Below are 46,674 nucleotides of genomic sequence, written 5' to 3' on the forward strand. Positions count from 1 at the left end.
CTGTCCGTTCGACAATTCGCGCGGCGCGTGACCGAGCACGTGCTCGATCTTGAGCAGCCTGCTGATCGCGGCAACGCGACCGGCGACATCGCCGCCGCCGGCCCTGGCGCGCAGGCCGCTTGCGATATTGTCGCGGGCGGTCATGTGCGGGAACAAGGCAAAGTTCTGGAATGCCATGCCGATCCCGCGCCGCTCGGGCGGAGCACCGACGACCGAGCGGCCGCCGACCAGGATGTCGCCGTCGTCGGGCTCGAACATGCCCGCGATCATGCGCAGCAGCACGGTCTTGCCGCTGCCGGACGGTCCGAACACCGCCACGATCTCGCCTGGCTCGACCGCCAGCGACAATCCGTCGGCGGGCCGTGCCGCACCGAATGCTTTGCTCACCGAGTTGATCTCGAGACGCGCCATTGGATCAGCCTTTCACCGCGCCGAGCGAGAGACCCTCGACCAGGTAGCGCTGTGCATAGAGCGCGAGCAACAGGGTCGGCGTCACCGACAGCACGATCGCCGCCGCGATCTGGCCGTACTGTATACCTGACGCGGTGACGAAGGCGAGCGCGCCGACCGTCACCGGCTGCTTGTCGGCGGAGGCCAGGATCAGCGCGAAGACGAAATTGTTCCAGCAGAAGATGAACGACAGCAGCCCCGCCGCGGCGATCCCCGGCCCCGCCAGCGGCACCGCGATCCTGGTGAAGGCCTCGCGCCAGGAATGCCCGGCCAGTCGGTAGGCATGCTCGATATCAGGGCTGATATCCTCGAAATAGCCGCGCACGATCCACAGGATCAGCGGCAGCGCGATCAACTGATAGACCCAGACGATCCCGAAATAGGTGTCGTTCAGTCCGAGCTCCTGGTAGTACAGCGACAGCGGCAGCAGCACGAGCAGCGGCGGCGCGAAGCGGAACGACAGCAGCGTGAAGGCGATGCTCTCGCCGAGGCGGAATTTGAAGCGCGCAAAGGCGTAGGCCGCCGGGACGCCGAGCAGCAGCGCCAGCAGCACCGCCGCGCTCGACAGCACGACGCTGTTGAAGAGGTTGCGCATGAAGGAGATCTGCAGATTGCCCGCCGCGGTGCGCAGCTGGCCGGAGATCAGCGCCTCGTAATTGGCAAGCGTCGGCTCGAACAGGATACGCGGCGGGATCCGCAGGATCTGCTCATTGGTCTGGAACGACATCAGGAAGATCCAGACGATCGGAAACATGAAGAAGATCAGGATCAGCGCGAGCGCCACGCCGCGGAAGATGCGACCGGCAAGGCTGGAATGTTCCATTGCGCCTCTCCCCGTCACGCGTGGCCGTGCGCACGCGCGCGCAGCCGCAGCCAGTTCTTGATGAAGATGTTCGACAGGATGTTGGTGATGAGCCAGAGGATCATCAACAGCGCCGCCGATCTGCCGACATTGGTGTACTGGAAGAACTCCAGATAGGCCTGCACCTGGAACACCATCAGCCGGTCGCCCGGCCCGCCCTGCGTCATCGCATAGATGATGTCGAACTGCTGGATCGAATCGAGCAGCCGGAACAGCGACGCCGTGATGATGTAGGGCGCCAGCATCGGCAGCGTGATGCGGAAGAACACGAAGCTCGCCGGCACGCCGTCGAGTGCCGCGGCTTCGAACGGCTGCCGCGGCAGCGAGCGCAGCCCCGCCAGCAGCAGGATCATGATGAACGGCGTGTAGACCCAGACATCGACCAGCACGACCGTGAACAGCGCACTCGATGGATCGGAGGCCCATTTGAAATCGGTGACGCCGAACAGGCCGACCAGATAGGACAGGATGCCGAAGCTCGGATTGGTCATCAGCTTCCACATCAGCGCGGCGATCGCCGGCGCCGTCATCAGCGGCAGCAGCAGCATGATCGACACTGCATTGTGGAAGCGGGTCGGCCGGCGCAGCAGCAGCGCGATGCCAAGACCGAGCAGCAGCTCGAGCACGACCGTGACCACAGTATAGGTGATCGAGACGCGGAACGTATTCCAGAACGCCGGGTCGGACAGGAAGTCGATGTAGTTTCCGAGGCCGATGAAGCCGCGCAGATGAGGCAGGTTCAGCCGGTAGCGCTGCAGCGAGTAGACCGCCGCGGTCACGAACGGAACCAGGATCGCCACGCAGACGAGCAGCGCCGGCAGGCTGAGCAGATAGGGCAAGAGGCGCACGCGCGGCCTTGGTTTGGCCGGCGCTGCCTGCGCGTTCGTCTGGAGGAGTTGGACCATGCTCATGATGATAAGAGATCACGTTCGGCTGGCAAACGCCGCCGGCTCGGATGGGACAAGGGTCCGAGCCGGCGGATGGGTGCGGTGCGGGGGATCAGGCACCGCACAGTTGATCCGTCAGCCGAGACCGGCCTGCTTGAGCTGGCGGTTGATGCTGTCGGCGAGCTTGTCGAGCCCTTCGTCGACGCTGACCTCCTTGGCCACCATCTTCTGCAGCGAAGCGGCCCATTCCGTCGTCAGGTCGAAGAACAGCGGCTGCGCCGTGAAGTAGATCTTGGCGCCGGGCGACGACATGTCGTGCTGCTCGAGATAGCCGGGATAGGATTTCGCGATGCGGTCGCGGAATTCGCTGTCCTTCCACACCGATGCGCGCACCGGATTGACGAAGTCCATCTTGCGCGCGCCGAACAGATCGTGCTCGACGGATGCCGCCCACTGCATGAACAGCCAGGCCGCCTCCTTCTGCTTGGAGAAGCTCGACATCGCGAGCGACCAGATCCAGACGTTCGGGGTCGGCGCCTTGGCGGCCGGATTGGCCGCGAACGGCGCATAGCCAAGATGCCCCTTCTCCTTGTTGTCGCCGCCGTTCATGAAGTAGCCGAGGATGTCGGCGTCGAAGATCATGCCCGAGGCGCCGGCGCCGAGATCGGTGCCGACCTGGTACCAAGTGTAGGTCGACCAGTTTTTCGGGCCCGAGGTCTGGATCATCTTGACCCATTTGTCGTGGAAATCCTTCGAGGCCTTGGTGTTCATCGCGGCCTTCAGCTTGCCGCCCTCCATCACGAAATCCTTCTGGCCGAAGTTCGAATAGGCCGACAGGAAACCGGGATGGATGGTCGCCCAGGAGCGCGAGCCGCGCACGCCGACGCCGTAGGGACCGCCGGCGTCCTTGGTGATCTTGGCCGCGACCTCCAGCATCTCGTCGAGGTTCTTCGGCGGCTTGACGCCGACCTTGTCGAAGACGTTGCGGTTGTAGGTGATGTTGTTGAGCTCATAGCCCCAGGGGATGCACCACTGCTTGGCCTTGCCCGAGCCGAGCTCGGAGCCGGCGACGCCGTCCCACGCGGTCGAGGCGCGCAGGCCCGGAAGCACGTCGTCCCAGGCGAAGGCCGGATTGGTCTTGGCGGGGTCCTTGATGTAGGTGTTGAGGTCTTCGATCCAGCCCGCCGGACCATAGGTCCAGGTCATGTAGGCGCCGGTCATGAAGGCATCGTACTGGTCCGACTTCGACGACAGCGCCGCCGTCACCTTGTCGAAATAGACGTCCTCCGGGAAGATGTCGTAGGTGACGTTCATGCCGGTGAGCGTCTTGAACGCCTCGATGTCGCCGATCATCGCGTCGACATAGGGGTGCTTGTTGAGCAGCAGCTTGACGCTCTTGCCGCTCTGGGCCTTCCAGTTGAAGTCGGCGGCCATCGCCTTCGACATCGAGGAGGCGAAAGCGGCGTTGGCGGCGATCCCCGCGATGCCGAGCTTGGCGGCGCCGTCCAGGAGATCGCGGCGGCTGATGCGTTTGGCAGCGTAGGAGTCGAACAGATTCTTCTCGCGATCGAACATGTATTTCCTCTCCTTGTTGACGCTTTGTTTTATGTGTCCTTCCGGGTCTTGCTTCTTGTCTTGCCGGATGTGGTCTCCGGCTTGTCGGTGGCGAGCGCCTTTGCGGTCGCTTCGTCGATGATGAGGCCGTGCAGAACGCCGCTGCGCAGCACGCCGCGCAGCGCGGTCACCTTGGCCGGCCCGCCGGCGATGGCGACGATCCGGTGCTTCCTGAGGTCGGGCATGCTCATGGAGGTAGCGCGGGCCGACAGATCGGTGTCCAGCACCGTTCCGTCGGCGCTGAAGAAATGCCCGAGCAGGTCGGCGCAGGCGCCGACACGCTTCAGCTCGACGACCTCGTCGGGCTTGATCATGCCGCTCGACACCAGGAAGCCGTCGCGGCTGACCTGGCCGATGCCGACGAACAGCAGCGAGGCCTTGCGCGCCAGCGCGAAAACGTCGGCGATGCCGAATTGCTGCATCAGCACGGCGCGATCGGCGACCGAATTGGCGAACACCGGCACCGGCAGCAGATAGGCTTCCGCGCCGGTGCGCTCGGCGAGCTTGTGAATCACGTCGAACGGATTGGCGGCAAATTTCCGCGTCAGCCCGCCGAGCAGTGACACGAACTGCGCGTCGCGCGCCGGCGTCTGCGGCATCTGCTCAACGACCGCCGCGAGCGTGCGGCCATGGCCGAAGCCGATCACCTTGTCCTGGCCGCGCTCCAGGATCTGGCGCAGGAAGCTCGCGCCTTCCAGCGCCAGCGCCTTCAGCGGCAGATCGCCCTCGCCGAGATCAGGCGCGACGCGGCAGAACGAGAGGCCGAAGCGCTGCGCGAGATCGTTCTCGAGCGCGACGCATTCGGCGACCGGCCCCTCGACGAACACGCGGATCATGCCCTCGCGGCTGGCGCGTGCGATCAGGCGATGCGCCTTGGTGCTCTGGATGTTGAGGCGGTCGGCGACCTCGGACTGGGTGAGCCCCGCCGCGAAATACAGCCACGCTGCGCGCGTCGCGAGCGACGCCTCGCCGTCGATCACCGGCAGCCTGTCGGGCGGGGGTGCCATATCAGGAAAAGTCCGCTTGCAAATTTCTTCACGTCCTGCAAAAAATTGCAGAGGCCGAACGGGGCGTCAATCCCCCAAACGTGCTGCAGCGCAACCAATGTCGTCGCGCGCGCACCAGAGAGCGATGAGGTCGCATGGGAGGTCTGTATCTCGGCATCGACGTCGGAACCGGCGGCGTGCGCGCTTGTGCAATCGATGCGCAGGCCGCCATCCGCGGCTTTGCGTCCGTCGCGCTGGCTGCACCGCGCGTCGACGGCAACGCCATCGACCAGACACCAGAGCTGTGGTGGCAAGCCGCGACGGCGGCCATCCGCAAGCTCGGCGAGACCGTCGCTCTCGGCGACGTCACGCGCATCGTCGTCGACGGCACGTCGGGCACGCTGTTGCTGGTCGACGCCGCCGGCCGCCCCTGCTCGCCGGGGCTGATGTACAATGATGCCCGCGCCACGCGTGAGGCGACGCGCGTCGCGGCGGTCGCCCCGCGCGAGAGCGGCGCGCATGGCGCGAGCAGCGCGCTCGCCAAGCTGCTCTATCTGCAGAATGACGGCTATGTCGGCGATGCGCGCCACGCCGTTCACCAGGCGGACTGGATCGCCGGCCGGCTCGCGAACCATCACGGCATCAGCGACGAGAACAACGCGCTGAAGCTCGGCTACGACCCGGTCGCGCGCGCCTGGCCATCCTGGCTCGAACAGCTCGGCGTGCGCGACGATCTGCTCCCCGAAGTGCTGGTGCCGGGCACGCCATTTTCCGAGATGGATCCGCAGATCGCGCGGTCGCTAGGACTGCCGCTCACGGCGCAGGTCTCCGCCGGCACCACCGATGGCGTTGCGGCCTTCATCGCGACGCGCGCCGACCAGCCGGGCGATGCCGTCACCTCGCTCGGCACGACGCTGGTGGTGAAGCAGCTTGCGACCCAGCCGATCTTCGCGGCCGACCAAGGCGTCTATTCGCACCGGCTCGGCGAGCGCTGGCTTGCCGGCGGCGCCTCGAACTCCGGCGGCGCCGCTTTGCTGGTGCATTTCACCGCCGCCGAGATGGAGCGGCTGACACCGCAGCTGACGCCGGACCAGCCGACCGGGCTCGACTACTATCCGCTGCCAAAACCCGGCGAACGCTTTCCGATCGCCGATCCAGCGTTGGCCGCGCGGGTCACGCCGCGTCCTGCGGAAGATTGCCGCTTCTTCCAGGGTCTGCTCGAGGGCATCGCCTCGGTGGAAGCCCTCGCCTACCGCCAGCTGGCGCGGCTCGGTGCGCCGCGCCTGCGCCGCGTCATCGCCATCGGCGGCGGCGCGAAGAACGACGCCTGGACCAGCATCCGGCACCGCGTTCTCGGCGTTCCCGTCTCGGTCGCCGAGCAGACCGAAGCAAGCTACGGCGCCGCGCTGCTCGCGCTGAACGGAGGCCTGCCATGAAGGCCGATGCGACCGCGATCGCCGGCCTTCACGCCATCGTCGACCGCTTCGATCATGTGCTGCTCGACCAGTGGGGCACGCTGCATGAGGGGCTGGCGGTGTTCCCCGCGGCGCTGGAGTGCGTGGCGCGGCTGCGCGAAGCCGGCAAGCGGATCCTGGTCCTGTCCAACTCCGGCAAGCGCGCCGGCAGCAACCAGCGGCGGCTCGCGACGCTCGGTCTGCCGCCCGACGCCTATGACGGCGTGTTGTCCTCGGGCGAGGTCACCTGGCGCGGCCTGCATGCGCGCGAGCAGGCGCCCTTTGCCGAGCTCGGACGCGCCTGCTTCCTGATCTCGCGCGACGGTGACCGCTCGATCGTCGACGACACCGACCTTGTGGTGGTCTCGAACATGCGCGAGGCCGATTTCATCCTGCTCGGCGGTCTCGACGATGATGCGGCCGAGCCCGAGCGATGGCGTGAGCCGCTGGCAACCGCTGCCGCACGCCAACTGCCGATGCTGTGCGCCAATCCCGATCTGGTGATGTTCGGGGTCGCGGGCCTGATCCCCGCGCCGGGCGCGCTCGCCGCATTCTACCATTCGCTCGGCGGCACCGCGCTGTTCGTCGGCAAGCCGCATCCGCCGATGTTTGCCGCCGCGCTCGACCAATTGGGACGGCCGCCGCCGGACCGGATCCTCGTCATCGGCGACTCCCTCGATCACGATATCGCCGGCGGACGCACCGCCGGCATGCTGACCCTGCTGATCGGCTCCGGCGCCCACCGCGCGACGCTTGCGCAGGCGAGCGATCTGCCGCGGGCGATCCAGACCGTGGCCGGCACAGCGGCGCGGATGCCGCACTGGACGATGGACCATCTGACCTGGTGAGAACAGCCCCGATGCGACCGCCTCAAATGCTGGATGAACTGCGCCGAATGTCGGCACGCGTCGGCAGGAATATCCTGCTGGTGCAAGGCGCCGGCGGCAATTCGTCGGTCAAGGATGGCGACGTGCTGTGGGTGAAGGCGTCGGGTACCTGGCTCGCCGATGCCGAGGACAAGGAGATTTTCGTGCCGGTCGCCTTGTCGGCCGCGCGCGCGGCGCTGCTGCATGGCGACGAACGCGTGCCGCTGGCGCCGAACGCCGGGACGACGCTGCGCGCCTCGATCGAGACCTCGCTGCATGCCCTGATGCCGCACCGGATCGTGCTGCACGTCCATTCCGTCAACACCATCGCATGGGCGGTGCGCACCGACGCCCGCGACGAATTTGCCCGGCGCCTGGACGGACTGGCCTGGCGTTACCTCGACTATCGCCACCCGGGGCTGCCGCTCGCGCGCGCGGTTAGCGCGGCGATCGCCGATGATACGGTGGACGTCCTGATCCTCGGCAATCACGGCCTGGTGGTCGGTGCGGCTAGCTGCGACGCCGCCGAGGCTTTGGTCGCCGAGGTCGAGCAACGTCTCGCCCTCGAGCAGCGTAGCGCGCCGGCGGCAGATCATGACGCCCTCCGCACGATCTGCGTGGGCACCAACTATCGTCTGCCGCGGGATCCTCGCGGCCACGACATTGCCACCGACCGTTACAGCCGCGCGATCGCGACCAGCGGCTCGTTGTATCCTGATCACGTCGTCTTCCTCGGCCCGGGCCTGCCGGTCCTGGAACATCGCGAGAAGCTGAGCGCCATGATCGCGCAGACCACCGCGAACGGACTGCCGCCGCCGGTGGCGCTCCTCGTTCCCGACCTCGGCAGCCTTATCCGCGAGGATGCGAGCGACGGCGCGGAAGCCATGCTGAGCTGTCTCGCATTGGTCACCTGCCGCCTGCCCCTGACCGCACGGGTCAACTATCTGACCGCAGAGAACGAGCATGCGCTGCTGAATTGGGACGCCGAGCGCTATCGCCAGCAACTGACGGCCGATCGCTGATCGACAGAGACGTTCGTCGCTTCATCCCTTCTCGGCGGAAAGAAACAGGCGATAGGCCGGATTTTCGCTCTCGTTCCAATAGGGATAGCCGAGCGCATCCAGCGCCTGAACGAACCGGGCGCGCTCGTGAGGCTTGACCTCGATCCCCGCCAGGATGCGTCCATAGTCGGCGCCGTGATTGCGATAGTGGAACAGCGAAATATTCCAGTCGGGCGCCAGGCTCTCGAGGAATTTCAGCAGCGCGCCCGGACGCTCCGGAAACTCGAAGCGGTAGATGACCTCGTCCTTGAGCAGCGGAGCGCGACCGCCCACCATGTAGCGCACATGGTCCTTGGCCATCTCGTTCTCGCTCAAATCGAGGATCGGATAGCCTTCGCGCCGAAGCAGCTCCATGACCTCCCGCTTCTCGGCCTCGCCGCGGCTCAGCGCGATGCCGACGAACAGTTGCGCCGGCGCGGTGGTCTCGGCAAAGCGGTAGTTGAATTCCGTGATCGCGCGCGAGCCGAGGATGCGGATGAAGTGCCGATAGCTGCCCGGCTTCTCCGGCACGGTCACGGCAAGCAGCGCCTCGCGATGTTCGCCGACCTCGGCGCGGTCGGCAATGGTACGCAGCCGGTCGAAATTCAGATTGGCCCCGCTGTTGACGGCAATCAGACTCCCGTCACTGAGCGCGCCGCGCTCGGCGTAGGCCTTGAGGCCGGCCAGCGCCAATGCGCCGGACGGTTCGGCAACCGATCGCACGTCGTCGAAGATATCCTTGATGGCGGCGCACATGGCATCGGTGTCCACCGTGACGACCTCGTCGAGCAGGTCGCGGCAGAGCCGGAAGGTCTCGGTTCCAACCTTGCGAACGGCGACGCCGTCGGCGAACAGTCCGACCTGATCCAGCGCGACGACGTTGCCCTTGGCGAGCGCGGCCGCCATCGACGCGGCGTCCGCCGGCTCGACGCCGACGACCTTGATCGACGGGTTGAGGAATTTCACGAAGGCGGCCACGCCGGCCGCCAGTCCGCCTCCGCCGATCGGCACGAAGATCGCCTCGATCGGATCGGGATGCTGGCGCAGGATCTCCATCCCGACCGTTCCCTGGCCGGCGATCACATCGGGATCGTCGAACGGATGCACAAAGGTCAAGCCACGCGCAGCCTCGATCTCCCTGGCCTTGGTTTGCGCGTCGTCGAACGTATCGCCATGCAGGACAACGTCACCGCCCAAGCGCCGGACGGCCTCGACCTTGATGGCGGGCGTCGTCCTCGGCATCACGATCGTCGCCGGAATGCCGAGCTTGCGCGCCGACAGCGCCACGCCCTGCGCATGATTGCCCGCCGACGCGCAGATCACGCCCAGCCTGCGCTGCGCGTCCGGCAGCCTGACGATCTTGTTGTAGGCACCGCGAAGCTTGAACGAGAAGATCGGCTGGAAGTCTTCCCGCTTCAGCAACACCGTGCGCGACAATCGTTCGGAGAGCCGCGGCATCGGGTCGAGCGGCGTCTCGACCGCCACGTCGTAGACCCGTGCGGTCAGGATGCTTTGGGCGTAGTCGTGGAGCGCGTTAGCGGTCATCGGGTCGCTTCTGTCGATGGGGAGGCAATCGATATCGGTTGCACCTTACCATCGTCGGCGCCGACCCGGCGAGCGGACGGCACGGAGCCGCCGCTGCATCCAGTTCGAAGCATCGCATGAGGGGAGGCTGGCGTGAAGCAAAGACCGCCGCTGCCAAAATATCGAAAACAACCCCATGCACAGTAGCCGGCGGCGGCCAGACTCGACCGAGCCACTTGACACGTCGGGCAACTCAGGGGTACATTTCTAGTATTCCGAATATTGCCAAACGCCTCCAGCGCTGCGGCTGAATCCGTGGCTTAGCCAAAATACCGCCCTGCACTGACCGCTTCAGGCCATGGGACGGGCCGAATTCCACCCCCTGCCATGGTCACCGGGCGCTTCCCAGCCCGATTCGGAGACGATCAGCGTGTCCTCGAGCTTGATGTAGCCGCGCGTTGGATGCAGCAGCGCGGTCTCGATCGAGATCACCATCCCGCGTTCGAGCGGCCGATCAGCGTCAGACGGCGAATAAGGCACCGGACCTGTCGCAGTCAGGCGCGGCGCTTCGTGGCTGACGAGCCCGATGCCGTGTGCGGTGAAGTCGAGCACGGCGCGATGCGGCGAGGCTTTGACGGCCGCCTCGCCCGCCGCGATGATGTCGCCACCCATGGCGCCCGGCCGGATCGCGCGCCGGGCCAACTGCTGGACGTCCTCGATTTCCTGCAGCAACTCGCGCAGCTCGCTGTCGGGTTCACCCAGGATGCCCATGCGGCTGAGGTCACCGATATAGCCCCGGTAGTTTCCGCCGGAATCGATCGAGATCACGTCGCCTTGCACGAGACGCTGGCTGGAAGGCGCGCGGTTATGGCTCTTGCCCGCGGCAATCAGGCAATATTCGAAGACCAGATCGCGCTCCTGCTCCTCGCGGCGCAGATGGGCGACGACGTCGTGCTTGGTCATGCCCGGTGCGCAGCCACTGAACGTGGCCATCATCGCGTCGACGACCCGTTCGGAAGCCTCTCTGATGAGGTCCAGTTCGGCGGGAGACTTTACGGCACGCAGACGTTCCAGCGTGAAATGGACCTCGCGGAACTCGACGTCGCCAAGGCCGGCATGCAGATGATCCCTGGCATCGGCCGGCAGGAAGCCTGCCTCGATGCCGATGCGCCTGGCGGAGCCAGCGAGCTTCCTCACATGATCGATGACGAGGCCGATCGCATCGATCGTTCCCCACGCCTCCGCCTTGACAATCGGCGTCCATATCCGTCCGAGCGCGTGCTCGAACTTTTCCATGCGGTTGCCGATGTAGGCGGAATTTTCCGGGTGTCCTTTCTGATAGACGAACACCGGCAGATAGCGGCTGGTGCCGATTGCCTCCATGACGTCGAAGAAGAAGAAGCGATATCCACCGAGCAGATACTGCACATTGTGACGCGAGGTGACGATCAGGACGTCGAGCCCCGCTTCATCCATCAGCCGATCGAGCTTTGCAGTATCGAACGGCGCCGCCGTTGCGATCGTGTCGAAAGCGTTGTCCATGGTATGACCTTTCGTCTTTCACTGTCCCGCGGCCGGTTTTGCGGCCAGCGATTTCGGTGCGGCGCTCGCGCCCGCGTTTTCGCCAAACAGAACCACCGGGCGCCCGTGCGGCTCGACGCCGAGGAACGTAAAGGCAAGGCCGATCAGGAGGCCCGCGCCGGCAAGAAAGCAGAACGCCGGCGTCACCGCCGCGGCGGTCGCACTTGGATGCACGAGATTATCCGCGCCGGCGATCAATGCGAGACACAGGGGACCTACGATCTTGCCGATCCCATTCGAGAGCTGGGCAAGGCCGACTGCGCGTCCCGAGAGCTGAACCGGGAAGATTTCCGCCGGATAGGGTCCGATGTTCGAAAATCCGCCATCGAAGAACACGGCGCCGACGATCAGGAAGACCAGGAACAACGGTACCGAGCCGGCAAAGTCGTTGTGAAAATAGGCGGCGAGCGCCAGCGACGCCGCGGTGCCGTAGCCCATCAACTGACCACAGGGCTTGCGGCCGATCCGATGGGCGAGGAAGGCGAAGCCGGTCCGGCCGAGCACGCCGGCGAGGCTGACATAGATGAACATCTTTGCCGCATCCTGGGGCGCGACGCCGAGCAGAAGCGCCACGATCGTCGGCCCCCACAGGAACACGCCGTAATTCGCCGTGCTGGCGCCGAACCAGATCAGGACCGTCAGCCAGAAGCGCCGCTGCTCGGCAAAGAGATCGGCAAATGTCGCCGGGCTCGCCGGCGGCAGCGCAGGCAGCACGAAGGACTCGCCACCGACCCGGTAGAGTTTCCGGATGCTCGCCTGCGCCTCGCGCACGCGGCCCTTGCTGATGAGCCAGCGCGGCGATTCCGGCATGATGATCATGGTCAGAATTCCGAGGAGGATCGGCAGGAAGCCGACCGCCGCCAATCCGCGCCAGCCGACCAGCGGCAGCAGGAAGCTCGCCGTCACCGATGCCGACAGCACGCCAAAGGCGACCGGGACGACCACGAGACTCGTGACCAGCGTGCGATGGCGGGTCGGTGCGAATTCGACGATGGCAGGAACCGCCGCCGCCGCGCCGGCGGCAAGGCCGAAGCCGACGAAGAAGCGCAGGATCGCAAACGCAACCCAGCCGTCTTCCGGAATGAACGCGATCGCACCCGAGGTCAGGCCGCAGAGCAGAACGCCGGATATCGCCAGCGGCTTGCGCCCGAAACGATCCGCGAGGACGCCCGCGACGAACGCCCCCAGCATCGCCCCGATGCCGGCGCTCATCAGCATGATCGAGGTCTGCCCGAACGTCAGGTGCCATTTCGGCGCCAGCACCGAGACCAGAAATCCGACCACAAAGAAATCGAAGAAATCGACCACGCCGGTGACGGCGAAGATGATGATCGATAGCCAATAGCGCGTCGTTACCGGCGCTTCGTCGAACGGCACTGCGCTCGTTTGCTCCGCCATGGTCTCCCCCTGTTGTTGTCAAGCCGCCTTCTTGTTTGAATTCAGAAATGCCGTCATCGCCTCCGCCACCCGCTCGGGGGCCTGGATCGACGCGACATGGCCGACGCCTGCGATGGTCCTGGTCTCGACGCGGGCAAGATCGCAGGCGAGCGCAAATGTTTCCGCATTCGGGATCAGCCGGTCATCACCGCCCGCCAGCAAGAGCGTCGGGCGATCAAAGCCGGTCAGATCGGCGGCGACAGGCTGCGCAAGCAAGGCGCCGCGGCGCGCCTTCTGGCCCTCGTCGCGGCTGGAGCCGCGGAAGATCTCGATCAGTTCGGGTCGCGCCCGCAGATAAGCCGGCGGGAAGAAGAACTCGGCAATCTTCGATGCGTTGGCGATGGTGTCCGCACGGTAAGAAGCGAGCTTGCGGAAGACATCCGCATTGACGTCGAGCGGGCTTCTGTTGACCTTCCAGGTGCTGCTCAGGATCAGGCGGTCGATGCGATCGGGATGACGGGCCGCCAGCACCTGCGCGATCTGCCCACCCAGCGAGGTTCCGAAGACATGGGCAAGATCGTAACCGAGCCCTCCGATCAAGGCCGCGGCGTCGCCGGCCAAATCGGCCAGCGAATAGGACGACGGAGGGTTTCGGGTGGCACCGGAGTCGCGCTGGTCATAGGCGATCACCGTGAAGTTCGCCGCAAGGACAGGCGCAAGGCCGTCGAACATCGCATGATCAGCCTCGCCGCCATGCAGCAGCACGATCGGCTCGCCGCGCCCGGTTTTCTCAAACGCCGTGACGATGCCGTTGGATTCGAACGATTGCATCGGTGTCCCCGCTAATGCAGCAGCGTTGAAAGCGCGCCGGCCAATTCCTTCGCCGGATCCGACGGCAGCCACGGCATCCGCCAGGCCACATGGCCATCGGGGCGCACCAGCACGGCGCCACGCATGCCGAGCTGGAATCCGTCCGCCGGATCGGTTGACGGCAACTGTTTCAGCGAGAGCGGCAAGGCGGTCTTCTCCGACACCTGCTTCCCCGCCTCCAGCCACTCGCTGCCGAGTGGCCCCGTGACGACGGTGAACTGCTTGTCGAACCAGTCGAGCGTCGATTTCTTGCGCGAAGGCTCGAGCCACATGTGCGGAAATCGCGCGCCGGGACGATCCGTCGGCGTGTAGTAGCGGGAGTTCAACGCTTTCGCGACGGTGCCATCGGGGATCACCGCGCCCTCCTCGTAATTGTGACCGAGGTTCTGCCCGATGCTGTGCAGGTGATTGTCCATGTCGTTGATCCAGAACCTGATCCGGTCCGGATCGCGCGATCGCACGGCGTCGTCGGTCAGCCCGAATCTCAGCCGATTGCCGTAGCTGAAATTGGCATTGGATTGCGCGATCGGACGTCGCTCGCTGGAATAGCTGTCGAGCAGCTTTTCGTCCGCAAAGCCCTTCAGCACGAAGGCCAGCTTCCACGCGAGGTTATGCGCGTCCTGAACGCCGGAGTTCAGGCCGAAGCCGCCGGTCGGCGGAAAGCGGTGTGCGCAGTCTCCGACCAGAAACACCCGGCCCTTTCGAAAGGTCTCGGCCACCTGCATGCTGACGCGCCAGATCGAGCGGTTCAAAAGCGTGACATCGAGATCGGGAACGCCGACATGGCCGCGCGCGATCTCGATGAACTCCTGGTCGGTCCACGGCCGCTCGCGATCGTCCTTGGTCAGGCCGATTTGCGTCACCGTCAGCCAGCGATCCCGGCCATTGGTGTTCAGGATGCCGGCGCGCGGCAGGTCGGGCTTGTCCGGGACGATGATGAAGCCTGCGGCCTCGCGCGCGATCGGCAGCCGCGACAGATCGGCACGCCAATACTCGTTCGACATCACCGCAAGCGTCGAGGGCCCGACCATCTCGATCCCGGCGCTGCGCCGCGTCTGGCTGCCTGCACCATCGGCGGCGATCAGGTAAGTCGCCGTCCAATGGGTCACCTCGCCGGTCTTTTCGCACCGTGTCGTGACGTTGACGCCGCTGTTGGTCTCCTCGAACGATTCGCAGGACGTGTTGAACAGCACCGTGGCGTGTTTGGACTTCTCGACCACCCGCAGGATTTCCTCCTCGACGGCGTCCTGGGCGACCAGGCTCTTCCAGGCGGGGGTATGACCGACATTCGGTTCGGGACGGGTGCGGCCGAACTCGTGGCCCGCGATGCTGTCGAGGAACACGAACATGTCGGAATTGTCCTGCAGACCGCGGTCGCGGATCGCCTGCTCGATCCCCCACTGCCGAAAGATCTCCATGGTGCGGACCCAGCAGCCGCGCGACTTGGGATGATCCGTCGTCGTCGGGCTCTTCTCGACCACCACGCAGTCGATGCCGAAGCGATCGAGCAGCAGCGACATCGCAAGGCCGACCGGCCCGCCGCCGGCAATGAATACGGACGTCTGGCGTGCCTCATCGGTGGCGATGCCCATCCTCGTCTCTCCTCCGTTTGATCGTTGCGAGGAGACTGCGCCTTTTTTGGTATCTCACAAGAATATGTTTGATATGGTATCCATCTCGATTTGAGATGGAGCGCCCGTCATGGACCTGCGGCAGATCCGCTATTTCGTCGCCGTCGCCGAGCGTGGCGGCTTTGCCGCCGCAGCGAGCACGCTGAACGTCGCCCAGTCGGCACTCAGCCGCCACGTCAAGGAACTCGAGGAGGAATTGGGCGGCGCCCTGCTCGAACGCGGCGCGCGCGGTGTCTCGGTCACGGAATCCGGCAAGGTGCTGCTCGCGCGCGGGCGCTGGCTGCTCGGCACGATCGACGACATCAAGGCCGAGGTGCGCACGGAAAATCGGGAGCCGAGCGGTACGGTGCGGATCGGCGCGCCACCGAGCCTCGGCGATATCCTCTACCCGCCGCTGGCCCAGGCCTTCGTCAAGCAATTTCCACGCGTGCGGCTCGAGTTGAGTGAGGGCCTGACGGAAAGCGCATCCGAGCGCCTGCTGCGCGGTGAGCTCGATCTGGCGATCGTGACGACGCCATCCCCCAACGACCATCTCGACTATGAAACGCTGGTCGTCGAGCAGGTGTTCCTGATCGGGCCGTCGCGCGACCCGTTGCTGAAGCGCGGCCGGCTGACCCGCAAGGAGTTCGACGCCTTGCCGTCCGCGGTGGCCCCGCTCAGCCGCAACCCATTCCCGTCGACCATGCTCTGCGCGGTGCGGGTCGATAACAGCACACCGATGAAACGCATGGTGGCATCTGGCCTCGGCTACGCGCTGCTACCATTCTCCGGCATTCACCAGGAGGTGGCTGCCGGGGTGCTGTCGGCGGCGCTGTTGCCGTGGATGCGCGCCGAGCGCGTGCTGGCGCTGCCGCGCGGACGGCCCGTGAGCCGGGCCACGCGTGAAGCGATTGCCGCGCTGAAGAAGATCTGCCGCGCTTTGATCGACGCGGGAATTATTCTGACAGCGCCGGCGCGCAAGAGCTAAACCCGCCGCTCCACGCAAGCGGTCTGCTCATTCCTCGCTGTAGCCCGACGCACGGGCCGTATCCGTTGCGTCCGGCTGCAGCTTCCGATCGACCAATCCGTCTTGACCATGGTTGTCATGACAACTATAGAGTCATTCCAAGATTGGCGATCAAGCCGGCTGTTCCCGCCGTGAAAAGACGCGAGCCGTGAGCGGCTCTGCGAGCGACTTTTCGCGGCCGGCGGTTAGTCGAAGGGAGGACGTTATGAACGCTGCTTCGCAGACCCACGCGGCAAGGCTGAGCGAGATTTCCCGGCTCATCGACGACCGCCCCGGCGAACGCATCTTTGAAGTCGATCGCCGGATCTTCACCGATCCGGACGTGTTCGACGTCGAGCTGCGATATGTCTTCGAGGCCACGTGGAATTTCATCGGCCTGGAATCCCAGGTCGCTCGGCCCAACGATTTCGTCACCACCCATATCGGCCGGCATCCAATTCTGGTGATGCGGAGCGCTGAGGGCAAAGTCGGCGCCTTCCTCAACACCTGCCGGCATCGCGGAACGATCGTCTGCCCGTTCAAGCAGGGCCGGCAGAAATTCCATGTCTGCCGTTATCACGGCTGGGCCTACGACTCGGGCGGGCGCAACATCTCCGTGACGGAGGAAGCGAGCGGGCAGTATCCGCCGTCGTTCTCGAACAGCAATCACGACCTTCTTCCGGTCGCGCGGCTGGGCTCGTATCGCGGATTCCTGTTCGCGAGCCTCTCGGCCGACGTTCCGCCGCTGGAAGAATTTCTCGGCGACACCCGCGCGTTCCTCGACCTCATCATCGATCAGAGCGACAGCGGTGAGGTCGAATTCGTGCCGGGCGCCAGCACCTACACGTTCGATGGAAACTGGAAGCTGCAGTTCGAGAACGGGCTCGACTACTATCACTTCGCGACCACACACAGCTCCTACGTCGATATCCTGAAGAAGCGCAATGCAAGCGCCGGACCGGATGCCGGATTCACCGCGGAGCCGGAAGGCGAGCAGGAAGGGCAAGGCAGCTTCAGCTTCGATTACGGTCACGCCGTCAACTGGTCGATCAAGCGCACGCAGCTCTATGGCCGGCCGCTCGGCATGGATCCGGCGGGTCTCGACGCCGTGCGGCAGCGCGTCGGCAGCACCCGCGCCAAATGGATGCTGCGCCAGCGCAACCTCACGATTTTTCCGAACCTGCAGGTCATCGACATCCTGTCGGCGCAGGTGCGAACCTGGCGGCCGCTGGCACCCGACAAGACCGAGATGGTGTCGCATTGCCTTGCTCCGGTCGGCGAAAGTGCCGCGGCGCGCACGCTTCGTATTCGCAACTACGAAGACTTCTTCAATGCCTCCGGGCTGGCAAGCTCGGACGACAACGTCATGTATGAGTTCTGCCAGACCGGCTATGACGCGACGACCGCCGCGCCCACGCAAGGTTATCTGCGCGGCATCGCGGAGGTCGGCCACGGCGAGAGCGCGCACACGCGCGAGCTCGGCATCACCCCTTCCGAATGGTCGTTCGGCCCCACCAGCTTCGGCGGCGAGACGAATTTCCATCCCGGGTATCGCGAGTGGCGCAGGCTGCTGCAGCACGCTGCCGGGGAGACGGCGTGATGGCGGCCGACGCAATCAAGCAAACCGATGCCCGCGCGGTCGCAGCCGCGGTCATCTTTCGCGAGGCCCGCCTGCTCGACACCGGCGAATGGGCCGACTGGGTCGCGATGTACAGCGAGGATGCCGTCTATTGGGTGCCGGCCTGGCTCGACGAGTACACCACCACCAATGATCCCGACACGCAGGTCTCGTTGCTCTACCACGATGCGCGGCGCGGACTGGAAGAGCGGATCGCGCGCATCGAGTCGCGCAAATCGATCACCGCGCTGCCGCTGCCGCGCACCGTGCACCAGATCTCGAACCTGGAAGCGTGGGAAACCGGCGCCGATCAGATCACCTGCCATTCGGTGTTCTCGGTCCACGTCTACGACCCGCGCATGGCCAAGGAACATCTGCGGCACGGGCGCTACGAGCACACGCTGCGGCGTGACGGCGAGACCTGGAAGATCGCGCGCAAGGTCATCACGCTGGTCAACGACCGCGTCCCGACCGTGCTCGATTTCTACAGCATTTGAGAGGGCACATGACGGACGATCAGGGAACCTGGCACGAAGCGGCCGCACTCAGCGCGCTGAACGAAGGCGAGCCGTACGGCATCGAAATCGGCCGCCACCACATCGCGCTCTATCGCGTCGGCAATGAGTACTACGCCACGAGCAACATCTGCACGCATGCGGAGGCGCTGCTGTCCGACGGCATTCTGGACGGCTGCGAGATCGAATGCCCGCTGCATATGGGCCGCTTCGACATCAGGACCGGCGAGGCGCTGACCAGCCCGGTCGAGATCGACATCCGGACCTATCCGGTCCGCGTGGCGCGCGACAGGCTCGAAGTCTGCCTGCCCGCATAAGACAACCATCAAAAATCAAGAATCGGGGGAAACAGGGATGACCGAAGTCGTGATGGACAAGGCGGCGATAACGACCGCCGATCCGCAGATCGAACGCACCACAATCCGCAAGGTCGCGCTGCGCCTGATGTGGTTCGTGATGGCGATGTATTTCCTCGCCATTCTCGACCGCGGAAACATCTCCTTTGCCGCGCTGCAGATGAACAAGGAGCTCGGGCTCAATGCCGAGAAGTTCGGCATCGCGGTCGGCATCATGTACTTCACCTATTCCATCTTCGAGATCCCGAGCAATCTCATCCTCAGCAAATACGGCGCGCGCGTCACGCTGACGCGGATCGCGATCCTGTGGGGCATCGCCACGATGCTGATGGCATTCACGCAGGGTCCGCTCAGCCTCTATGCATTCCGCGGCTTCCTCGGATTTGCCGAGTCCGGCCTGTTTCCCGGGGTGATGCTGCTGCTGAGCCTCTGGTTTCCATTCAGCTACCGCGCCCGCTACAACGCGATGTTCAACTATGCGGTGCCGATCTCCTATATCTTCGCCTCGCTGATCTCCGGCGCGATCCTCGAGCTGAACGGGGTGTTCGGCATCTCGGGTTGGAAATGGCTGTTCATCCTCGAAGGCCTGCCGCCCGTCATTCTCGGGATCGTCGGCATCTTCTATCTGACCGACCGCCCGCAGCAGGCGAGCTGGCTGTCGACGGCGCAGCGCAACTGGCTGACCAGCGCGCTGGAGCGCGACGCCAAGGCGACCGGGGTGGTGCATGCCGAAGGCGTGCTCAGGACCATCACCAAGCCGATGGTGCTGCTGTTCGGCCTGTGCAATTTCGGCCTGTTCTGCGGCCTGGCTTCGCTGTTTCCCTGGCTGCCGCAAATCATCAAGTCGTTCGGGCTGCCGAATTCACAGGTCGGTTTCGTGACCGCGATCCCGCCCGTCGCCGGCCTGATCGGCATGATCGCGTTGTCGCGGCACTCCGACCATGTCGGTGAGCGCTTCTATTATGCGGCCATGACCTTCGTGATCGCAGCGGCCGGCTTCGCGATGGCGGCCTTTTCAACATCGCCGGTTTGGATCATCATCGGATTCATGGTTGCCAATGTCGGTGTCTATGGTACGCAGGCCGTGTTCTGGACTATTCCCCAGTCCTACATGTCGCGGCAGAGCGCGCCGGGCGCGATCGGCCTGGTCAGCACCATCGGCAGCATCGGAGGCGCCACCATCCCGATCGTGATCGGACGCGCCAAGGACGCCTCGGGCAGTTTCACCACCGGATTCCTCGTGGTAACAGGCGTTCTCCTGGTCGCGGCGGCGTTGGTCCTGATCGCGCGCACTCAACTCGTGAAAGAATGAAGAGCCGGACTGGCGCAAACCGCAACAGAGCCCCTGACCCGCGCCGCGCCGCGCAAGGGAACACGGGCTCGGAGCTGGTGATCGATTTCGAACGTTACGTGCCCACGGTGCTGTCCAGCCTGGTCGCGAAGTTGCGCGCCAATGCCAATGCCTTCTTCCCGCAAGCCTACGGCGTATCGCTCGCGGAATGGCGGGTGCTGTCCTTTCTCAGGGAGCATGAACCGGCAAGCGCCTACGACATCTGGACCAATGCGCAACTGGACAAGGCCGTCGTCAGCCGCGAGACGGCCTCGCTGAAGAAAAAGGGCCTGATCGAGCTGACGCCGGTGCGAGGCAACGCCCGGAACCGGACCGAGATTCGGCTGACAGCGCAAGGCGTGGCGCTGCTCGATCGCAGTCTGGATGAAATCCTGCGCCGGCACAGCAACCTCACGGCCGGCCTCGACGCCAAGGCGCTGGAGAGCTTCTTCCGGGTCGTGGCGCATATCGAGCACCGCATTCCCCACATGGCCGACCAGACCTCGAACGCCGTGCCGGCCCATGCGCCGGTCAAACGCATTGCGAAGCGGAGGCCGCCGACCGGCGCCTAGCAACACTTGTCCGGTGAGGAACCCGCGTAATTTATGTTTCAGTAAGCAAGTTGTAGCTAGGATCGATCAGTGAGTTGCGTATGGGAGACTTCCAGTGATCGACTTTGACGAACTTCGTAGTATCGCCGCGGATGTTCGTATCTTTATCGACGCGTCGGAAGACAAGGGTGGCGCCTTGAAGGCCATCATCGAGGCCTACGACGTCGTTCTGGGGATTTTCCCGGCCGGCCAGGGAATGGATCTTCACGTGGTCAAGGGCAACGAGGTCCTCAATCATATCGCGCAGACCCAGGCCTCGTCGGGCTTTACCCACACCGCCATCGCATTCCAGACCCGTGAGCAGGCTGTTGCGCTTCAGCAACTGATGGCCGCCTAGCCACCGGCGTTACGCGCCCCTGTTGCGGGGGCGGCCGAAACGATCGCATCGGCGATCACGCAATCTCGATCAACGACCGAAGCGGCCCTGGAAGATCGAGGGTCGGATCTAATTTCCTCTCCCTGCATCTCAGGGCACCGGTAGATCAAGCAACGGTTGCTGAACCGCGTTGCGCAGCCGTTCGGCATGGTACTGCGCGACACAATCCCAGGGGTACTCGACCAGGAAATCGGCAATGCGCAGCGCCGCCGCGGCGGGCTCCGCGTACCGGATCGAACTGTAGACGGCTTCCCAGCGCGCGCAGAACGTCAGCTCCGAATCGCCGCGTTCGCCGCACAGCTCGTAGACCGTGATCGCGTCGGCAAAGCCCTTCGGCCGGATCTGGTCGACGCTGCGGAACGCGAATCTGTGTTCGGCACGCGCCTTCACGGCTGCACTCACCAGGACCTGCGTGCCGTAGTTCTTGTTGAGGCCTTCGAGACGCGAGGCCAGATTGATGGTGGCGCCGAGCGCGGTGTAGCTCATGCGGGCGGCGGAGCCGACATTGCCGACCACGGCATCGCCGAGATGCAGGCCGAACCGCGTGCCATAGGCCGGCCAGCCTTCGCTGCGGAAAGCCCGGTTGAGCTCGGCATTGCGGTGAACGCAGTCCAGCACGGCCTCGCAGGCATGAACGACGTGATCGGGATCCTCGTCCGGCGCGTTCCACAGTGCCATCACGGCGTCGCCGATGAACTTGTCGATGGTGCCATGGTGTTTCATGATCGCCTCCGACATCGCGGCGAAATAACGCGAGGTGAAGATCATGACTTGCGAGGGGTCCGCCTTCTCGGTCTTCGCGGTGAAGTCGGCGACGTCGGTGAAGAGAACCGTGACCTCGCGCCTGATGCCGCCGAGCTGCAGCGAGGCTCCGGACTGCATCAGCTGACGGACGATCGGCTGCGGAATGAAGCTTGAGAAGTTGCGTACGACGGTGCGCATCGTAAACACCGAGCGGCCCAGTTCATCGATCTCGTCGATGGCCGATTGCATCCGCGGCCGGTCGGCGAGCTGAAAGCGCTGGATCTCGTCGGTCTGCCGCGCCAGCTCGCGCAGCGATCGGGCGAGCAGCGAGCCGAGCCAGAACGCGAAAGGGAGCATCGCGATCACAAAGCCGAGCGCGACGGCGAACAGCGCGCGCCGCTCCGAGATGATCTTGGCGAAAAACTCGTCGAGCGGGGCGACCACCGCGAGGTGGATGTTGGCCGCACCGGCCGTCTCGATGCGGTGAAAGGCCGCGACGAGGGTCCGTCCGTCGGCGTCGGTGAAGAACTGCTGGGCGAGCCCGTCGGTGCGCCAGGCCTGGATCGCCGCGGACAGGCCGGGAAGCTTGAGGACGTCGATCCGGGGCAGTGCGTCGCTGCGTTCCGTCATCAGCTCGCGCATCTCGGGATGGCCGACGATGCGGTCGGCGTCGTTGAACAGGAAGGCCAGCCCCGATTTTCCGAGCTTTTGCCGGCTCAGCATCTCCTCGAGGCGATTGAGCAGCAGGTCAGCGGCCACCACCCCGCGGCGGCCCTCCCTCAGCGGCGTGCGCAGCGTGTAGCCGGGCTCCCCGGTCGCGTAGAACACATAAGGCCCGGTGAGCAGCGTCTTGCGATCCTTTAAGGCATCGACATACCAGGGACGCCGCCGCGGGTCGTAGCTGTGCGGCCCCGCCACCTCGGCGACCTTGGTCAGGTTTTCCGACAGGAACAGCGTCACCGGTGCCGCGGCGGCCGCCCCGGAGCGGGCAATGACGACGACGCGGTAGACGGCGTCGGCGGCGACATTCAGCGCCGTGCGGAATTGCGGCTTGGCGCGATCGATGACGTCCATCTCAAGGAAGGAGCCGTCTTCGTACCCGACATAGAGGTTGAAGATCTGCGGATTGTTGCGCAGCATCGAGGCCAGCAGGGCGTAGAGCCTGACATTGTCGGCGACGTCGGCCTCCTGGATGGCCGGAATTCCTGCCAGGATCTCGAGGTTGTCGCGCACATTCTTGAACTGCGCGTCGATGCGATCGGCGCCGATTTGCCCCACCTTGTCGATGAAGGTGCTCGCGGCCATCTGCGTGATCGACGAGACCCGCCTGAAACTGAGATAGACCAGCGTCAGTCCGACCACCAGCACCGCGGCGATGACCACCGTGATGATCGAGGTGCGGAAGCCGATACGAACCGGCCCCCGGCCGGTCTCGCGCGCATCACTCATCGAGCTCGTCGTTCGCCTCCGCTAATATTTGCGCACGATCGGCTTCGTCGGTGTAGTAGCCGGCGCGGCCGGCGAGAGCTGGAACGTCACCCACGCCGTCCACCCTTCCGGCCGGTTCTCTGCGGCGAAATCCTTGTAGCCACGAAGGTTCAGATAGCCCTGATAGCCGTCGGCCACCGGGAAGATGAATCCGACCTGCGGGCCGATGCCGGCGACGCGTCCCTTGAAATCACCGAGCGTCGCGCCGGCACCGCTGTCTCCGGTGAGCTGCTGGAAATAGTAGCCGGCGACACCGACATGCACATTCTTGGCGACGAACTTCGAAAGTCCCCAGTCGACGTGAAAGTCGATGCCGTTCTGGTACTGCAGATCCTTGTTCATTCCGTTGTAGGTGACGCCCGCCAGCACCGAGAACTCCTGGCCGGTTTCCGGATTGAGATAGGTATAGGCGCCGCCGACATCGATCGCAGTGAATCCGAAGCTGAGATTGGCGAGGCGGCTGCTGTCATAGGTCCCGCTCGGGATGTTGCCGAAGATGTAGAACATCTCGTTGTTGACACCCTGATTCCATTTCAGCGTGCCCTGGTAGAAGACATCGGAGACCGTGTTGCGGTTGTCGGTTGCGACGCCCGAGACCGTATTGCCCCGCGGCCCCGTCAGCGTCGCGTCCACGCCGACGCCGATATTTCCCGGCGCGGTAAGGAAGGTTACGGCGGCCTGGCCTCCAAGCACCGACTGAGCCCAGGTGTAGGTGAATCCTTCCACGAGAACGTCGGCATGCGCATTGAGACCGGCGACGACCGATCCGGGCACCCGGTTGCCGATGACGAAATTCTTGCCCGCGTTGGCGCTTTGGTCGAGGTGGATGTAGATTGTCTCATAGGCCCAACCAGGCATGGCCGGCGCGGCGGTCAGGCTCGCGAACGCGCCGGGCAGCCAGAAGCTCACTCCACCCGCGTCGGCCAGCGCCGTTCGCGGCATTGCCGACAGCGCGAGCGCGCCGATGATGCCCAATGCGGCGCACCTGTGATTTCTGACCATCCTCATCCTGATCTCCCCACTTCATTCAGGCCATCCTAGCGGATTCGCACGCGCTTCAGTTAACCGCCTGCGCCTCCGGGAACTTCCATTTGCCGTTCAGGATTTCCGCCCGCGGACGGTAGAGCCGGACCGTGTAGTTCCAGCCCTTCATGGTCGGCAGGCAATTCGGGAGCTTGCCGTCGCAGCCGCCGAACTGGACCGCGACGGAGCCGTCCGGGCCCTTCGCGCCGGTGATATTGTTCAGCGTGTAGGCGTCGTAGGAATTCTTCTCGAAATATCCCTTGGCGTTGTAGACGCTGATCGACCAGAAGCCGTCGACCGGGACGTCGCGGACGGTCAGCTTGTAGACCGTCGTGCCATCATTCTTCGTAGGCGTGATGCTCAGATAGGTGGCGTCCTTGTCGGGATTGCCGCCCCAGCCGGCGGCCGTGCCGATCAGATGCCTGACAGGATCGACGTGCCCCTTGGGTCCGAAAGCATGCGCAAAGCCTCCGGTGTAATCATTGAGCGCAAGCAGCGCTTCGCGAATGGCTTTCTGGCTGGCGGGGTCCCAGTTCGGAAGTTCGAGCTTGCCGGTGCCTTTCTGGCTAACCTTGATCGCATCCTGCAGCGCGTGGACCTGTTCGAGATCCTTCGGATCGTTTGGATTGACGAGCGTCCGAATTCCGACCACCGCGTAGCGCGTGCCGACGTTGTCGCGCGTCAGCGTGCGCTTGCCGGCACCGTAATAGACCGCGGGCACATAATGATCCTCGCTGATCACCTGCAGTGCCATATAGCGCTTGCCAGGGTCCGGCATCGTGATCGTCACCGGCCCGGCGTCGAGGTCGAACACCCCTGATGTATAGAGCGTATCGCGGTTGAGCCGGATGACGGTCTGGTTGTCGATGCTGGCCGGCTCGCGGCGATGGTTGAGCATTCCGAGGCCGACCCCCTTGGCGAGATTGCCCAGATAGAGGTCGGACTCGGCACGGGCAAAATTGTCCACCGTGACGGGCACCGGCGATTGCGCGAGCGATGCACTTTGGCCCACGAGGCAAAGGACACCACCAAAGAGGAAGTTCCGCAGCATCATTTCGTGCTCCCGGTGGTGACGGTCTTCACCTCTGTGAAGTCGCCCGGCTTCCAGCTCTTGTCGAAGGCCGCTGCTTCCGGCCCATAGATGCGAATATAGGCAAACCAACCCTTGCCGGGCTGTGTCTTGATCCAGTGCGCCTCGTGGCCCGTGGGCGCGTCAGGGCCGAAATAGAGCTGCGCCGGTGCGCTGCCCTTGATGTCCTTCAGTTCGAACATCGAGCGCAGCGCGCCGCGATCCTGATCGGTCTGCACCTGCGATCGCGTCGCCGTGTCATAGACGGTGACCGACCAGAACAGTTTGCCGGGCACCGGCTGCGGCATGCTCAGCGTGTAGTTCTTGCCGCCATCGAGGAAGGCGCCGTTGTTGTCACGCACACTCATCCAGTAGAGCGAACGAGCGCCCGCCGTGCGGCGGAACATCGCCGGTGAGGTGACGATCGCCTGCGCGAACCAGCGGTCGCGCGCCTCGAGATCCATGCCGGCCGGCGTCTCGAATTGCGCGCTGCCCGGCGTCAGGCCGACCCACTCCCATTTGCGATCCGGCCAGTTGATACGATCGGGCCGTGCGCTGTCGAAGGCCGACACCAGCATCTGGTCGCGCCCAGCCTTGGCCGCACGCGCGAGGATGTCGGTCATGCGCGCGTCGGGCGCGAACGGCTTGCCCTTCTCGATACCAAGTTCGGACAGCAGCCCATACATCGGCAGGAACGACGGAACGATCGGCTCCTCGTCGACGATCCGCTTGAGCACCTGCCAGAACTGACCGTTGTCCTCCCAACGCAGCGAGGAACTGTCCAGCTTCTCCTTGCTCGTATCGACGATCGCAAGATTGGCGTTGCTGCCGAGCGGATGGACCTTCAAGGCGCGCAACGCGTCCATCGCCTTATCGACGTCGCCGCCGACTGGCAGCGCCCGCACAGCGAGAAGGTTCTTATAGGTTTTCGAGCGGCCGACGTAGTAGCCCTCCGGGACCTTGCCCTTGTAGTCGGGAGGAAGCACGAGGTGCTTGCCGCCCTTGCCGGCATCGGGACCAGGCAGGCCGAGGTCCTGCACCCAGCCCTGGTTATGGTCGTTGACCAGGCCGATATAAGCGCCGGGCGGCAGCTCGATGACGTAGGGCCCCTTGGACAGGTCGAGCGTAGCAGAACCATACGGGGTATCGGAGTTCAGCGTGAAGCCGACCTGGCGCGGCCCGGTCGCGGCGATTCCCATCTTCTCGCCGTCCTTGATGCCGACCTCACGGTTGCCGTTGAAGATGCCTTCGACCGACACGGTCGGATACCAGAACCGATAGGCGGTGATCGCCCGCTGGAAGTCGGCGTCATCGCGTGCGCGCCTGGTCGTATCCGCCGTCGGATAGCCGCGCTCGAACGCGTAAGGCGCTTGGGTTTGCGCCGACGCCGGGATAACGCAAACGAGCCCAATGGCGGCGGTGGCGAGCAAGAGACGGACCTTCATCACGCAACTCCCTGTTGTACCGATAACTGATTCCCGGCGCTTCATTTCGTTGAACCGCCTGTTGTGGTGGCGATCCGCTCGACGTCGGGCAGCTTCCACACCTTGTCGAAAAACTCCTTCTTTGGCGCGTAGAAGCGCGCCATCAGCTCGAACTTGCGCGCGGGGTCGGTCGGCAGCCAGTTCGTCTCCTGCCCGGCCGGAGCCGCCGGCCCGATATAGATGTCGACTGAGCCATCCGGGTTCTTCTTCAGGTCGGGGATTTGCGAGGACCGGCTGGCCCGAGCGACGTTCTTGATCAACGCATGGGTCGCGCGATCGTAGGCGGTCACCGACCAGTATTGTTCGACCGGAACATTGGCCGGGACGTTGAGGCGGTATGTCTTGCTGCCGTCGAAGGCATCGCCCGCCTTGTCGCGGATCGAGATCGCATAGAACTGACCGGCGCCCAGGCGCTTGATGCCGATATAGGCGTAGCTGTAGGCGAGAGCGCGGCTGTCGGTCGGGTACGCGTTCGGATCGGCGAACCCGTCGGAGTAGGCCTTGACGACGTCCGGCGGCGCCGGGAATGTCCAGCGGCTGGTCTCGGAGAAAAACGGCGGCAGGCCGGCGTCGTATTTCGCCGCCAGCCAGGCACCCGCCTCCTTCGCCGCCGACGCAAGCACCGTCTTCATCGCCTCGGACGGAGCGAACGGCCTTCCCTTCTCGATGCCGATCGACTTGAGGCTATCGATCATCACCCGATCCCGGTCGATCCACGGCTCGTCCTGTACGATCCGGTTCAGATGCTCGAAGAAAGCCGCATCGTAGCGAATGGTGGAATCGAAATCGGTGTCCTTCACGTCGCTGAACACCGTCGCCGGCGGGCTGGCCGCCTGCGCCAGGGAATAGACCTTCATGCGCTTGCCGTAGGCGATCGCGGCCTGGACGTCGGCATCGCCGTGGCTCTTGAGGTTGGAGCGCAGAAGCATGTAGCCGCCGAACGTGTCGGACTGCAGCGCGATGTAGCCGTCGGGCTTCGGGCCGTTGTAACCCGGCGGCAGAATCAGGAACTTGCCGCCGGCACCCTTGTCGACGCCGAGCAGGCCCGCATCCTCGAGCGGCATCTGCCAGACCGTGACGATATTGCCGTTGAATGATCCGTTCGCATCGCCAGGCGGGAGATCGAGCACGATCGGACCATTCCGCGTGTCGAAGAACGTCATAAAGTACAGCGCGTCCGGATTCGGCGTCAGCGTCTGGTTGTGCCAATCAAGCGGACGCCCCCAATAGATCACCTGCCCCACCTTGCCCGGCGTCCTAGTCAGCATCTCCTGCCGCATCAGATCGGTGTTGACCGCGGGAATGCCCCAGATCACGGCCTCGACAGCACGGCGTTCGATCAGGCGGCGATTCAGATCATCGCTGGACGGCGTTTGGGCATACGCCGATGCAGTCGACATCATCAGCGCAAGTCCTGCGGCGATCAATGGCTTCATGACAATCTCCATCACTCAAAACGGATTCACATAATTGACGATCGCGAGCTGCCGCAGGATCACGCGGCGCACGACATGGGTCGGCTTCAGATGGTCGGTGTAGATCGCCGCCGTTCCGGTCGAGCCGGCCGGCAGGCGGTTGGCGAACGCGGCATCGTCGAGCCTGACCCGCACGACGAAGGGCACCGCCTCGATCGCCTTCGGCGCAACGGCCGTGCCCGAGGTCGTGACCTGGCCGGTCGCGATCGCCTGCAGCACGCTTTCGACCTTCCCTGAGTAGATCTGCCCGGGCGCGAACTTGAAGGTCACCTCGACCTCCTGCCCGGGCGCAACGTAGCGCGCGTCGATCTGGTTGATCTCGACACCGATGATGGTGTTCGAGGTATCGATGAACGCCATCACCGGCGACAGCGGCAGGTTCGACACCCGCGCGCCCTTGCGCAGCGCGAGGTTGGTGACATAGCCGTCGGCCGGCGCCCGCACCAGTGTCTTGTCGCTGTTCCACTGTGCGGCCTCGAGCTGGCCGCTGAGCTGGTCGACCTCGGACTGCCGCTGCTCGACGTCGAAGCCGCGCCCGGCGTCGCGTTCGTAAAGCGTCGTCATCTGCGCAAGCCGCGTCTTCGACAGCTTGAGCTGCGCCGTGATCGCCTTGACCTGCGCGTCATAGGGCGTCGGATCGATCTTGAACAGAACGTCGCCGGCCTTCAGCGGCACGTTGGCGACGACGGGCACCTCGGTCACCTCGCCCGCGACGTCCGGCACGATCGACACCGCGTTGCGCACGACCAGCGCCGAGCCCTGCGGCGCGCCCCAGCCCATCGGCACCAGCAGGCCGAACAGCAGCAGAACCAGCACGATGAAGGGAGACGCCTTCCAGAACAGGTTGAAGCGCACGATCTTGAAATGCACCAAGAGGAACAGCAGCACCAGATAGACGTTGAAGATCGCGACACCCATCACGCATCTCCCGCCCGGCGCGGCGCCGGCACATCGACATAGGCCCAGATGAACGCGATCGGCCACAGCGCAAAGCCGCAGATCAAGGTGATCCAGCCGGCGACCATCACGGCCTGCGCATAGGGGTGATTGCGCGATTTCGCGATGTGCCCGGGCAGCCAGCCGGCGATGCAGAACACGCCGATCGCGCTCGCGACTAGGATGACGAGCACGATCCAGGCGAAGATGTCGTAGCCGCTCATGGCTTCGCCTCCGTCGCGGCGCCGGCCGCGGTCAGGGGCGGAAAGACCTCCTTCCAGTCCTGCTTCATGTCGACCACGGTCCAGCCACCCGCGCTGGCGGCATCCAGCGCCTTGTCGAGCTTGCCGATCCTGGATTGCCGGTCGTAGGCATATTCACGAACCGCATCCGTGTGGTGCACGATGCCGGCGAAGCGCGCGCCCGACCCCGCCACGGTCCATTGCAGCATTTGCAGGTCGCCATCCGAGTTGCCGAACGCAAAGATCGGGCGGCGGCCGATGAACCGGTTGATGCCGACCGGCTTGCCCGGGCCGTCATCGATGAACTCGACCTTGGCTTCTTTCATCAGCACGGGCTTGCCGTCGGCGCCGATCTGGAATTTCACCACGCCGGACGAGCCGACCACCTGCTCCGGCGGGATGCCGTAGACCCGCTCCATCCACGGCCGCATGAATTCGACGCCGCCGCCGGATACGACAAAGGTCTTGAAGCCGTTGGCCCTGAGATAGGCCAGTAGCTCCAGCATCGGCTGGTAGACCAGGCTGTCATACGGCCGGTTGAAGCGCGGATGCCTGGCGGTCGCGAGCCAATCGCGCACCAGATTTGCGAACGCATCGGTGGTCATGCCGGCATGCGTCGCCATCACGATCTGCAAGAGGCCCTTCTCGCCGCTCGCGGCCAGCGCCTTGGTGTCCTTCTCGATAAGCGCCTTGAAGGGTTGCCGCGTCTTCCAGTCCGGATGCTCCGGCGCCATTGCCTTGACGCGGTCGAACGCGAAGGCGAGCTGGAAGTAGAACGGCTGCTCGGTCCACAGCGTGCCGTCATTGTCGAACGTCGCGATCCGCTCGGCCGGCGGAACGAAGTCGCGCCCGCCCTGTGTCGTGACGCGCGCGACGAAATCGACGATCGCCGATTTCGCCGCGCCGTCTTTCCAGGACGGTAAGGGATCGACCTGGCTCAGCGCGCACGCCGGCGCCAGCGCGCTGAGCGGCAGGGCGATCAACGCGATCAGCAGCAATCTCTTCGAGACGGCAAAGGCACCAACATCGCGGCTCATCTCGCAGGCCTCCTCTGCCGGTTGAGCGACAGCACACGATCGTCAACCGGATTGAGTTGTCCCGGCGCCCTGTGCCTTGCGGCGCGCGCCGTCTCGTGTCGTATGCTGCGCCGGGCACCGCCGATGTGGCGCAGCAGCCGGTGCGGTGACCAGCGCGCCGCGCCGGCAGACGGCGCGAACAGCTCGCGCTCGACCGCGCCGATCTCGTCATCGAGCGCGGCATCATGGGCGACGGCCTTGAACGCCTCGACCGTATGCTGCGGCGCGACCGGCTCGAACCGCTGCAGCCAGTCGAGCAGCGCGAAGTAGACCGCCTTGGCATCGCCACGGCGCGCGGCGCGCCGCAGCTCGCTGAAGGCGAACGCTTCCGAGCGGAGATAGGCCTCGCGACGCCGGCGAAGACGCGCCGCGATCGCCCGCACCATCCGCGGCATCAGCCAGCCGAGCCCGGCAAGCGCCAGGAGCACGAGCGCGATCGACAGCCAGTGGTCGGCGACGACATCGCGCAGCGCGCCCCATGACCGGCGCGGGCCGGAGGTGCCGACGGAGGACGCAGCGCCGGCTGCGGGGTTCGCCTCCACGTGCAGCGTTACCGGGTCGAGATGTGCCACATCGATGCTTTGCGCGCCGGTGTTCCACCAACGCAGGTCGATCGGCGGCAGCACATAGTCGCCGGCCTTCTCGAGCATGTAGACGCCGCTGTCGGTGCGCGCCGAGGACAGCACATCGGTGCGCCCGTCGGTCTTGTCCTGGAGCGACGGCTGCGCAGGATAGAGCTTGAGCCCGTCGAACGTGGTGAACTTCACCGGCGGCAGCAGCATCGCGGGAATGCCTTCGGCCTTGACGGTGACGGTCCGCGTCACGGCGTCCCCGGTCTTGAGCTGATCCGACGAACGGTTGACGGTCTGCTCGATCGACAGATTGCGCGCGGCCAGGAACGGCTGCAGGGCGGAGGCCGCGTCCGGGATGAAGGCCTCAAATGCGATCGGCGGCAGCGCGAGCGTGGCCTCGCGCGTCGCCGGCGGCTCGGCGGCGTATTTGATGGTGATCGCCTGGCCGGCGATCGCGTAGCTGCCCGGCTCCTGCGGATGGATGGCGAATTCGAACCGGACGCCGGCATAGGTGAGGTCGTCCCGCTGCTCGTTTTCATTGATGCTCCGCAACTGACGGGTCACGGCATTGCGGACCTGGAAGTCGGGCAGCTCGGGTGGCGCCGTCATGTAGTTCGGCGCCAGCACGTCGATCCGCAGCGTGGCCGCCTGCCCCACCACGACGCGCGGCGGATCGATCGTCACCCGCAAGATCGGCTCCGGCGCGGTTTGCTGGGCGAGCGCCGCGCAGGGTATGAGCAGTCCGATCATCAGGGCTACGGCGGCGAGCGGGTGCCTCATGGCTTCGTCCCCGCCGGCCGCGTCGCGTCCTGGATCGCAAATTTCAGCTTGAGGAAGTCAGCCGGCGTGGTCTGGACCTGACGCATCCAGGCTTCGGCGGCGCCGGCCGTGGTGAGATCCGTCGGCTTCACCTCGATCCGCTTGCCGCCCTTCTGGGTCGGGTCGACCCGCATCTCGTCGGCCTTCTCGTCCGGCGGCGCGCTGTCGTCCTGCTCCTGCTTCTTCCGCTTCTCCTCTTTCGCCTTCAGCGCCGCCACCACGATGGCACGGTTGGTCTTCGCGGCGACATGGCCGGGCGCGATCTTCAGAACCTCGTCATAGGCGGCGATCGCCTTCTCATAGGCGTGGTTCTGCGCCTGGGCGTTAGCCAGCGCAAAGCGTCCCTCGAGCGTCTCGACATGCGCGAATTCCTGCGCAGCCGTCAGGAAGTCGAACGCACGATAGGCGGCGATGCCGCGCCACATCGGATCGGAGAAGCGCTTGGCCGCGGTCGCATAGTCACCGCGATCGAACGCGATGCGTCCTTGCTGATCCGGCGTCAGCCACAGATCGGCAAAACGGCGCGGCTCCTCCGCCCTCGCGGATGACACGTGCGACAGACAGACGAAGGCGACAACCCAGGCCACCGTGGTGCCGCGCCGGAACCAGAGCAGGCTGAGCAGTGCAATCGGCAGCAGCAGCCAAAAGCCCTCATCGCGCCATTGCGTACCGAACGCGTCACCCTGCGCGGCCTGATAGCGGGTTTCGATCCGGCGCTCGAGCGCCGCGATGTCGGCGTCGTCGATGCTGACCTGGACGACGTCCGAACCGAGCGCGAACCTTTCGCCCTTGTTCGGCGTGACGCTCAGCTTGACCAGGCCGTTCCGTCCGGCGGCCTGGCGAACCGCTCCCTCCTCGTCGCCACCGTCGTCGGCGACAAGCAGGATCGTGCCGGGAACGGTTTCGGTCGCGAGCGCTTCTGCGGCGAGCGCCACCGCCGCGACGGCGTTCTTCCCGGGCGACGGCATTAGGCCCGGGGCAAGCGCGGCGAGAAAGGGTTCGATGACGGCGCGATCGTCGGTCAGCGGCATCACCAGATGCGCGGTGCCCGCATAGGCGATCAGCCCCGTGCGCGCGCCGGCGCGCGCCGCAAGCAGATCCCTGATCTTCTGCTTGGCGCGTTCGAGCCGCGTCGGCGCGACGTCGCTCTGCTCCATCGTTGCATCGAGCGACAGCGCGATCATCAGCGGCGCCTTGTCCTCGACGAAGGGCGGCAGCTCACGCCGCCAGGTCGGGCCGGACAACGCGACGATGCCGAGCGACAGCGCGGCGGCGACCAGATAAAGCGGGCTGACGCCGCGTCCCGTCCCCGGTTGCACGATGAGATGGTTGAGCAGATGCGGCGCGATCACCCCGCCCCATTGCGCTAGCGGGCTCTGCCGCCACCGCACCCATGCGAAGACGGCAGCGACGGGAATCAGCGCGAGCAGCCACAGCGGCCGCAGCAGATGGAAGGGAATCGCGGCCGCGTCATGCATGGCCGGGTGCTCCCCTTCGTCCCAGCCCGCTTTCCAGCGAAAGGCCGAGCCACAGCAGCAGCGACAGCACCACGGCGGCGCCGAGCGGCCACTGGAACAGCGGCTGCTTCGGCCGCCATGACAGCGTATCGAGCTTGGCCGGCGCGAGACGGTCGATGTCCGCGTAGATCGCCTGCAACTGCGCACCGTCCTCGGCACGGTAGAAATGGCCGCCGGTCGTGGCGGCGACCGACCGCAGGACGCCGAGATCGACGCGGTTCTCGCCGGTCGCGGCCGGATCGCCGACGCCGATCGTGTCGATCACGAGGCCGTTCTGGTGCGCGATGTCGGCGGCATGCTCCGGAGGGACGCGGCTCGCCGTATCGTTGCCATCGGTGAGCAGGACGAGAAGCTTTTGTCGCGCCTTGCTTGTCTCGAAGGTCTTGATCGCAAGCCCGATGGTGTCGCCGATCGCAGTCTGCTGTCCGGCCATGCCGACCTCGATCTGCGCCAACAGCGCGGTCGCGGTCTGCAGATCCTGCGTGAACGGTACTTGCACATAGGGCCTGGTGCCGAACAGCACCAGCGCGACGCGGTCGCCGTGCCGATGCGCGATGAAATCCGCGACCACGCGCTTGACGCCGTCGAGCCGCGTCAAGGTCGCGCCATCGCTGCCGCGGAAGTCGCGCTGGTCCATCGAGCCGGAGATATCGATCGCGAGCATCAGATCGCGCGCCGAAACCTCGCGCGTGACGGGATCACCGACCCATTGCGGCCGCGCCAGCGCCGCGACGACGAGCGCCCAGATCAATGCGGCCGTCACCATCTGGATGCGCCGCCGCTGCAGCACGACGGCGCCGCGCTGCGGGGTCTGTCCGGTTGCCGCCGCAAGGCGGTCGAAGAACGGCACCATCACGGACGCCTGCCGCGCGCGATACGGCGGCAGCAGCCACCACACCAGGATCGGCAGCGGCAGGAGCGCGAGCATCCAGGGCCATGCGAACTCAAACATGGTGCCCCCTGATCCAGCGCCGCACCAGATCCTGCAGCGCCATTAGATCGGCGGCATCCGCCGTCGTCCGCCTGTACGGCGCGGTCGCGAGCTGCCGTCCCGCGCCTTGCGAGAATTCGTTCCCGCCATAGCTACGGTCGAGGAACGCAAGCCAGCCCGCGCCGGCAAGTGGCGCGACGGTTTCGCGCGGAAAGGCATCGAGCGCGGTCTGCCGCACCAGCAGCGCAAGACTCGCGGCCATTCCCTCCGGGACGCCGCCTTGTGTCTGCAGCAGCCGGTCAAGCTCCGCGAGCGCCGCGCGCCGATAGCGGTTGGCGCGGAAACGCCGCAGCAGGCGCCACGTCGCAACAACAACGCCTGCGGCAACCAGCACGATCACGATCCGCGACGCCCATGTCGCCGGAAGCAGGCTCACCGACGGGGGCAGCGGGATATCGATCAGGCCCGCGACGGGATCCACAATGACGGGTTGGGGATCAGCCAAGAGCCGCCTCCGCTCGGGCGTGACCGCCACCGCGTCCGTGCCGGGCCGGCAGCCCGCCCAGGAGACGCCGGATTTGCGGCGCCGTTTCCTCGGCTGTGCTCAGCGGCAGCACCGGAATGCCAAGCTCGCGCGTCCACGCGAATACGCCGCGCAGCCGCTCCTGCGACGCCTGCGCGATACTCTTGCGGACGCTCTCGCGGCCGACTTCGAGCTGAATCTGCAGCTCGCCATCGGTGACGGTCATCCGGCTCGAGGCAGGCAAATCGCTTTGCAAGGGATCGTGGACCAGCACCGCGACCACGTTGTTATGCCGGGCGATCGCCCCGATCATCCGGCGCGTCGCGGAATCGGCGCCATCGAAATCGCTGATCAGGATCACCGTGGCGTCGTGCATCGTCCGCCGCTCGGCATGCTCGAGCGCCCGGTTGAGCATACCTGACGCCGGGACGATGCCGCGGCCGACGCCGAGCGCCTGATTCTGCGCGACGATGGTGGACAATATCTGCAACACCGTCGCCCGACTGCGCCGCGCCGCCAGTTCGACGACATCGCTGTCATTGAACACGATCGCGCCGATCCGGTCGCCGACGCCGAGCACACGCCAGGCGCCGATCGCGGCGGTCTCGGCCGCGGTGACCGACTTCATGGCGCGCCGGCTGCCGAAGAACATCGACAGCCGCTGATCGACCACGAGCAGGGCCTGACGGTCGCGCTCCTCGTTGAAGACGCGCACATGCGGCTTCTGCAGCCGCGCCGTGACCTTCCAGTCGATCTCGCGGACATCGTCACCCGGGCGATAGTCCCTGATCTCCTCGAAGTTCAGCCCGCGGCCGCGCATGCGCGAGGCGAACCGGCCCGACAGCAGACTATGCACCGGCTGGCGCGGCAGGAACGAAACCCTGCGATCCCTGAATTCGAGCGCAATCAGGTCGTCGAGACTGACGTAGACACCGGGCGTTCTGGCTGATGTCTCCGTCATCATGGCCCTCACGCTGCAGCGACAAGCTCGGTGATTTTGTCGATCACCTGGTCGGGGCTGATGCCCTGCGATACGGCCTCGTAGCTCAGGATCAGCCGGTGCCGCAGGCAGTCGTGGATGACGGCGCGGATGTGGTCGGGCGTGACGAAATCCTGCCCGTCGAGCCATGCGCGCGCCCGCGCGCAGCGGTCGATGGCAAGGCTGCCGCGCGGGCTGGCGCCGATCTGGATCCATTTACTCAGGGGTTCGCCGTAGCGGCCGGGAAACCGCGTCGCATAGATCAGGTCGACGATATATTTCTGTGCGAGGTCGGAGACGAAAATGCCATCGAGCTCGCCGCGCGCATCGAGGATCGCCTGCTGCGGCACCGGCGGCGGCTCGGCAGCTCCGGCTTCCGGTTTCCGCGCATTCTCGGCGCGATTGAGCTTGATGATCTCGCCTTCGGTCGCCTCGTCGGGATAGGTGATCACGACATGCATCAGGAAGCGGTCGAGCTGCGCCTCGGGAAGCGGATAGGTGCCCTCCTGCTCGATCGGATTCTCGGTGGCGAGCACCATGAACAGGTCTGGCATCTTGTAGGTCTTGCCGGCAACGGTGACCTGACGTTCTTCCATCGCTTCCAGCAGCGCCGACTGCACCTTGGCCGGCGCGCGGTTGATCTCGTCCGCGAGCACGAGGTTGGCGAAGATCGGCCCCTTCTGGAACTGGAACTGGCCGCCCTTCTCGGTCTGCAGGTAGATCTCCGCGCCGGTCACGTCCGACGGCAGCAGATCCGGCGTGAACTGCACGCGCGACAGGTCCGCGGCAAGATTCTTCGCCAGCGTCTTCACCGCCCGCGTCTTTGCTAGTCCCGGCAGGCTTTCGATCAGAAGGTTGCCGTTGGCCAGCAACCCGATCAGCATGCTCTCGACCAGATGATCCTGCCCGAGCACCGACTTGCCGATGCGCGCCTTGAGATCGAGCACGGCCTCGCGCGCCGCGGAGTCCTTGGCAGTTCGCCGCGCCGGGGCGGCCGCTAACTGTGTTGCGGCGTGATCTGACATTGCACTACGGCTCCTTGGACCCCGTAAACCACCTGTAATAGGGGTTCCGTCTCGCCGCTTGGCTGAGGCTCGCCATCTCGCGCGCGTAAGCCTGCCGGTTGCCCGCATAGGCGCTGAGGCCGGCACGATAGAACGCATCAAGGTCTCGCCTTTCGCTCAGCAGCGAGGCGGTGAATTGCTCGTCCGCTCCCTTGAGCGGCGGTTCGCTACGGTACTGCCAGATGTGCGAAATCGTCCGGCTGAACTCGTCCGGACGAACCCATGTCGCGTATTCGATCCGCGGCCTGTCGTCCGTCACCGCCGGCGCGTCCGCCGCGTAGCGCACGAGCCCGTCGCGGTCGGTGATCCAGGTTGCGATCAGCGCCGCGACCGAGTTGACGCCGACCGCGGAAAGCGCCGCAGACGTCTCGGGCTGATTGAATCTCGCGCTGATGCGCTCCGCATCCAACTGAATCGGACGACGCGACCCGACAAGCAACATTTCATGCAGCTCCGATGTCCACAGAGACGCGTACGGAAACACATCGATGAAGCTGCGAACCAGTGCGCGCGTGTCCTCGTCGTTCTGCGTTGGCAGCGGCAACCACTGCGCGACAATCCCGTCGTCGTTCAGTCGCGACGAAGCCAGACGATAAAAATCGCGAGAATAGAGATTGACGACGCCCACCGCCGATGGCGGCGGCGGCTCCAGCGTGATCAGGTCGTAGGTCTGGCTCTCGCGCTGCAGGAGGCGACGGCCGTCGCCCAAGCGCTTCTCCAATCCCGGGTCGGACGCGGCGTTGAAGGTGCCGTCGAATATCGGAGCCGCACGAAGGACCGCCGGGAGCAGCTCACCCACCACCCTCCTGTCGAGAGCAGGGAATTGCGAGAGAGCGCCGGCCGTGATGCCCGTGCCGTAGCCGATCACCAGGGCTGATTTCGGCTCGCCATTGTGAATGATGAGAGGCAGGAGCGCTTGCAGCCGCATGTAGCGCAGCGACGGCATGGCGTCGCCGGAATTGGATACGCCCTGGATATAGAGCCGGCGGAAGCGGCCGGTGTTGACCACCGCAACCGTCCCACCCGGGCTCTCTTCATAGAACATGATTTTTCCCGACCGCGCTGCCGGAAGCAATTGGGCAAATCGGTCGGACGGCGTGGCGACCGCAGCGACGATGCAGGCCGCGCCGACCGCGACTGCCAGTCCAACACCGGTGCGGCTCGAACGACCGCCCCAGCAGGCAATGACACCCAGCAGGCCGGCGCCGATTGCGAGCAATGCAAGGGTGTGGACAAGCCCGAGCCAGGGCAGAAGCACGAAGCCGGTGAGAAGCGCGCCGCCTACACCGCCCAGGGTATTGACCGCCACGACGGCGCCAACGTCCTGCCCGATGTGCGCATCCCGCACCACCAGACGCAGCGCCACCGGAAAGGCCGCCCCGAGCAGCAAGGTCGGCACGAATACGATGCAGAACGCTGCCACCGCGAAGCGGGCGCACATGCCGGCGAACTGGTTTTCGGTAAGGCGGAGCACGAACGCCTCGGTCGCCGTCTGCGCGACCACGAGCCAATGGCCCAGTGCCGCGATCTCGATCAAGGCCAGGAACCCGGCGGCCGCGATCAGAAGGCCAAAGACACTCCAGGGATCGCGGATCCGGTCGATCACGCGCGCAACGATCGCGGCACCCGCCGCAAGTCCCGCGAGGTACGTCGCAAGCACCACGGAAAACGCGAAACTGCGCGTACTCATGAACTGAACGATGGACTGGGACCAGATGACCTCATAGCCGAGGGCAATTGCGCCGGCGGCGGCGTAGAGGGCGACGGCCAATCCGACCCGACGCGGTTGATGCGCCGCCGCGCGGCCGGCAGGCTTGATCCTCGCCGACGCCAGGGGAATCCGGCCGAGCACCGTTGCCCCCGCCGCCGCGAGGACATTGAGGGTCGCCGCCGCGATCGAGGTCCCTTGCACCCCGAACAGCGGAATGAGGACAAACATCGGCAGCAGAGCGCCAAGAATCGCGCCGGCGGTGTTGGCGGCGTATAGCCGGCCACCGACGCGGCCGGCATCGCCGGAATTCTGCAGCACCGCGCGCACAAGGACCGGCAGCGTTCCACCCATCAGAAGCGGGGCGATGCCGACCAGAACGAACACCATGGCCCATGCGAGCAGGCCGCTCGCGCTCTCGATCGCCACGAAGACCGGCGCGATATTCGCCAGGATCAATGTGGTGGCGACGCCGGTTATGCCGATGCCGATCTCGATCGCGATGTAGAGTTTCGCCGGCTGGCTGGCGCGGTCAGCCCTTCCACCAAAGATCAGGCCGCCCAACGCCAGGCCGGTAAAGAAGGCGCTCACGGCGGTCGTGATGGCGTAGACATCAGCGCCGACCACGAGCGAGAGCTGCTTGATCCAGATCACCTGGTAGATCAGGCCGGCGGCACCCGAGACGAACGCCAGCGCCGCTGCGACGAGCCTCCGGCTCGCGCCGGCGTCCAGATTCTTTCGGTGTGCTCGGGTCGCGGTCGATGCAGACCCTATGCTCGATCGAGCATCCATCCGCTTGTCCCCTTGGATACAGTGCGAGACAGGCCGATACCACTGGCCTGTCTCGCAGGGCCTCGCGACTATTCGAGACCACGCTTCTTGAACGATTCATCGACCTTCTTGTCGACCGCACGACGAATCTGGTCGATGCTGAAGCTCGCAATCCGCTGGCTTGGCGGATATTCAACAAGGGTCTGCAGGAACGCTGCCGCCTTGATTTGTGCCTGAGCGATCATGTACGCGTTCTCTACCCGCCATTGATCGTACATGCTGCCCGATATCTCCGCGTGCTCGTACGGATCCATGCGCAGATTGAATATCTTTGGCACGCGCAAAGGCGTGAACGGGTGGGCCCAGACGTCGAACTGGCCGGGCTGATCCTGCCGTTCAAAGGTATGTTTCCAATCGCCGTTTCGCATCGCAACGAGATCACCGTCGTCGTTGAAGTAGTAGAACTCGTTGCGTGCGCTCTTGTCGGCCTTGCCCGTGATGTAGTCGAGCTGGTTGAACCCGTCGAGGTGATTGCGGAAGGTGGTCGAGCCGCCTTGCGGCTGCCAGCCGGTGAGCAGGCGATCCTTCACCCCGGGATCGCCGGCGGCGGCAAGGAGCGTCGGGAACCAGTCGAGACCTGACACGATTCCGTTGGCAACCTCGCCTGCCTTGACGTGGCCGGGCCAACGGATCATCGCCGGCACACGGAACGCGCCTTCCCAATTGGTGTCCTTCTCCGACCGGAAGGGCGTCGTCGCTGCATCCGGCCAGGTGAACGCGTTCGGGCCGTTGTCCGTGCTGAAGACGACGATCGTGTTGTCTGCGATCTTCAGGTCATCGAGCGTCTTGAGCAGCTTTCCGACGTTCATGTCCATCTCGACCATGCCGTCAGCGTATTCATTGCCCGGCATGCCGCTTTGCCCGCGCATCGAAGCACGAACGTGGGTAAAGATGTGCATGCGAGTGAAGTTCATCCAGGTAAAGAACGGCCTGTTGGCCTTTGCCTGTCGCGTGACGAAATCGATCGCAGCACCTGTAGTCTCGTCATCGACTGTCTCCATCCGCTTCCTGGTAAGCGGGCCGGTATCCTCGATCTTGCCGTCGGCGGAAGCTTTGAGGACGCCACGCGGCGAATAGGCTTTGACGAAAGCTGCGTCGTCCTTCGGCCAGTATGGCCGCTCGGGCTCTTCTTCGGCGTTAAGATGATAAAGATTGCCGAAAAACTCATCGAAGCCGTGATTAGTCGGCAGGTATTCATCACGATCGCCGAGATGGTTCTTGCCGAACTGACCTGTGGCGTAGCCGAGAGGCTTCAGGGCCTGCGCGATAGTTATGTCGCCCTTCTGCAAGCCGACCGGTGCTCCCGGAATACCGACCTTGCAGAGGCCGGTCCGCAGGCAGACCTGTCCGGTGATGAAGGTGGAGCGGCCGGCGGTGCAGCTATTCTCGGCATAATAGTCGGTGAAGATCATGCCTTCATTGGCAATGCGGTCAATGTTCGGTGTTTTGTAACCGACCAGCCCGCGGGTATAGGCGCTGATGTTGGACTGGCCGACATCGTCGCCGAAGATCACGAGAATATTCGGCTTGGCCGCGTTCGGCTGCTGCGCTGACGCGGGAGACCCGGCAAATGGCGCCAGGCTTGTCGCGACCAACGCCGCCGCGAACAAGCCACGAAGCAGCCCTCCGCGACTACCGGACTGCCTGGCAACGATATTGCTCTCATCGCTCATTCTTACGCTCCTTGCTTGTCGAAAGGTTTTTGCGACGGTTGAGAATCGGGTCGGCGCACCACGCAGCGAAAGCCGACATGGCTGGTCGACGTATCGACCGGTTCGGCATGCCGTGCGGCGGGGCGATAGCGGCGGCAATAGTTCGGGGCACAGAGATGCGAGCCGCCCTTCAGCACCTTCCGCGGAATCTTGATCGCGGGCTGGGCGGGGTCGTAGCTCGCCTCCTCGCGACCGCCGCGCGGATTCTGCGGGATGCAGCAGGGTTTCGCGGCGTCGGCCTCATGACGGGCGGACCACCAGTCGGCGGTCCACTCCCAGACATTGCCGATCATGTCGTGGACGCCGTAGCCATTGGGCGGAAACGCGGTCACCGGCGAGGTCCGGTCGAAGCCGTCCTCGCAGAGGTTCTGAATCGGGAAATTGCCCTGCCAGGTATTGGCCATGTGCTTGCCGCCGGGCGTCAAGGCGTTGCCCCAGGCGAACTCCTCGGCCTCGAGCCCGCCGCGCGCCGCGAACTCCCACTCGGCTTCGGTCGGAAGCTCCTTGCCGGCCCATTTGGCGTAGGCGAGCGCATCGGCATAGGCGACGTGGACCACCGGATGGCTGCCGAGCACGTTGATGTTGCTGCGCGGGCCGTAGGGGCGGCGCCAGTTCGCGCCCTTCATCAAGGTCCACCATTGGCTCCAGTCGCGCAGGGTGGTGACGCGGCGCGGCGGCTGAAACACCAGCGAGCCGGCGTAGAGCATATGCGGCAGCGCACCCGGATATTGCGCAGGATCCGGCGGTCGCTCGGCGACCGTGATGTGCCCGGTCTCCCGCACGAATTCGCGGAATTGAGCGTTGGTCACCGGGGTGCGGTCGATCCAGAAGCCGTCGACCGAGGCGCGATGCGCCGGCGCCTCCTCGGGATAGTGATGGTCGGAGCCCATGCGGAACGTGCCGCCGGGAATCCAGACCATGTCGTCGGTCTGGACGGGGTCGTCACGCTCTCGTTCAGTGGAGGCGATCTCTACCCGGGACATGGCGATGCACCTCTTTGGGCATTACCGCGAGCAGTAGTCCCAGAAGCCCTGTGTTCGAGACGGGTCGGTGTAGTACCAGCACATGCCCGCTGCCGGTGCCGGTCCCGCCCAGGCGGCTGCGCTCGCCGCGCTGACGAACCCGATCGCTGCGCCGGCCGCGACCGCGCCCCCGACCGGCCAGCCGTACCAGCCGGGCCGCGCCCAACCTACCGGCCGCGGTCCGACCCAGCGCGTGCGGCCGCCGTGCCAGCCGGGGCGAACGCCCGGCCCCACCACCGTCCGGCTCCGGTAAGCTACCGCACCGCCGCGCGGTCCGACGGCAACGCCGCCCCGGCGCGCGACAGCGCGCACCTGCACAACGTTGCCGCTGCCTTCCTGCTGTGTGATGATCGGCAGTGAAGCGGAAGAGCCGATGCTGACCGCCGACGCGGGGCCTGCTTGCGCGACGATCGCGGCTGCTCCGACGAGCGCCAAACGGAAAATCCTGTTGAAGATCGTAGCCTTACGATCTCGGTGACCGAACGTCGTGCATGATTGCGTCGTGCCTGAGTGCATTGTCGCGCCCTTCCATTTTTCTGTGCTGCACTTTTCGGCAGCGTTGATCCGTCAGGTCTTCTTCCCTTTCTCCTCCGTTGCCAATCCATGTGCACACTTGCATGCACAGTGCTCTTCATCGTGCCTCGTTCCACTGGACGTTGTCACGAGCGAATTCTGCTGTCAGTTCAAACGATAGCGAAACGCACTATACAAGTGATGTGCACTTTGTGCCAATCTCAACCCCGAGGCGTGCAGGCTTAACGAAAGATGCTCCAATTCGATCAATCCGATCCGGTCGGCCTTATTGCTTTCTCGGAAAAACAAGCGAAAATCCGCACGTTTGCAAATCCGCATCACGATCTCGCCATGCGAATCAAACCAATTTAGGCACATTGTCGCGGGGCACACTTTTTGTACCGACTTGCACCGACTTCAAGCATTTGGTTTTAGTAGATTAATCGCGCTGCAGTTGTGAACGTGGATATGGGCCAACACCTGACGGTTAGCACCGGCGAGCTTGACGGCTTCGAGGGTCTTTACGATGCCGTCAAAGGCTCGCATGTCGATGTCATGCAGCTTGAGCGCGGCAAGTTGCGCGGCACATTGTCTCACGTCGGGATCGGTGATTTTTCGCTCAGCATCGGCGCATTCAATGTCGGGGTCCGCACCCAGCGCATCTCGACCGATCCCAAGCTGATCATCGGGATGCTGCTGAACGCGACCGACCGTGTCACGCATTGGGCGTTCGACATGCAGCCGGCCGATGTGCTGGTGATTCCGCCGTCGGTCGAGCATGACGGGGTCTTTCACAGCGCTTCGTCCTACGCGGCCATCCGCTTCGACCTCGCCGATCTGCCCGACATATTCGGCGGCGAGCCGCGGCTCGCCGACGCCGAAACCTGGCAGGCGAAGAACCACTTTCGCGCCGACCCCACGATCGGCATGGGCGCGGCGGACAAACTGCCACGGATCGTCGCGCACCTTGCGCGCTATCCGGACGCCTTGACGGACGCGTCGGCCGCCTTCTGGAAGCGCGCGATCATCGACTGCGTGACCGCGACCGTCGTGACCTCGCTGCCGCCCGACGGAACGAGCTATCTGCCGTCGGCGATGCGCCTGGTGCGCCATGTCGAGGACTATCTGCACGCCGCGGGCACGCGCCCGGTCCATGTCTCGGAAATCTGCACCGAGCTTCGGCTGTCGCGACGCAGCCTGCACCGCGCCTTCCACGAGGTGTTCGGGGTCGGCCCGGTAACATTCCTGCGCTACAAGCGGCTCTGCATGATCCGTTCGATCTTGCGCGAAAGCACCCCGGACCAGACCACCGTCTCCAAGGTTGCGATCGAACAGGGCTTCATCGAGCTCGGGCGCTTCTCGCAATATTACCGCACGATGTTCGGGGAATATCCGTCGCAGACGCTTGGCTACGCCGGGTAGAGCGTTTTCGAGCGAAGTGGATACCGGTTCGCGTGAAGAAAACGCGTCAAAATGAGAATCTAGAGCCCCGTTCCGATTCAATCGGAACGGAAAGGGCTCTAGCGCGATCCAGCCGCTGCGCGCGCAAGCTCATTTCGATCGCCCCGGATCGCCATTGCCCGACAGCACCTGCGCGGCGCCGCCGATGCCGCGGCGGAAGGCTTCATCGAAGGTGACGCCGCGAAACTGCCATTTGTAATCCTTGTCGTGCCAGGCCATCCGCCATTGCGTGGCCCAGCCGAGATCCTTGTCGTCCCAGACTAGCCGACCGAGCAGGGTGGCCTCGCCGCCTTGCGGCGCGACGATCGAACTCAGCTTCGCCGGCGGCGTCTTCAACAGTTCGGCAGCGGTGAGGTTGGCGCTCGTCAATGCCGCTGTATCGGGCAGCACGAAGCGCATGCCGCGTTTTCCGGCCGCAGCCGCAAGCGCGTCGCGTTGCAGGTCGGACTGCGTCCCGTCGGATGTGACGACGTAGTCCTTCGGGCCGTGCTGCATCTCGGCGAAGACGCCGAGCACCGGTCGCTGCGACCGCCACGGCTTGAGACCGAGCCTGGCGAGAATGCCGTCGATCTTCTTCTCGTCGAAATTCACCGTCAGGTCGTAGGGCCGGTCGCGGGTGCCCTGCTCGTCATGATGCGGCTTGCCGGCATATTGATCGTGATAGTCGAAACTGCTGACGACCGCCTTGGCCTTCGATTTGTACGCGGCAAGCCGGTGGTCGCCTGCCAGCATTGGCTGACCGGAAACCTTGATCAGGACGTCCTCCAGACACGCCCCGAAGCCTACGATGCGGTTCGGCTCGCCCTGGCCGGTGACGACGGTTTGCGCGCGGTAGAGGCTGTCGTCTGCTGCGGCCATCGCACCACCGCAAGCGATCCATGCAGCGGCAAGCAGCACGCGAACCGCGCCGCGTGCGAGCATGCCGATCAGATCTCGCTTCGTCTCAAGCAAGGCAGCCATGGTCACCCTCCGCTCGGTCACTTCATTGACGGCTCAGATTGGCGGTATTTCCCGGTCGCGCGCCAGCGCGTTCGGGCATGAGCGCCATTCCATCAACCCCACTGCGCGCTATGGCCACGCGCGGCAGGCATGACATATGCTCGGAGCATGCGCGGCAGCGCCGCGAGCGCTGCCCAACACAAGAGCACCGAGCAGGAGACGTTCCGTGAGATGCTATGAGTTGCAAGGCCCCGGCGGCGTCGACGCGCTGGCGCTGGTCGACAAGCCGGTTCCGCAAGCCGGACCCGGCGAAGTCCTGGTGCGGCTGAAGGCGGCGACGCTGAACTATCGCGACCTGCTCACGGTCAAGGGCGGTTACGGCTCGCGCCAGAAATTTCCGCTGGTGCCGGTCTCCGACGGCGCCGGCGTGGTCGAGGCGGTCGGCGCCGGCGTCAAGAGCTTCGCACCCGGCGATCGCGTGATCGGCAGCTTCTTCGAAAGCTGGCTCGCCGGCGAGCCAAGCGAGGCGCGGATGCGCGCGGCGCTCGGCGGCAGCGTCGACGGCGTGCTGACCGAGTACCGGGTCTTCCCCGCGCATGCGCTGGTGCGCACGCCGGATCATCTGAACGACATCGAGGCCGCGGCACTGCCATGCGCCGGCCTCACGGCGTGGAGCGCGGTGGTCAAGCTCGGCGACCTCAAGCCGGGGCAGACGGTGCTGACCCAGGGCACCGGCGGCGTCTCGCTGTTCGCGCTGCAATTCGCCAAGATGTGCGGCGCCCGCGTCATCGCGACATCCTCCAGCGACGCCAAAATCGCGCGGCTGAAGCAGCTCGGCGCCGATGTCACGCTCAACTACAAGTCCACGCCCGATTGGGGCAAGAAGGCGCGCGAGCTCACCGGACGCGGTGTCGATCTCGTCGTCGAGGTCGGCGGCGTCGGCACGCTGAACGAGTCGATCCGCGCCACCAGGATCGGCGGCACCATTGCCTTCATCGGCGTGCTCGCGGGTCCCGCCTCCTCCGACACGCGGCTGCCGCTGATGGTGATGCAGCAGCAGCGGTTGCAAGGCGTCACCGTCGGCTCGATCGAGGATCTGCAGGCGCTGTGCGACGGCATCAGCCTGCACGGCGTCAAGCCTGTCATTGACAAGGTGTTCGCGTTCGACCAGGCCAAGGCAGCGTTCGCCCACATGGCGAGCGGCGCGCATTTCGGCAAGATCGCGATTGCGATCGGCTAGCACGCGCACGATCAAGGCCTGGAGCATCCTGAGATTGCGCCGAACAGCGACGGCGCTGCGCTCCCTCGCCCCGTTCTTACGGGGAGAGGGTTGGGGTGAGGGGCTGCCTCCGCATATGTCTGGTGATAGCTGTATTCGCGGAGACTCCCCCTCACCCGGAACGCATCGAACGATGCGTTCCGACCTCTCCCCGCACGCGCAGCACGCGGGGCGAGGTGAAGCGGAGCCGCCGCTCGATTTAGGTAAGCTCATCCCGCTCTAGTCTTACTGTGTCATAAGTGGATCGGCGGGTCGCGCCCTTTGATGAGCCGGATGCAGCAAGGACACCTTTGCATGCGGCCGAGGAGCGCGACGCTCAAGCGGCGTCGCATTG

Annotated in this window: 41 protein-coding genes (1 of these 41 running past the window's edge); 12 read left to right on the forward strand and 29 right to left on the reverse strand. The window is 65.1% G+C overall.

What is annotated here, in order from left to right:
* From ACZBJS_RS10565 to ACZBJS_RS10585, 5 genes are all read right to left on the reverse strand, one after another.
* On the reverse strand, positions 1-411 hold the 5' portion of the coding sequence (locus ACZBJS_RS10565) for an ABC transporter ATP-binding protein (protein ID WP_253638973.1). Its footprint begins 693 nt before the window's first position; the window shows 411 of its 1,104 coding nt (coding positions 1-411); it begins with the start codon at positions 409-411; the stop codon falls past the left edge of the window.
* Positions 412-415: 4 nt separating this feature from the next.
* The gene (locus tag ACZBJS_RS10570) at positions 416-1,273 is read right to left on the reverse strand and encodes a carbohydrate ABC transporter permease (protein ID WP_057021036.1); all 858 of its coding nucleotides are present in this window, start codon (positions 1,271-1,273) and stop codon (positions 416-418) included.
* Between the two features lie 14 nt (positions 1,274-1,287).
* Positions 1,288-2,217: a carbohydrate ABC transporter permease gene (locus ACZBJS_RS10575; RefSeq protein ID WP_316396303.1), complete on the reverse strand. Its 930-nt coding sequence runs from the start codon at positions 2,215-2,217 to the stop codon at positions 1,288-1,290.
* Positions 2,218-2,334: 117 nt separating this feature from the next.
* A complete protein-coding gene (locus ACZBJS_RS10580) occupies positions 2,335-3,774 on the reverse strand; it encodes an extracellular solute-binding protein (RefSeq protein ID WP_028335671.1) in 1,440 nt (479 codons plus the stop codon).
* A gap of 29 nt (positions 3,775-3,803) precedes the next feature.
* Positions 3,804-4,820: a sugar-binding transcriptional regulator gene (locus ACZBJS_RS10585; protein WP_076823802.1), complete on the reverse strand. Its 1,017-nt coding sequence runs from the start codon at positions 4,818-4,820 to the stop codon at positions 3,804-3,806.
* Positions 4,821-4,954: 134 nt separating this feature from the next.
* Between ACZBJS_RS10585 and ACZBJS_RS10590 the strand changes: the two genes are divergently transcribed.
* The 3 genes from ACZBJS_RS10590 to ACZBJS_RS10600 are packed head-to-tail and all read left to right on the forward strand — an operon-like array spanning position 4,955 to position 8,141.
* The gene (locus tag ACZBJS_RS10590; protein WP_253638971.1) at positions 4,955-6,235 is read left to right on the forward strand and encodes an FGGY-family carbohydrate kinase; all 1,281 of its coding nucleotides are present in this window, start codon (positions 4,955-4,957) and stop codon (positions 6,233-6,235) included.
* Positions 6,232-7,101 carry a TIGR01459 family HAD-type hydrolase gene (locus ACZBJS_RS10595; RefSeq protein WP_316396301.1) on the forward strand — a complete coding sequence of 290 codons (870 nt, stop codon included), beginning with the start codon at positions 6,232-6,234 and terminating at the stop codon, positions 7,099-7,101. Before ACZBJS_RS10590 ends, ACZBJS_RS10595 begins: the two co-directional genes overlap by 4 nt.
* 11 nt (positions 7,102-7,112) lie before the next feature.
* Positions 7,113-8,141 carry a class II aldolase/adducin family protein gene (locus tag ACZBJS_RS10600; protein ID WP_253638969.1) on the forward strand — a complete coding sequence of 343 codons (1,029 nt, stop codon included), beginning with the start codon at positions 7,113-7,115 and terminating at the stop codon, positions 8,139-8,141.
* A 21-nt stretch (positions 8,142-8,162) separates the two neighbouring features.
* Here the strand turns inward: ACZBJS_RS10600 and ilvA are convergent, their stop codons facing one another.
* The 5 genes from ilvA to ACZBJS_RS10625 form a co-directional block, all read right to left on the reverse strand.
* Complete coding sequence (gene ilvA / locus ACZBJS_RS10605; RefSeq protein ID WP_316396300.1) at positions 8,163-9,704, reverse strand: threonine ammonia-lyase, biosynthetic; 1,542 nt, start codon at positions 9,702-9,704, stop codon at positions 8,163-8,165.
* Positions 9,705-10,034: 330 nt separating this feature from the next.
* Positions 10,035-11,225, reverse strand: a complete 1,191-nt coding sequence (locus ACZBJS_RS10610) for a M24 family metallopeptidase (RefSeq protein WP_316396299.1) — start codon at positions 11,223-11,225, stop codon at positions 10,035-10,037.
* 18 nt (positions 11,226-11,243) lie between these two features.
* On the reverse strand, positions 11,244-12,662 hold the full coding sequence (locus ACZBJS_RS10615) for an MFS transporter (protein ID WP_316396298.1): 1,419 nt from the start codon (positions 12,660-12,662) through the stop codon (positions 11,244-11,246).
* Between the two features lie 18 nt (positions 12,663-12,680).
* Positions 12,681-13,472 carry an alpha/beta fold hydrolase gene (locus ACZBJS_RS10620; RefSeq protein WP_463438699.1) on the reverse strand — a complete coding sequence of 264 codons (792 nt, stop codon included), beginning with the start codon at positions 13,470-13,472 and terminating at the stop codon, positions 12,681-12,683.
* An 11-nt stretch (positions 13,473-13,483) separates the two neighbouring features.
* Positions 13,484-15,103 (reverse strand): FAD-dependent monooxygenase, encoded by a 1,620-nt coding sequence (locus ACZBJS_RS10625; protein WP_316396297.1) that lies wholly within the window; start codon positions 15,101-15,103, stop codon positions 13,484-13,486.
* Between the two features lie 109 nt (positions 15,104-15,212).
* On the opposite strand from ACZBJS_RS10625, the gene ACZBJS_RS10630 reads away from it, so the two are divergent.
* From ACZBJS_RS10630 to ACZBJS_RS10660, 7 genes are all read left to right on the forward strand, one after another.
* Positions 15,213-16,109, forward strand: coding sequence for a LysR family transcriptional regulator (locus ACZBJS_RS10630; RefSeq protein ID WP_316396296.1), 897 nt, complete (start codon positions 15,213-15,215; stop codon positions 16,107-16,109).
* Between the two features lie 244 nt (positions 16,110-16,353).
* The gene (locus ACZBJS_RS10635) at positions 16,354-17,727 is read left to right on the forward strand and encodes an aromatic ring-hydroxylating oxygenase subunit alpha (protein WP_316396295.1); all 1,374 of its coding nucleotides are present in this window, start codon (positions 16,354-16,356) and stop codon (positions 17,725-17,727) included.
* Positions 17,727-18,242 carry an aromatic-ring-hydroxylating dioxygenase subunit beta gene (locus ACZBJS_RS10640; RefSeq protein ID WP_076823774.1) on the forward strand — a complete coding sequence of 172 codons (516 nt, stop codon included), beginning with the start codon at positions 17,727-17,729 and terminating at the stop codon, positions 18,240-18,242. The genes ACZBJS_RS10635 and ACZBJS_RS10640 overlap by 1 nt, the downstream gene beginning before the upstream one ends.
* An 8-nt stretch (positions 18,243-18,250) precedes the next feature.
* Entirely contained in the window at positions 18,251-18,577 is a 327-nt protein-coding gene (locus ACZBJS_RS10645; RefSeq protein ID WP_463438700.1) for a non-heme iron oxygenase ferredoxin subunit, read from the forward strand.
* Between the two features lie 37 nt (positions 18,578-18,614).
* Positions 18,615-19,928, forward strand: a complete 1,314-nt coding sequence (locus ACZBJS_RS10650; RefSeq protein WP_168856273.1) for an MFS transporter — start codon at positions 18,615-18,617, stop codon at positions 19,926-19,928.
* Entirely contained in the window at positions 19,925-20,518 is a 594-nt protein-coding gene (locus ACZBJS_RS10655; protein WP_463438701.1) for a MarR family winged helix-turn-helix transcriptional regulator, read from the forward strand. The genes ACZBJS_RS10650 and ACZBJS_RS10655 overlap by 4 nt, the downstream gene beginning before the upstream one ends.
* A gap of 94 nt (positions 20,519-20,612) precedes the next feature.
* Positions 20,613-20,894 carry a hypothetical protein gene (locus ACZBJS_RS10660; RefSeq protein WP_057021052.1) on the forward strand — a complete coding sequence of 94 codons (282 nt, stop codon included), beginning with the start codon at positions 20,613-20,615 and terminating at the stop codon, positions 20,892-20,894.
* A gap of 129 nt (positions 20,895-21,023) precedes the next feature.
* Here ACZBJS_RS10660 and ACZBJS_RS10665 read toward each other — a convergent pair whose 3' ends face one another.
* The 18 genes from ACZBJS_RS10665 to ACZBJS_RS10750 all read right to left on the reverse strand — a co-directional run bounded on the left by ACZBJS_RS10665 (position 21,024) and on the right by ACZBJS_RS10750 (position 42,583).
* The gene (locus ACZBJS_RS10665) at positions 21,024-23,126 is read right to left on the reverse strand and encodes an adenylate/guanylate cyclase domain-containing protein (protein ID WP_316396293.1); all 2,103 of its coding nucleotides are present in this window, start codon (positions 23,124-23,126) and stop codon (positions 21,024-21,026) included.
* A 21-nt stretch (positions 23,127-23,147) separates the two neighbouring features.
* Complete coding sequence (locus ACZBJS_RS10670; protein WP_316396292.1) at positions 23,148-24,173, reverse strand: SphA family protein; 1,026 nt, start codon at positions 24,171-24,173, stop codon at positions 23,148-23,150.
* A 49-nt stretch (positions 24,174-24,222) separates the two neighbouring features.
* Positions 24,223-25,242: a DUF1254 domain-containing protein gene (locus ACZBJS_RS10675; RefSeq protein ID WP_316396291.1), complete on the reverse strand. Its 1,020-nt coding sequence runs from the start codon at positions 25,240-25,242 to the stop codon at positions 24,223-24,225.
* Complete coding sequence (locus ACZBJS_RS10680; protein ID WP_316396290.1) at positions 25,239-26,702, reverse strand: DUF1254 domain-containing protein; 1,464 nt, start codon at positions 26,700-26,702, stop codon at positions 25,239-25,241. Before ACZBJS_RS10680 ends, ACZBJS_RS10675 begins: the two co-directional genes overlap by 4 nt.
* A gap of 41 nt (positions 26,703-26,743) precedes the next feature.
* Positions 26,744-28,177 (reverse strand): DUF1254 domain-containing protein, encoded by a 1,434-nt coding sequence (locus tag ACZBJS_RS10685; protein WP_316396289.1) that lies wholly within the window; start codon positions 28,175-28,177, stop codon positions 26,744-26,746.
* A 15-nt stretch (positions 28,178-28,192) separates the two neighbouring features.
* Complete coding sequence (locus ACZBJS_RS10690; RefSeq protein WP_316396288.1) at positions 28,193-29,134, reverse strand: HlyD family secretion protein; 942 nt, start codon at positions 29,132-29,134, stop codon at positions 28,193-28,195.
* A complete protein-coding gene (locus ACZBJS_RS10695; RefSeq protein WP_057021056.1) occupies positions 29,134-29,376 on the reverse strand; it encodes a DUF3302 domain-containing protein in 243 nt (80 codons plus the stop codon). Before ACZBJS_RS10695 ends, ACZBJS_RS10690 begins: the two co-directional genes overlap by 1 nt.
* Positions 29,373-30,431, reverse strand: a complete 1,059-nt coding sequence (locus ACZBJS_RS10700) for an HAD family hydrolase (RefSeq protein ID WP_316396287.1) — start codon at positions 30,429-30,431, stop codon at positions 29,373-29,375. Before ACZBJS_RS10700 ends, ACZBJS_RS10695 begins: the two co-directional genes overlap by 4 nt.
* A complete protein-coding gene (locus tag ACZBJS_RS10705) occupies positions 30,428-31,822 on the reverse strand; it encodes a BatD family protein (protein WP_316396286.1) in 1,395 nt (464 codons plus the stop codon). The genes ACZBJS_RS10700 and ACZBJS_RS10705 overlap by 4 nt, the downstream gene beginning before the upstream one ends.
* Positions 31,819-33,339 carry a VWA domain-containing protein gene (locus ACZBJS_RS10710; protein WP_253638953.1) on the reverse strand — a complete coding sequence of 507 codons (1,521 nt, stop codon included), beginning with the start codon at positions 33,337-33,339 and terminating at the stop codon, positions 31,819-31,821. The genes ACZBJS_RS10705 and ACZBJS_RS10710 overlap by 4 nt, the downstream gene beginning before the upstream one ends.
* On the reverse strand, positions 33,332-34,330 hold the full coding sequence (locus ACZBJS_RS10715) for a vWA domain-containing protein (RefSeq protein WP_316396285.1): 999 nt from the start codon (positions 34,328-34,330) through the stop codon (positions 33,332-33,334). Before ACZBJS_RS10715 ends, ACZBJS_RS10710 begins: the two co-directional genes overlap by 8 nt.
* The gene (locus tag ACZBJS_RS10720) at positions 34,323-34,814 is read right to left on the reverse strand and encodes a DUF4381 domain-containing protein (protein ID WP_253638951.1); all 492 of its coding nucleotides are present in this window, start codon (positions 34,812-34,814) and stop codon (positions 34,323-34,325) included. The genes ACZBJS_RS10715 and ACZBJS_RS10720 overlap by 8 nt, the downstream gene beginning before the upstream one ends.
* Complete coding sequence (locus ACZBJS_RS10725) at positions 34,807-35,793, reverse strand: DUF58 domain-containing protein (protein ID WP_310881887.1); 987 nt, start codon at positions 35,791-35,793, stop codon at positions 34,807-34,809. The genes ACZBJS_RS10720 and ACZBJS_RS10725 overlap by 8 nt, the downstream gene beginning before the upstream one ends.
* An 8-nt stretch (positions 35,794-35,801) precedes the next feature.
* Positions 35,802-36,836 carry an AAA family ATPase gene (locus tag ACZBJS_RS10730; protein WP_245311888.1) on the reverse strand — a complete coding sequence of 345 codons (1,035 nt, stop codon included), beginning with the start codon at positions 36,834-36,836 and terminating at the stop codon, positions 35,802-35,804.
* A gap of 4 nt (positions 36,837-36,840) precedes the next feature.
* Positions 36,841-39,375: a fused MFS/spermidine synthase gene (locus tag ACZBJS_RS10735; protein ID WP_316396284.1), complete on the reverse strand. Its 2,535-nt coding sequence runs from the start codon at positions 39,373-39,375 to the stop codon at positions 36,841-36,843.
* Between the two features lie 68 nt (positions 39,376-39,443).
* Positions 39,444-41,087 (reverse strand): arylsulfatase, encoded by a 1,644-nt coding sequence (locus ACZBJS_RS10740; RefSeq protein WP_141339640.1) that lies wholly within the window; start codon positions 41,085-41,087, stop codon positions 39,444-39,446.
* Between the two features lie 2 nt (positions 41,088-41,089).
* The gene (locus ACZBJS_RS10745) at positions 41,090-42,109 is read right to left on the reverse strand and encodes a formylglycine-generating enzyme family protein (protein ID WP_316396283.1); all 1,020 of its coding nucleotides are present in this window, start codon (positions 42,107-42,109) and stop codon (positions 41,090-41,092) included.
* 21 nt (positions 42,110-42,130) lie between these two features.
* Positions 42,131-42,583 (reverse strand): hypothetical protein, encoded by a 453-nt coding sequence (locus ACZBJS_RS10750; RefSeq protein WP_316396282.1) that lies wholly within the window; start codon positions 42,581-42,583, stop codon positions 42,131-42,133.
* A gap of 546 nt (positions 42,584-43,129) precedes the next feature.
* Here ACZBJS_RS10750 and ACZBJS_RS10755 point away from each other — a divergent pair.
* Positions 43,130-44,083: an AraC family transcriptional regulator gene (locus ACZBJS_RS10755; protein WP_253638946.1), complete on the forward strand. Its 954-nt coding sequence runs from the start codon at positions 43,130-43,132 to the stop codon at positions 44,081-44,083.
* Between the two features lie 129 nt (positions 44,084-44,212).
* Here ACZBJS_RS10755 and ACZBJS_RS10760 read toward each other — a convergent pair whose 3' ends face one another.
* Positions 44,213-45,082, reverse strand: coding sequence for a DUF2066 domain-containing protein (locus tag ACZBJS_RS10760; protein WP_316396281.1), 870 nt, complete (start codon positions 45,080-45,082; stop codon positions 44,213-44,215).
* A 205-nt stretch (positions 45,083-45,287) separates the two neighbouring features.
* Between ACZBJS_RS10760 and ACZBJS_RS10765 the strand changes: the two genes are divergently transcribed.
* On the forward strand, positions 45,288-46,301 hold the full coding sequence (locus ACZBJS_RS10765) for a zinc-dependent alcohol dehydrogenase family protein (protein WP_316396280.1): 1,014 nt from the start codon (positions 45,288-45,290) through the stop codon (positions 46,299-46,301).
* The last annotated feature ends 373 nt before the right edge of the window (positions 46,302-46,674 follow it).

The organism is Bradyrhizobium sp. KZN70725 (assembly GCF_055264925.1).

Coding starts and splice junctions, on each gene's coding strand:
- ACZBJS_RS10575 (WP_316396303.1), bottom strand. CDS start 2,217: ATGGTCCAACTCCTCCAGACGAACGCGCAGGCAGCGCCGGCCAAACCA.
- ACZBJS_RS10655 (WP_463438701.1), top strand. CDS start 19,925: ATGAAGAGCCGGACTGGCGCAAACCGCAACAGAGCCCCTGACCCGCGC.
- ACZBJS_RS10585 (WP_076823802.1), bottom strand. CDS start 4,820: ATGGCACCCCCGCCCGACAGGCTGCCGGTGATCGACGGCGAGGCGTCG.
- ACZBJS_RS10600 (WP_253638969.1), top strand. CDS start 7,113: ATGCGACCGCCTCAAATGCTGGATGAACTGCGCCGAATGTCGGCACGC.
- ACZBJS_RS10755 (WP_253638946.1), top strand. CDS start 43,130: ATGGGCCAACACCTGACGGTTAGCACCGGCGAGCTTGACGGCTTCGAG.
- ACZBJS_RS10680 (WP_316396290.1), bottom strand. CDS start 26,702: ATGAAGGTCCGTCTCTTGCTCGCCACCGCCGCCATTGGGCTCGTTTGC.
- ACZBJS_RS10630 (WP_316396296.1), top strand. CDS start 15,213: ATGGACCTGCGGCAGATCCGCTATTTCGTCGCCGTCGCCGAGCGTGGC.
- ilvA (WP_316396300.1), bottom strand. CDS start 9,704: ATGACCGCTAACGCGCTCCACGACTACGCCCAAAGCATCCTGACCGCA.
- ACZBJS_RS10690 (WP_316396288.1), bottom strand. CDS start 29,134: ATGGGTGTCGCGATCTTCAACGTCTATCTGGTGCTGCTGTTCCTCTTG.
- ACZBJS_RS10645 (WP_463438700.1), top strand. CDS start 18,251: ATGACGGACGATCAGGGAACCTGGCACGAAGCGGCCGCACTCAGCGCG.
- ACZBJS_RS10610 (WP_316396299.1), bottom strand. CDS start 11,225: ATGGACAACGCTTTCGACACGATCGCAACGGCGGCGCCGTTCGATACT.
- ACZBJS_RS10665 (WP_316396293.1), bottom strand. CDS start 23,126: ATGAGTGATGCGCGCGAGACCGGCCGGGGGCCGGTTCGTATCGGCTTC.
- ACZBJS_RS10735 (WP_316396284.1), bottom strand. CDS start 39,375: ATGGATGCTCGATCGAGCATAGGGTCTGCATCGACCGCGACCCGAGCA.
- ACZBJS_RS10620 (WP_463438699.1), bottom strand. CDS start 13,472: ATGCAATCGTTCGAATCCAACGGCATCGTCACGGCGTTTGAGAAAACC.
- ACZBJS_RS10705 (WP_316396286.1), bottom strand. CDS start 31,822: ATGAGGCACCCGCTCGCCGCCGTAGCCCTGATGATCGGACTGCTCATA.
- ACZBJS_RS10595 (WP_316396301.1), top strand. CDS start 6,232: ATGAAGGCCGATGCGACCGCGATCGCCGGCCTTCACGCCATCGTCGAC.
- ACZBJS_RS10710 (WP_253638953.1), bottom strand. CDS start 33,339: ATGCATGACGCGGCCGCGATTCCCTTCCATCTGCTGCGGCCGCTGTGG.
- ACZBJS_RS10675 (WP_316396291.1), bottom strand. CDS start 25,242: ATGATGCTGCGGAACTTCCTCTTTGGTGGTGTCCTTTGCCTCGTGGGC.
- ACZBJS_RS10635 (WP_316396295.1), top strand. CDS start 16,354: ATGAACGCTGCTTCGCAGACCCACGCGGCAAGGCTGAGCGAGATTTCC.
- ACZBJS_RS10715 (WP_316396285.1), bottom strand. CDS start 34,330: ATGTTTGAGTTCGCATGGCCCTGGATGCTCGCGCTCCTGCCGCTGCCG.
- ACZBJS_RS10615 (WP_316396298.1), bottom strand. CDS start 12,662: ATGGCGGAGCAAACGAGCGCAGTGCCGTTCGACGAAGCGCCGGTAACG.
- ACZBJS_RS10685 (WP_316396289.1), bottom strand. CDS start 28,177: ATGAAGCCATTGATCGCCGCAGGACTTGCGCTGATGATGTCGACTGCA.
- ACZBJS_RS10590 (WP_253638971.1), top strand. CDS start 4,955: ATGGGAGGTCTGTATCTCGGCATCGACGTCGGAACCGGCGGCGTGCGC.
- ACZBJS_RS10580 (WP_028335671.1), bottom strand. CDS start 3,774: ATGTTCGATCGCGAGAAGAATCTGTTCGACTCCTACGCTGCCAAACGC.
- ACZBJS_RS10740 (WP_141339640.1), bottom strand. CDS start 41,087: ATGAGCGATGAGAGCAATATCGTTGCCAGGCAGTCCGGTAGTCGCGGA.
- ACZBJS_RS10730 (WP_245311888.1), bottom strand. CDS start 36,836: ATGTCAGATCACGCCGCAACACAGTTAGCGGCCGCCCCGGCGCGGCGA.
- ACZBJS_RS10640 (WP_076823774.1), top strand. CDS start 17,727: ATGGCGGCCGACGCAATCAAGCAAACCGATGCCCGCGCGGTCGCAGCC.
- ACZBJS_RS10650 (WP_168856273.1), top strand. CDS start 18,615: ATGACCGAAGTCGTGATGGACAAGGCGGCGATAACGACCGCCGATCCG.
- ACZBJS_RS10760 (WP_316396281.1), bottom strand. CDS start 45,082: ATGGCTGCCTTGCTTGAGACGAAGCGAGATCTGATCGGCATGCTCGCA.
- ACZBJS_RS10745 (WP_316396283.1), bottom strand. CDS start 42,109: ATGTCCCGGGTAGAGATCGCCTCCACTGAACGAGAGCGTGACGACCCC.
- ACZBJS_RS10725 (WP_310881887.1), bottom strand. CDS start 35,793: ATGACGGAGACATCAGCCAGAACGCCCGGTGTCTACGTCAGTCTCGAC.
- ACZBJS_RS10700 (WP_316396287.1), bottom strand. CDS start 30,431: ATGAGCCGCGATGTTGGTGCCTTTGCCGTCTCGAAGAGATTGCTGCTG.
- ACZBJS_RS10670 (WP_316396292.1), bottom strand. CDS start 24,173: ATGAGGATGGTCAGAAATCACAGGTGCGCCGCATTGGGCATCATCGGC.
- ACZBJS_RS10625 (WP_316396297.1), bottom strand. CDS start 15,103: ATGGGCATCGCCACCGATGAGGCACGCCAGACGTCCGTATTCATTGCC.
- ACZBJS_RS10695 (WP_057021056.1), bottom strand. CDS start 29,376: ATGAGCGGCTACGACATCTTCGCCTGGATCGTGCTCGTCATCCTAGTC.
- ACZBJS_RS10570 (WP_057021036.1), bottom strand. CDS start 1,273: ATGGAACATTCCAGCCTTGCCGGTCGCATCTTCCGCGGCGTGGCGCTC.